The sequence below is a fragment of the Caldimonas manganoxidans ATCC BAA-369 genome (genome assembly GCF_000381125.1).
Lineage (GTDB): Bacteria > Pseudomonadota > Gammaproteobacteria > Burkholderiales > Burkholderiaceae_C > Caldimonas > Caldimonas manganoxidans.
This window is the reverse complement of the sequence record NZ_KB905944.1, coordinates 1-54,191: the sequence shown is the minus strand read 5'-3', so window position 1 is coordinate 54,191 and position 54,191 is coordinate 1. Positions and strand designations below refer to the sequence as shown.

The window sequence follows — 54,191 nt, the reverse complement described above, 5'->3', positions numbered from 1 at the left end:
ACTGCACCACTTGGGCGTGGCCGAACTGGCCCGCCGACTCCAGGCCAAGACCCTCTCCAGCGTCGAAATCACGAAACATCTGCTTGCGCGCGTTGCCGCCCACGAACAATTGGGCGCCTTCGTCTGCACCGACGAGGCCGTGGCGATGGCCCAGGCGCAGGCCGCCGACGCGCGTCGCGCCCGAGGCGAGACGGGCCCGCTGCTGGGCGTGCCGCTGGCGCACAAAGACATCTTCGTGACGGTCGACTTCCCCAGCACGGCGGCCTCCAAGATGCTCGAGGGCTACCGCAGCCCCTTCGATGCCACCGTCGTGGCGCGACTCAAACAGGCCGGCGCGGTCACGTTGGGCAAGCTCAATTGCGACGAGTTCGCCATGGGCGGCAGCAACGAGCATTCCGCCTTCGGCCCGGCGCGCAACCCCTGGAATCCGCAGCGCATTGCCGGAGGCTCCTCGGGCGGGTCGGCCGTGGCGGTGGCCGCGCGCTTGATTCCGGCGGCCACCGGCACCGACACCGGGGGCTCGGTGCGCCAGCCCGCGGCCTTGACCGGCATCACCGGCATCAAGCCCACCTATGGCCGCTGCTCGCGCTACGGCATGATCGCCTTTGCCTCCAGCCTGGATCAAGCCGGTGTGTTGGCACGCAGCGCCGAAGACTGCGCCTTGCTGCTGGGGGCCATGAGCGGCTTCGACGAGCGCGACGCCACTTCGGCGCAGCAGCCCGTGGAAGACTATGCTGCGGCCCTGCGCGCCGTGCGCGAAGGGGCCACGGCGGCCCAGCCGCTCAAGGGCTTGCGCATCGGCATGCCGCGCGAGTTCTTCGGCGAGGGCGTGGCCGCTGGCGTGCTTGCGGCGGTGCGCGCGGCGCTGGCCGAGTTCGAAAAGCTCGGTGCCACGCTGGTGGAGGTGAGCCTGCCGCGCACCGAGCTGTCCATCCCGGTCTACTACATCATCGCCCCGGCCGAGGCCAGCTCCAACCTCAGCCGCTATGACGGCGTGCGCTACGGGCACCGCGCCAAGCACTATGCCGACTTGCTCGACATGTACAAGAAAAGCCGCTCCGAAGGCTTCGGGGCCGAGGTCAAGCGCCGCATCATGATCGGCACGTATGTGCTCAGTCATGGTTACTACGATGCCTACTACCTGCAAGCCCAGAAGCTGCGTCGCATGATTGCCGAAGACTTCCAGGCGGCCTTTGCCCACTGCGACCTGATCGCCGGCCCGGTGTCGCCCACCGTGGCGCGCGCCTTGGGCAGCCAGACCGACCCGCTGCAGGAATATCTCGCCGACATCTTCACCTTGCCGGCCAGTCTGGCCGGCCTGCCGGGCATGAGCGTGCCGGCGGGCTTTGGCGAAGAGGGCCTGCCCGTGGGCTTGCAACTGATCGGCAACTACTGGAAGGAAAGCCAGCTGCTGCATGCCGCGCATGCCTTCCAACAAGCCACCGACTTTCACCTCCGTGCGCCGGAGGGCTGCTGAGATGACCCACACCGCATCCGAACTCGTGCGGGGCTACGAGGTGGTGATTGGCCTCGAGACGCACGTGCAACTGTCCACGCAATCGAAGATCTTTTCCGGCGCGAGCACCGCTTTCGGGGCCGCGCCCAACACCCAGGCCTGCGCGGTGGACCTGGCCCTGCCGGGCACGCTGCCGGTGCTCAACCGGGCCGCGGTCGAACGCGCCATCCGTTTCGGCCTGGCCGTCCAGGGCACGGTGGCGCCGCGCTCCATCTTTGCGCGCAAAAACTACTTCTACCCCGACCTGCCCAAGGGCTACCAGATCAGCCAATATGAAATTCCCGTGGTCCAGGGCGGGCAGATCGAGTTCTACGTGGGTGAGGTCAAGCACCGCGTGCGCCTGACCCGCGCCCATCTGGAAGAAGACGCCGGCAAGTCGCTGCACGAGGACTATCACGGCCACACCGGCATCGACCTCAACCGCGCCGGCACGCCGCTGTTGGAGATCGTCTCCGAGCCCGACATGCGTTCTTCGGCGCAGGCCGTGGGCTATGCCAAGGCCCTGCATGCGCTGGTGGTGTGGCTGGGCATTTGCGATGGCAACATGCAAGAAGGCAGCTTCCGTTGCGATGCCAACGTCTCGGTGCGCAAGCCTGGCCAGCCCCTGGGCACGCGCCGCGAGATCAAAAACCTCAACAGTTTTCGCTTCCTGCAGCAAGCCATCGACTACGAAGTCCACTGGCAGATCGACCAGCTCGAAGACGGCCTGCCCATCGAACAGGCCACCGTGCTGTTCAACCCCGACACCGGCCAGACGCGGGCCATGCGCAGCAAGGAAGACGCGCACGACTACCGCTACTTCCCCGACCCCGACCTGCCCCCGCTGGTGATCGCGCCCGAGTGGGTCGAGCAGGTGAAGGCCGACATGCCCGAGCTGCCCAGCGTGATGGCCGAGCGTTTTCAACGCGAAGACGGCCTGCCGGCCTACGACGCGACCATGATGACGCAAAGTCTCGCCCTGGCGCGCTACTACGAGGCCGCGCGCGATGCCTGTCAGCAACCCAAGCTCGTGGCCAATTGGCTGATGGGCGAGCTGTCGCGCCGGCTCAATGCCGAAGGCAAGGACATTGCCCAAGCGCCCGTGCCGCCGGCCACATTGGCGGCGCTCATCCTGCGCATCCAAGACGGCACCGTCTCCAACAACGGCGCCAAGCAAGTCTTCGAAGCACTCTGGAGCGGCGAAGGCAGCGATGTCGATGCCCTGATCGAGGCCAAAGGCCTCAAGCAGATGAACGACACCGGTGCGCTGGAAGCCATCGTCCAAGAGGTGCTGGCAGCCCACCCCAAGTCGGTGGAAGAATTCCGCGCCGGCAAGGAAAAAGCCTTCAATGCCTTGGTCGGGCAGGTCATGAAAGCCACCAAAGGCAAAGCCAATCCGGCCCAAGTCAACGAGTTGCTGCGGCAAAAACTCGGCGCTTGAGGCTCATCGCCGCAGCCAGCGCCGCCACCAGGGACGGCGGCGCAGCGCGGTGCTGGGGCCCACTGGGCCGGGGCGGCCGCCGAACAGGGCCTCGATGTCCAGCGACGAACGCCGCCCCAGGTCGGCGCGATGGGCAGCCAGCCAACGGTCGGCCGCGGCGCGGCCCAGCCCGAACAACTGTTCCAAAAATGCCGGATCGGTGTTGAGCTTGCTCGAGGCATTGAAGGGCGCCAGCCCCTCGTCGTCGGCCACCATGTGCAGGCGCAGGTCCTTGTGGTGCCGCGGGTCGAGCGCGTGCTCTCGCAGCAGCCGCGACACGAAGGCGATGGCGCGCAGCTCGGCGATCAGGCTGGCATTGAAGGTGATTTCGTTCACCCGGTCCATGATCTCCACACTGCGGGTGGGCGTGCCTTCGCGCCTCAGCGGGTTGATTCTCACCAGCAGGATGTCGAGCGCGTCGCTGCGGTCGATCAACGGATACAGCGCCGGGTTGCCGGTGTAGCCGCCGTCCCAGTAGGGCTGGCCGTCGATCTGCACCGCTTGGAACAAAAACGGCAGGCAGGCCGAGGCCAGCAGCGCATCGATGCTGAGGTCTTCGCCCGTGAACACGCGCGCCTGGCCGGTGTGCACCGAGGTGGCCGTCACGAACAGGCTCAGGCCCGGCACCCGGGCATGGGCGTGGCGCAGCGCGGCTTCGTCCACATGCCGGCGCACCACGTCGCGCAGCGGGTTGAGGTTGAGCGGGTTGAACTCGTACGGGCTGAAGCTGCGCCAGAAGCTGGTCACCCACTGGTAGTTGGGCAGCGCGTCGAAGTTGAAGCTGTTGTGCTGCGCCGCGGCCGCCTGCGTCAGCGAAAACGGCGAGAACACCTGGCCGCTGCGCCCCACGTCTTCCCAAAACGCCCGCAAGGCCGCCCGCGCACCCTCAGGCCCGCCGCGCACCAGCCCGGTGACCAGCACCGCACCATTCAAGGCCCCGGCACTGGTGCCGGAGATGCCCTGCACCACCAGGCCCTCGTCTTCCAGCAGCCGATCGAGCACCCCCCAGGTGAACGCGCCATGGGAGCCGCCGCCTTGCAGCGCGAGGTCGATCGGAAGACGAGGCGAGTGCATGGCAGCCCCCTAGGGTTTTCACGAAGTGTAGACCCGTGCGCTGGGGGCGGCGCCGAGCGCCGCCGGCCGCGTTGCGGTCTGTGGCCGCCGTGCACGGGGTGGGTGTTGGGGCCGCCCGATGGTCAGCTGAGCATGCCTCGGGAGGGGGGGCCAGGTGGGCGAGGTCGAGGCGGGCTAGTTCAACGCACCTGCGCCTAGCGTGCGATCCACCCGCTCGTGCAGCGCCGTCTGCAAGGCCACCAGCACGCCCTGGCGCATGGTCTCCAGCGCCATGCTGGCTGCCGGTGGACTCTGGCGCGCGGCCTGCTCGGGCAGCAGCGGCACATGCATGAAGCCGCCGCGTGCGTCGGGATGCCGCGTGGCCAGGGCATGCATCAGGCCGTAGAACACATGGTTGCACACGAAGGTGCCGGCCGTCTGTGACACCGAGGCGGGCAGGCCCGCAGCGCGCAGCTCGGCCACGATGGCCTTGATCGGCAGGGTGCTGAAGTAGGCGGCCGGGCCGCCGGGCACCACCGGCGTGTCGATGGGCTGGCGGCCGGCGTTGTCGGGGATGCGGGCGTCATCGATGTTGATCGCCACCCGCTCCAGGCTGAGGTCGGCACGACCGCCGGCCTGACCGAGCGCCAACACGAGGTCCGGCCGGTGCTGCTCGAGTGCGTGGTGCAGCCTGTCCAGCGCCTCACCGAAGACGCAGGGCAGCACCACGCCGGTGATCGGGGCCCCGTCCACGGACTGGCCGTGCAGCGCCTGGGCCAGCGCCTGCGAGGGGTTCAGGGCGTCGCCGTCGAAGGGCTCGAAGCCGGTGAGCAGGATGTTCATGGCGTGCGTCACTCGGTCATACTTGGTAGATTCGATGTTTGGGCAGGCCCCCGTGCGGGGGTGTTGCAGCGGTTGGGGAATCGCTTCGATCCGTCTCCTCTCGGCGGGCCTGCCACCCGTTCAGCCGACCGGTGCCCCCCAGCCGCCGCCGCCAGGGGTTTCGATCACGAAGACATCGCCTGCGCCCATCTCGGTGCTGCCGATGTGGGCCAGCACCTCCACCGTGCCGTCGCTGCGCTCGACCCGGTTGACGCCCAGCGCCCCGGGCTTTCCGCCGGCCAGTCCGAAGGCGGGCACGGTGCGGCCGTTGGACAGGATGGAGGCCGTCATCGGCTCCAAGAAGCGGATGCGGCGCACGCCGCCGTCACCGCCGCGCCAGCGGCCCGCCCCTCCCGAGCCGTGGCGGATCTCGTAGCTGTCCAAGCGCACCGGGTAGCGAAATTCCAGCACTTCCGGATCGGTCAGGCGCGAATTGGTCATATGGGTCTGGACCACGCTGGTGCCATCGAAGCCGCCGATCACGTCGCCATGCTCGTCGGTGTACACACCGGCGCCCGAGCCGCCCGAGATGGTTTCGTAGTACTGGTAGCGTTCGTTGCCGAAGGTGAAGTTGTTCATCGTGCACTGGCTGGCTGCCAGCACGCCCAGTGCGCCGTACAGCGCGTTGGTGATGCAGGTGGAGGTCTCGACGTTGCCGGCCACCACCGCAGCCGGTGGGTGGGGGTTGAGCATCGAGCCTTCCGGGATGATCACTCGCAGCGGCTTGAGGCAACCGGCATTGAGCGGGATGTCGTCATCCACCAGGGTGCGAAAGACATAGAGCACCGCGGCCATGCACACCGCTTTGGGCGCGTTGAAATTGTTGGGCAGTTGCGCAGAGGTGCCGGTGAAGTCGATCACCGCGCTGCGTTGGGCGCGATCGACGCGGATGGCCACTTGGATGCGTGCACCATTGTCCAGCGGCAGTGTGAATTGGCCGTCTTTGAGCGCGGTGATGACGCGGCGCACCGATTCCTCGGCATTGTCTTGCACATGGCCCATGTAGGCCTGCACCACGTCCAGGCCGAATTGCTCGACCATTTTGCGCAGCTCCTGCACGCCTTTTTCATTGGCGGCAATCTGGGCTTGCAGGTCGGCGAGGTTTTGCTGCGGGTTGCGCGCAGGGTAGGGGCCGCTGGACAGCAGGGCGAGGATGTCCTGCTCGCGCAGCACGCCGCCGTCGACGAGCTTGACGTTGTCGATCTGCACCCCTTCTTCTTCGATGCGGGTGGAAAAGGGGGGCATGGAGCCTGGCGTGATGCCGCCGATGTCGGCATGGTGGCCGCGCGAGCCGACGTAAAACAGCGGCCGCGCATGCCCGTCGAGGAACACCGGGGTGACCACGGTCACGTCGGGCAGGTGGGTGCCGCCGTGGTAGGGGTCGTTGAGCACATAGACGTCGCCGGCGCGCATGTCGGGGTTGCGCGCAATGACGGTCTTGATCGACTCGCTCATCGAGCCCAGGTGCACCGGCATGTGTGGCGCATTGGCAATGAGGTTGCCCGCCGCATCGAAGAGCGCGCAGGAAAAGTCCAGCCGCTCTTTGATGTTCACCGAGTAGGCGGTGTTTTGCAGCTGCAGGCCCATTTGCTCGGCGATGTTCATGAACAGGTTGTTGAACACCTCCAGCATCACCGGGTCCACCGTGGTGCCGATGGCTTTGCGCTGGGCGCGCGCCTGCACGCGTTCGAGCACCAGGTGGTCGTGGGCCGTCACGCGCGCCTGCCAGCCGGGCTCGACCACGGTGGTGGCATTGCGTTCGGCGATGATGGCCGGGCCGTCGATCACATGGCCGGGCCGGGTCTGCTCGCGCAGCACCAGCGAGGCCGGCCACCAGCGGCCGCCGCTGAACATCCGCACCTGCGCGGCCACCGGAGCCGGCGCTTCGGCGTGGACGCTGTGGCGCGGCTCGGCCGGGGCTGCGCCTGCGCCGACGGCTTCGACCGACACCGCCTCGACCACCAGGCCGCGGCCCTGCATCAGGAAGGCGAAGCGCTGACGATAGGCCGCCTCGAAGGCCGCCCGGATCTGCGCCACCGTGCCCAGCGGTACCGACAGCGCGGTGTCGGTGCCTTCATAGCGCACGCGCACGCGCGGCTCGATGTGCACGTGCCGGGCGCCCACGCCTTGGGCGAGCAGTTCCTCGCGTGCTTGCTGGGCCAGGGCGTCCACCTGGGCGGTCAAGGCGGGGAGTTCGGCCTCTTGCAGCGGGCGTTCCACGGCCGCCTCGCGCAGCACGCGCTGCTCGGCCAGGCCCATGCCGTAGGCCGAGAGCACCCCGGCCAGGGGGTGGATGAACACCCGCGTCATGCCCAGCGCATCGGCCACCAGGCAGGCATGCTGGCCGCCGGCACCGCCGAAGCATTGCAGGGTGTAGCCCGTGACGTCGTAGCCACGGGCCACCGAGATCTTCTTGATGGCATTGGCCATGCTGCCCACGGCGATGTCGATGAAACCTTCGGCCACTTCTTCGGGCGAACGCTTCACCCCCGTGGCGGCTTCGATGTCGGCGGCCATGGCGGTGAACTTCTGGACCACCACCTCGCGGTCCAGCGGCTGGTCGCCCGTGGGGCCGAACACCCGGGGAAAGTGCTCGGGCTGGATCTTGCCCAGCATCACGTTGGCGTCGGTCACGGTCAAGGGGCCACCGCGTCGATAGCAGGCCGGCCCCGGGTTGGCGCCGGCGCTGTGCGGCCCGACGCGCAGGCGCGCACCGTCGAAGCCCAGGATGGAGCCGCCGCCGGCGGCCACGGTGTGGATGCTCATCATCGGCGCACGCACGCGCACGCCGGCCACCTGCGTTTCGAAGGCGCGCTCGAACTCGCCGGCATAGTGCGACACGTCGGTGGAGGTGCCGCCCATGTCGAAGCCGATCACCCGATCGAAGCCGGCCCACTCGGCCGTGCGCGCCATGCCCACGATGCCGCCGGCGGGGCCCGACAAGATGGCGTCTTTGCCCTGGAAGCGGTCGGCTTGCGTGAGGCCGCCGCTGGACTGCATGAAATACAGCGGCACGCCGGGCATCTCGGCGGCGATTTGCTCGACATACCGGCGCAGGATGGGCGACAGATAGGCATCCACCACGGTGGTGTCGCCGCGCGAGATGAATTTCATCAGCGGGCTGACCTCGTGCGACACCGACACCTGCGCAAAGCCGATCTGTCGGGCCAATGCAGCGGCGGCTCGTTCGTGTTGGGTGTGGCGCCAACCGTGCATGAAGACGATCGCGCAGGCGCGCAGCCCGTCGGCATAGGCGGCCTCCAAAGCCGCGCGCAAGGCGCCGACGTCGAGCGCTTGGATCACTTGGCCGTCGGCGCTCATGCGCTCCTCGGCTTCGATCACGCGCTCGTACAAGAGTTCGGGCAGCACGATGTGACGGTCGAACAGCCGCGGCCGGTTCTGGTAGGCGATGCGCAAGGCATCGCGAAAGCCGCGCGTGGTCACCAGCAGCGTGCGCTCGCCCTTGCGTTCCAAGAGCGCATTGGTGGCCACCGTGGTGCCCATCTTGACGCATTCGACGCGGTCCGGCGTGATGAGGGCATCGGGGGGCAAGTCCAGCAGCTGGCGAATGCCGGCCACGGCCGCATCGCGGTACTGCTCGGGGTTGTCCGACAGCAGCTTGGCCGTGGTGATGGATCCGTCCGGGCGCCGCGCCACGATGTCGGTGAAGGTGCCGCCGCGGTCGATCCAGAACTGCCAACGCTCGGTGGTCGTGTTCATGGGCAGCTCCTCGAGGTTCACAGCGAAGCGGCCGCGCGTGCGGCCTGATCGTACACACCGGACAGGACACGCAACAGCCGGGCCAGCTCGCCGATTTCATGGTTGAGCGCCTCGTTGGCATTCAAGGCGCTGATCAAGCAGGCCTCGCGAATGTCGCGGTAGCGCTCCACATAGCGCCGGCCGGTCTCGGTGGTGGCGTAGGTGACGTCTTTGCCATTGCGGCTGGATTGCACCACGCCGAGGTTTTGCAGTTTTTTCAAGGAGTAGTTGATGAGGTGCGTGTCCTCGACGTTCATGATGAAGCAGATGTCCGACAGGCGCTTGTCGCGTGCGCGGTGATTGACATGGTGCAGCACCAACACGTCCAGCGGCGTGAGCTCGCGCAGACCGGCCGCGGCCATGCAGTGCACGATCCAGCGCGAGAAGGCGTTGTGAGAGACGATGAGCCCGAACTCGAATTCGCTCAGTTCGCTGCTGCGCGGTGAGACCAAATGGGCCGACGAGACGATGGGGCGCCGCGCCTCGGGCGCGGCACTGGCGGGGGTGAGGGGCGCGGACTTGCGGCGCGGCATGGTGATCCTCCTGGGGCACGGGGCGCACCAAGATCGACCACGGGGGCTTCACTGGGCGCAGGCCGATGGGTTGACTGTACGCCAATGTACGACAGTCATCGACGTTTTATCGATAAATTGTCGACATGACGGGAAAACACCGATCCCGAATCGACGGCAACCCACTACATTGGGGGCACGCCCTGGCCCCGTTCTTGCGTGACCAGCCTGCCCGGCGGCCGCTTGCGGCCGCTTTCGACCGGATTGGAGGTTCTCATGCTCAAGCCATCTCTCGTTGCTGCTGCACTGGTGGGGTTTGCCGCCAGCGTCTTTGCGCAGACCAAGTGGGACCTGCCCACCGCCTACCCCGCCAGCAACTTCCATAGCCAGAACATCGCCCAGTTCGCCAAGGAGGTGGGCGATGCCAGCGGGGGCAAGCTGTCCATCACCGTGCACCCGGGCGCCTCGTTGTTCAAGGCGCCGGAGATCAAGCGGGCGGTGCAGGGCAATCAGGCGCAGGCTGGCGAGATCTTGTTGGTGAACTTCCAGAACGAGTGGCAGCCTTTCGGCCTGGATGGCATCCCGTTCTTGGCCGACAGTTATGCGGCGGCTCGCAAGCTGTATGCCGCGCAAAAGCCGGCGTTGGAGAAGAAGCTCGCCGAACAGGGCCTGATGCTGCTCTTTTCGGTGCCCTGGCCGCCGCAAGGCATCTACAGCAAAAAGCCGCTGAATGCCGCGGCCGACCTCAAGGGCAGCAAGTGGCGCGCCTACAGCCCGGCCACCTCGCGCATTGCCGAGCTGGTGGGCGCACAGCCCGTCACGGTGCAAGCCGCCGAGCTCTCGCAGGCCTTGGCCACCGGCGTGGTCGAGTCGATGATGACCTCGGGCGCCACCGGGGTGGACAGCAAACTCTTCGAGCACCTGAAGTATTACTACGACACGCAGGCCTGGTTGCCGAAGAACGCCGTGATTGCGAACAAACGGGCCTTCGAGGCTCTGGACAAGGCCACGCAGGAGGCGGTGCTCAAGGCGGCGGCTGCGGCCGAAGAACGCGGCTGGGCGGCCAGCCAGCGCGTCAATACCGACACGTTGGCCACGCTCAAGGCCCAAGGCATGACGGTGCAGCCGCCGTCGGCGCAATTGAAGGCGGACTTGCAGAAAGTGGGTGAGGTGCTGCTCAAGGAGTGGCTGGACAAGGCGGGCCCAGAGGGCCAGGCGATCGTGGACGCCTACAAGAAAATGTGATGCGTCGCGTCCTCGATGCGCTTTATGACGGCGCGGCGGCGCTGGCGGCGCTGTGCATGATCGGCACCTTGGCCATGGTCTTGGGCAGCGTGATCGACCGCTTCCACACGCTGCCGCTGCGTGGCATGGATGCCTATGCCGGGTATTTCATGGCCGCGGCGGCCTTTTTGGCGCTGGCCCACACGCTCAAGTGCGGCGAGCACATCCGTGTGACCCTGGTGCTCCATGCGCTGGGCCCGCAGGGCCGGCGGGCGCTGGAGCTGTGGAGCCTGTCGGTCGCCGTGGGCCTGTCCGGGCTCTTCGCGTTCTACAGCGCGCGCCTGGTGTGGCAGTCGCATGCCTTCCACGACATCTCCACGGGCATCGACGCCACGCCGCTGTGGATTCCGCAACTGGCCATGGCCATCGGCACGCTGCTGCTGTTCGTCGCATTCGTCGATGAATGGTGGCTGGCCGTGCGCGGGCGGGGGTCGCAGCAGCGTGAAGCGGGGTTGTGATGAACGACGTGCTGATCACCACCTTGTTGGTGCTGAGCCTCTTTGCCCTGCTGGGCACGGGCGTGTGGATTGGCCTGACGCTCACCGGGGTGGCCTGGATCGGCATGCAGCTGTTCAGCGCGCGCCCAGCCGGCGATGCGATGGCGCTGACCATCTGGGGCTCGGCCTCGAGCTGGACGCTCACGGCCTTGCCGCTGTTCGTGTGGATGGGCGAAATCCTGTTCCGCACGCGGCTGTCCGAAGACATGTTCAAGGGGCTGGCGCCTTGGATGAACCGCCTGCCCGGCCGCTTGCTGCACACCAACATCCTGGGCTGCACCCTCTTTGCGGCGGTGTCGGGTTCGTCGGCGGCCACCTGCGCCACGGTGGGCAAGATGGCGTTGCCAGAGCTGCAGCGTCGTGGTTATCCGCAGGGCATCGTCGTGGGCTCGCTGGCTGGGGCCGGCACCTTGGGCCTGCTGATTCCGCCGTCGCTGATCATGATCGTCTACGGCGTGACGGCCGACGTGTCGATCGCGCGGCTGTTTGCCGCCGGGGTCTTTCCCGGCCTGCTGGTGGCCGGGTTGTTGATGCTGTACGTGATGGTGTGGTCCGCATTCCATCGCGATCAGATCCCCGCGGCCGAGCCGGGACTGTCCCTGCGGGACAAGCTCAAAGCCTCGCGCAGCCTGATCCCGGTGGTGCTGCTGATCCTGGCGGTGCTGGGTTCCATCTACACCGGCATCGCCACGGCCACCGAGGCGGCGGCGCTGGGCGTGGTGGGCGCGCTGGTGCTGTCGGCCGCGCAAGGCTCGCTGAGCTGGGAGACCTTTCGCGCTTCCTTGATGGGCGCCACGCGCCTGTACTGCATGATCGCCCTCATTCTCGCGGGCGCGGCCTTCCTGACGCTGTCGATGGGCTACATCGGCCTGCCGCGTCACCTGGCCGAATGGATCGGCACGCTGGGCCTGTCGCCCTTGGCGCTGCTGGTGGCCTTGATGGTGTTCTACATCCTGTTGGGCTGCTTTCTCGATGGCATCTCGATGATCGTGCTGACCATGGGCGTGGTGCTGCCCATCGTGCAGGCTGCCGGCATCGACCTGCTGTGGTTTGGCGTGTTTCTCGTCATCGTGGTGGAGATCGCCCAGATCACGCCACCGGTGGGCTTCAATCTTTTCGTGCTGCAGGGCATGACCGGCCGAGAGCTGCCGTGGATCGCGCGTCAGGCCGCGCCGATGTTCGTGCTGATGATCGTTGCACTGGCCGTGATCTACCTGGTGCCCGAGATCGTCACCTGGTTGCCGCAGCGGGTGATGGGGCGCTGAGCGCGACGGGACTCTCACAGTCCCAACAAAGCGCGCACGCGCAGCTGCTCTGTCGCGTCGAAGTGGCTGGCGATCCAAGCCTCGATGGCGTCGCGGCGTTGGGGCTCGGACAGGTGGGCAGCCTGCCGTAGGGCCTGCAGCTGCTGGCGCGCCTGGTCCAGCCGGGCTTGCCACTGGGCCTGGGCCTCGTCTTCGGCGCGCAGACGTTCGGCGGCTTCGAGGCCAAACTGCTCGATGCGCCGGCGGTGCAGCTCTTCGGCGCTGAACTGGGGGTCCGGGTGCAGCAGCGGCGATGGGGCCTCCGAGAGGTCGCGCGAGCTTGCAGGCGTGTTGGGAGGCGTGTTAGCCTCCAGGCGTCGCCGCAGGGCTTCTTCCTCGTCGCGAAAGAAGGCCTCGGCCCACACCGGGCCTAGGATGTCGCGGCGTGCGCGCTGACGTTCGGCCAAGGCTTGGGCCCAGCTGTGGGGGTCGCCCCAGCGGGCCGCGCTGGCATGGGGCCGCTCCAGCAAGGCGATGTAGCGGTCCCACACGGCCAAGATCTCGGCGCTGGCGTGTGGCCCCACGTCGCGCAAGGTGCGGTCGCGCAGCCAGGCGGTGAGCTCGTCCAGATTGACTTCGCCCAGTGTGGTGAGCAATTGATCGAAGCGCCGGCGCAAGGCGAGGCTGGGCTGCAACCGGCCGGCCGCATCGACGCTCCAGTCGCCGTCGAGGGCGGCCTCGCGCAGCGAGCCGTCGACGAAGAGCGCCTGCTCGACATCGGCCACCGAGCGCGACAGCGCCGGCCCGAGGCTGCGCAAAGGCGAGGGGGCCGCCCCCATCAGGCTGAAGCCTTCGGTGCGGCCCAGCGGTGCGGTGGCTGGCTGGGCCAGCGGCGGTGCTTCGTCTTGCGCGTAGCTCCAGGTCAGGACCACGGCCACCGCGACGGTGGCCAGCGTCAGGGCCAAGGCACCCTTGCCCATCTCACCTTCTCACAAACCGGCTTGCTTGAGCCGGTTGGCATGGGTGCGATAGAAAGCCACCGGGTCCGGGGTGAACAGTCCGCGCAGGCCGAAGGCTTGGTTGACTTCGTCGAGATGGTTCCAGGGATAGTTGTCGCGCAGCACCATGCCCCAACGCGAGGCGCAGCGCCCGACCAGGCCATCGTTGTCTTGGCCGCGGAAGGCCAGCGAGGTCAAGCCCAAAAAGCCATCGCTCGGGTCCAGCACATTGGTCAACACCGAGCTGCCGCTGGCCGAGTAGTAGCGCACGCCGTTGACGCTGGAGGGGCCTTGGCCGCAATAGCTCGTGGGCCGGCCTTGCGGAAAGCGTTGATTGAAGGCCGCGCTGCCTTGCGTGGTCAGCGAGATCATCGCGGCTTCGGAGTTTTGCGGCAGCCCGGGGGCGCCGGACAAGAGGCTGATCACGCTGGCAAATCCGTTGACCAAGGCGGCCACCGTGGCGGTGGTGCCGGTCACGCCGGTGCCGGTTTGGATGGCGTCGGCCACCGGGCTGCCCAGGTGCGGCGTGCCCATCGTGGTGACCGAAGCCACCAGCTCCGGCGCCACGGCCGCCACGTAGCGAATGGTATGGCCGCCATGGCTGTGGCCGATGAGATTGAACTTCTGGTGCCCGTATGCCGCTTTGAGGCGACGCAGCTCGGCCAGCAGTTGCTCACCCCGCACCTCGCTGGCGTTGGCGGCCGACTGCTGGGTCACGTAGACCTTGGCACCGCCGGCGCGCAGCGCCGAGGGGATGCCGTACCAGTAGTCGATCGGCCCGACCGCATCGAAGCCGAACAGGCCGTGCACCAGCACGATGGGGTAACGGGTTTGGGTGTAGGTGTCGGCCTGCGCCGACAGGGGCAGTGCGGCGGCGCAGCCCAGACAAGCCACGGCCAGCGCACTTTGGTGCAAACGTCGTTTCACGGGGTGTCTCCTCGGTGATGGGGTCCACGCTCGACTGCGGCGGCCGGCCCGCGCAGGGCTGGCCGTGGCGTGGTGGCTGCATTAAAGAACGGCCGTTCTTTTTTGCACACCCGTGTTTTCCCCAGAGTCTCCCTTCCTGGGGCGCAGCACACGGTTCAGTGCAAGGCCCGCTGCGGCGGGGGGGCCGTGGAGGGGGGGCGGCTCATCCGGCCACAAGGCTTCGCGTGCCACCGGAAAGCGCACCGTCACGCGCGTGCCGCGGGCCTCGGCAGCGGCGGGGCGCGCATCCTCGATCGACACCTCGGCCCCATGCTGCTGGGCGATTTCCCGCACGATGGCCAGGCCCAGGCCGCTGCCGTCCACCTCGGTGCCCAGGGCCCGGTAAAAGGGCTGGAACACCAGTTCGCGCTCATTCTCGGGAATGCCAGGGCCGGAATCTTCCACCTGCAGCACCACCACTTGGCCGAAAGGGTCGTGCAGCACGCGCACGGTGACCGTGCCGCCCGGCGGGGTGTAGAGCAAGGCATTGTCCACCAGGTTGCGCACCAGCTCTTTGATGAGCAGCGGATTACCGCGCAGCAGCGAGCGGCCCGCCGGCCCCAGGCCGCGAGGGGGACCCTCATAACCCAGGTCGATGCGCTTGTCCATCGCGCGTGGCACGAAGTCGCGCACCACCTCGGTGACGATCTCGCCCAATGGCACTTCGTGGCGGCGCGGACTTTGGCCTTGGTTTTCCGCGCGCGCCAGCGCCAACAGCTGGTTGACCATGTGCGCGGCGCGTTGGCTGGAGCGCGCAATCTGGCGCAGCGAGCGCTTGAGCTCCTGCGGGTCGCGTTGTCCGGCGTCGATCTCGCGCTGGGCGAGTTCGGCCTGCATGCGCAGTCCGGCCAATGGCGTCTTGAGTTGGTGGGCCGCGTCGGCCAGGAAATGCTTTTGCGTTTTGATGGATTGGTCCAGGCGTGCCAGCAAGTCGTTGATCGAGCGCACCAAGGGGGCCACTTCCTCGGGAGCGTCGTGCTCGTCGATGGGGCTGAGGTCGTCGCTTTGGCGGCGCCGGATGCGCTGCTGCAGTTCCGACAGCGGCGCGATGCCGCGCGACAGAGCCAGCCACACCAGCACCACCGCCAGCGGCAGGATCACGAATTGCGGCAGGATCACGCCCTTGATGATCTCGGTGGCCAGGTGCGAGCGCTTGTTCAGTGTTTCGGCCACTTGCACCAGCGCATGCTGGCCTTCGTCGGCCCCATCGACCTCCACCCAGACATAGGCCACGCGGATGGGCACATTGTCGATGGCATCGGAGCGCAGTTTGACCGTGCCGGGCTCATGCGGCTCCTCGGCCACCGGCACCGGCAGGCTGTGGTCGCCGCTGACGAATTCGCCGCGCACGCCCAGCACTTGGAAGTAGATGTCATCGGCATTGTCGGCCTTGAGAAACTCCGAGATCGTCGGCGGCAACTGAAAGATCACCTCGTTGTGCGAGACGGCCACCTGCTGAGCCAGATTGCGCGCCGTCTCGGTCAGCGCACGATCAAAAGGCCGGTTGGCGATGTTCTCGGCCACCACCCAGGTCAGGCCCACGCTCATGGGCCACAGCAACAACAGCGGCGCGAGCATCCAGTCCAGGATCTCGCCAAAGAGCGAACGCTGTTCGCGGGCCAAGGTGGGACGCCTGTGTCGTGCTGCGTTACTGCGGGATCTTCTCGAGGCAGTAGCCCAGTCCGCGCACGGTGGCGATGCGGATGGGGCCTTGCTCGATCTTCTTGCGCAGTCGGTGGATGTAAACCTCGATGGCGTTGTTGCTCACCTCGTCGCCCCATTCGCACAGGCGCTCGACGAGCTGATCCTTGCTCACCAGGCGGCCCGTGCGTTGCAGCAAGATTTCCAGCAGGCTGAGCTCGCGCGCCGACAGCTCGATCATTTGGTCGTTGATGTAGGCCACCCGCCCGGTTTGGTCGAACGTCAGGGGCCCATGCTTGATCAGCGCGGAGGCCGCACCCAGACCGCGGCGCGTGAGCGCTCGCACCCTCGCTTCGAGCTCCTGCAACGAAAACGGCTTGGCCATGTAATCGTCGGCCCCGAGGTCCAGACCCTTGACGCGCTCTTCCACGCTGTCGGCCGCGGTGAGGATGAGCACCGGGGTGGTGCTGCCGCGCGAGCGCAGCCGACGCAAGACTTCCAAGCCGTGCAGCTTGGGCAGGCCCAGATCGAGGATGACGAGGTCGAATTCGTGCGAGGTCAGTGCCGCGTCGGCCTCGGTGCCCGAGCCGACTTGATCGACCGCATAGCCCGAGCCACGCAGCGAGCGCAGCAGGCCATCGGCCAGCACTTGATCGTCTTCCGCGATCAGGATGCGCATGGCTGTCTCCTCACGATGTGAGCGACCGATTTTAGGCCAGCCCCCTCACATCAGGCTGACGGCCAGCCGCCCGCATAGGCCTCCAGCCCCAGCTTGACGACCGTGGCCACGTCCTCGCCCACTTCGGCGCGGAACTCGGCCTCGGCCTGGGCCACGGCGCGCCGGAAGGCCTCCAGCCAGGCCAGGCCGTTGGGGGTGAAGCGCACGAGCCGGGCACGGGCATCGCGCGGGTCGGCCTCGCGCACCACCAGGCCCCAGGCCTCGCATTGGTCCACCAGGTCGCCCATGGCCTGCTTGCTCATGCCGGCCTGGGCCGCCAGCTCGGTCAAGCGCGACCCCTCCAGCGCCAGGTGGCGGGTGATGTGGATGTGCGCGGCCGTCACCTGCTGGCGCGCCGCCAGGTGGGCCAAGGCCAGCGGCACGTCCACGTCGCGGGCCATCAACGCCAGCACCCGGGCGTCGAAGCGGCGCATCGCATGGCCGAGCAGGCGGCCCAGGTGAGTCTGGCGCCAAGTGTCGTTGGGCCGTGAGGAGGACATGCCTAGATAGTAAGGCAAACTGACCAAAAAATCTGTTTACGCGAGAGTACGGGTGGCACAAAATACTGTGCATGCATCCAGCCTGTGCATCGGAACAGGCGCATGAGACCCCATCAGCCAACCCTCGAGGAGAGATTCGTGGACGCACCCGTCAAGGCCCTGAACACTGAAAAAGCCAAAGCCCTGCAAGCCGCGCTGGCCCAGATCGAAAAGCAGTTTGGCAAGGGCTCGATCATGCGCCTGGGCGAGGGCGAGGCCGTCGAGGACATCCAAGTGGTCTCCACCGGCTCGCTGGGCCTGGACATCGCCCTGGGCGTGGGCGGTCTGCCCCGTGGCCGCGTCATCGAGATCTACGGCCCGGAATCCTCGGGCAAGACCACGCTCACGCTGCAGGTGGTGGCGCAGATGCAAAAGCAAGGCGGCGTGTGCGCCTTCATCGACGCCGAACACGCGCTGGACGTGCAGTACGCGCAAAAGCTGGGCGTGAACCTGCAGGACCTGCTCATCAGCCAGCCCGACACGGGTGAGCAGGCGCTGGAAATCGTCGATGCGCTGGTGCGTTCGGGCTCGGTCGATCTCGTCATCGTCGATTCGGTGGCCGCGCTGACCCCCAAGGCCGAGATCGAAGGCGAGATGGGCGATGCCTTGCCGGGCCTGCAAGCCCGTCTGATGAGCCAGGCCTTGCGCAAGCTCACCGCCACGATCAAGAAGACCAACTGCATGGTCATCTTCATCAACCAGATCCGCATGAAGATCGGCGTGATGTTCGGCTCGCCCGAGACCACCACTGGCGGCAATGCGCTCAAGTTCTACGCCTCGGTGCGCTTGGACATCCGCCGCGTGGGCTCGATCAAAAAAGGCGAGGAAGTCATCGGCAGCGAAACCAAGGTCAAGGTCGTCAAGAACAAGGTCTCGCCCCCGTTCAAGACCGCGGAGTTCGACATCCTGTACGGCGAAGGCATCTCGCGCGAAGGCGAGATCCTCGACCTGGGGGTGGCCACCCGGGTGCTGGAAAAATCCGGGGCCTGGTATGCCTACAACGGCGAGAAGATCGGCCAGGGCAAGGACAACGCCCGTGAATTCCTGAAAGAAAACCCCGATCTGGCCTTCGAGATCGAAAACAAAGTGCGCGAGGCCCTGGGGGTGCCGTTGCTGGCCGGGGCCGCCGCGCCTGCGGCCGATGTGCCGGCCAAGCCCACGGCCAAGGGCAAAGCCCGCGCCGCCAAAGACCCGGCCGAAGACCTGACGGAAGAATGAGGCCGCGCGGCCCGCGCGCTGCCATGGGCATGCCTCCCCTGTCCTTGAAGGGTCGGGCCCTGAAGTATCTGGCGCGGCGTGAACACTCGCGCCTGGAGCTGGCCCGCAAGCTGGCGCCGCATGCCCAAAGCCCCGACGAGGTCGAAGCCGTGCTCGATGCCCTGCAGGCCGCAGGCTGGCTGAGCCCCGCACGTTTCGTCGAATCGGTGGTGCACCGCAAAGCCGCCCGCTTCGGAACGGCGCGCATCCGGCAAGAGCTGCAAGGCCATGGACTCAGCGGCGAGGCGGTCACCGAGGTCTTGCAAGCCCTGAGCGCCACCGAATTCGAGCGCGCCCGGGCCGTCTGGGCGCGCCGCTTTGGCGGTGAAGCGGCCCTCGATCCGGCCGAACGTGCGCGCCAGATGCGCTTCCTGGCTGCCCGAGGCTTCAGCCCCGAGGTCATCCGCCGCGTGGTGCGTGGCGACGGTTGACCCAAGACCGGTGGCGCACGCCGCTGGCCCCCGACAGCGATGGCGCGTGCAGAGCCGCAGCCAGCGGCGGCCTGGCCCTCAGCGTGTAGCCTCTTCTTTGCGCCGTTGCAGCCATTCGGCCTCGATGTCGCGCAGGCGCACGTCGATCACCGAGGCCTCGATGAATTCGGCGGCGCCTTCGGCGGCACGGCTCAGCCGCTGGGCGGCGCGCAGGCGGTCGATGGCGCCTTGCAGGTCGCCCAGCAGGTAGCGCGCCTCGGCCTGGGCGCGAATGCTGCGCAGCGGCTGCCCGAGGCGCTCCCAGGCTTGTCCGAGCAATTCCCAGGCGCGATGGTCGCGCGGATGCAAGGTGGCCCAGGTCTGGAGGTCTTCGGCGGCATGTCGCCATGCGCTGGCTTCGGCCTGGCCGTCGGCCAAGACGGCTTGCGCCATCAGCAGCTCGCTGGCGCGCGAGCCGTCGCCACGGTAGGCGGCCAGGGCGGCTTGGGCTTGGGCGGCTTGGCCTCGAGTCAGGGCCAGATCGGCCTGGATGAGGGCGAGCGCTCGGCTGGCGCGGGCGTCTCCTTGCACCAAGGGGGCGGCGCGTTGGAGCGCGGCTTGCATGCGTGGCCAGTCGCGCAGCGCGGCGGCGGCATGGGCTTCGGTGCTGGCTTGCAGGAGCGCGGCCGGGCGTTCGGGCGAGCTGGCGTTTTGCGCGCTCAGCCAGTTGCGCGCGGCGTCGGGGCGCGGGTCCATCAGCACACGCGCACGGCCTTGCATCAGGGCGTGTTCCAGTGTGGGCGCCGGCGGCGTGCGCCCTTGCAGCCCGGTGCGGGTGCGGGCTTCGCCGATACGTTCGCTGGTCAGCGGGTGGCTGCGCAGATAGGGGAAGGCATTGTCGTCGTTCAGACGCGAGACTTGCTGCAGCTGCTCGAACATGCTGGGCATGCCCAGCACCGAAAAGCCCGCCCCTTCGAGCAGCCCCAAACCGATGCGGTCGGCCTCGCGTTCCATGTCGCGCGAGAAGTTGAGCTGGCCTTGAACGGCGGCGGCTTGCCCGCCGGTGATCAGCGCATTGGCCGCATCCGGGCTGCGGCTGGCGGCCATGACGCCCAGGATCATCGAGGCGATGGCCAGCATGGACTGTTGGCGCTGCTGCGTCAGCCCCCGGGCGATGTGGCGCTGCGTGACATGGGCCAGTTCGTGCGCGAGCACCGAGGCGAGTTCGTCGGCGGTGGTGGTCATGCCGATGAGGCCCAGGTGCACGCCGACGTAGCCGCCGGGCAAGGCGAAGGCGTTGACCGTCCGGTCGCGCACCAGAAAGGCTTCCCAGGCAAAGCGGTCGGACAGCTCGGCGGAGAGGTCGCCGCGTGCTCGGGCGGCCGACAACAGGGGACGCCACAGCCGCAGCAGGTAGTCTTGCAGCACCAGATCGTCGGCATAGGCCGGATCGCGGCGGATCACTTGCATGATGCGGTCGCCGAGCTGGCGTTCGGCCATCGGGCCGAACTCGGCCGAAACCGTGTCGCCCAACGCAGGCAGGGCCGTGGAGGCTTGGGCCGCGCAGGGCGGGGTGGCCGAGGGGGCCAGGCCACTGAGGCCGCAGGCCAAGATCAGGCCCACCAGGCGGTGTCGAAGATGTGAAGGGCGGGGCATGGAGCAGACCATACCAGGACGCAAGGCCCGGTTCGTGGCAGAAAGCTCCATTGGAAACCGCTGGCGCCCCGAGGTTCGGTGTCTTTACACACTGGAAACACTTGCGGCGCGCCTCGCTATCATGCGTGGTTCATGAAGCCATCCATTCCAAATCCTGCGCCCGCAGGGTTGACGCATTTCGACGCGCAAGGTCAGGCCCACATGGTCGATGTGTCGGCCAAAGACGTGACGCACCGTGTGGCGGTGGCCGAAGGCCACATCGAGATGCAGCCGGCCACCTTGCAGATGATCGTGGCCGGCACCGCGAAAAAGGGGGACGTGCTGGGCATCGCCCGCGTCGCCGCCATCCAGGGCGCCAAGCGCACGGCCGACCTGATCCCCTTGTGTCACCCGCTGCCGCTCACGCGGGTGGCGGTGGACTTCGAGGTGGAGGCCGCGGCTTGCCGGGTGCGCTGCCGCGCCCAGGTGGAGACCCTGGGGCGCACCGGCGTGGAAATGGAGGCGCTGACCGCCGTGCAGGTGGGCCTGCTGACGATCTACGACATGTGCAAGGCCGTGGACCGCGGCATGACCCTGGGCGGCATTCGTCTGCTGGAAAAGCGCGGAGGCAAATCTGGGGCCTACGTGGCGCCGCCGCGGTGAGTCGGCAACGCTCAGCTGGGTTTGGCCAGTCCGAGCTTGTCGATCAAGGCTTTTTCCTTGGCGAAGGTCTCCTCGGCAAAACGAGCGTACTGGGCGGAGTTCATGTACATCAGCTCCTGGTCGTACTTGGCCAGGGCTTCGACATGGTTGGGCATTTCCATCGCTTGCTTGAAGGCGTCGTGCAAGGTCTTGACCAGTGCCGGGTCCATGCCTTTGGGCGCGCCGATGCCATAGGGTGAGGCTTGCACGATGCCCAGGCCCAGCTCCATGAGCGTGGGCACATCGGGGAAACGCTTGAGCCGTTTGGCGCCCCAGGTGTTGAGCAGGCGCAGTTTGCCGGCTTCCACATGCGGGGCAAAGCCGGTGGAGTCGGCCGCGGCCATCAGCTGGCCGCCCAGCAGGTCTTGCATCAGCGGGGCGCTGCCGCGGTAGGGGATGTGGTTCAGTTGCAGGCCCAGCTTTTGGGCGATCTCCTCCATGGTCAGGTGTGGGCTGGTGAGCACACCGGTCGAGCCATAGCTGAGCTTGCCGGGGTTGGCGCGGGCATAGGCGACGAAGTCTTTCCAGTCCTTCAAGGGCGAGTCGGCCGGCACCACCACGCCAAAGGCATAGCCCGTGACGCAAAGGATGTAGGTGATGTCTTTCACCGGATCCCAGTTGATCTTGGTGGTATAGGGCAGACGGAAGACGCCCAGCGGGATTTGGGCCAGGGTGTAGCCGTCGGGTTTGGCGGATTGCAGCGCCTGTGCCGGCAGGGTGCCGCCGGCGCCGGATCGGTTCTCGATCACCACCGGCTGGCCGAGGATCTTGGAGGCATTGTCTGCCAGGACGCGCATCGTGACGTCGGTGGGGCCGCCGGCTGGGAAGGCGATCATCAGCGTGATCGGCCGGCTCGGGAACGCCTGGGCTCGCACCCAGGGAGCCACGCCCAGGGCCACGGCCGATCCGCCCAGGGCTTGCAGGAGGTGTCGACGCTTCATGGTGCTTCCTCGAAAACCAGTGGCATCGAGGATGGCACCCCGATCCTCGGCCAACCACCCGGATTTGTCCTGAACATCTGTCGCGCAGGGGTCAGGGTCGGCGGTCGAGTTCCGATCTGCAGTTCACAGGCGGGTGGACATCACGGATTGCACCTCGCGCGCCACTTGCATCAAGGCCGCTTCGTCCAGCGGCGCGAGCGCGGCCACTGCCGGCACGGCCGCTTCGAGCATGGCCGGCGCGCACATCAGGTAGTGCGCCACGGTGGACAGCGCGCACAAAGGGCGCGCGGCGGGCAAGGAGGGCCAGGTGCCGCCGCTGCGCACACTGACGTGGTAGCGCACGCAGGCGATGGCGGCCGGATCGAGCATCCAGGTCTCGCACAGGGCCGCCCCCAGCGCATCATGGCTGACGCCGAAGGCCTGCATTTCCTGCAGCAAGAGCAGGTCGTCCGAAGGCGCGGCCTGCAGCATCGGGCCGTAGCGCTGCGGAGCATGCCGCACCATCACCGCCTTGCCGCATTCTTCGAACAAGCCGGCCGAATGGGCCACGAAGGCCTGCAGCCCGAGCTGCCGGGCCATCAGGCCCATGAGCAGACCGCGCCGGCTCGCGCGTGACCACAGCAGGTCCAGCTCGGGGGTGGCGGGAAAGACCGAGCGCAGGCCCATCTCGTAGACGATCGCCGCCACGTGGCTGCTGCCCAGATACTGCAGGGCCTGCTGCACGGTGCGCACTTGGTGGCGCAGGCCATACAGGGGCGCGTTCAAGGTCTTGAGCACGCTGGCGGCCAGGGCCATGTCCTTTTCGATGAGCGCGGCCATGGCCTTGAAGTCCACCTCGTCTTCGGCCAGCAGCAGCGACAGCTCCACCAGCACTTGCGGTCGGGCCGGCAGATCGATGTTCAGGGCGCGAAGGGCGGGATCGACGGGCATGCGTTGGGGGTTCAGTGTTTGCGCAGCTGCAGCGACACCTGGATGTCAGCAGTGCCGCGATTGACCCAGGCCCAGCACACCGCTTGCGGGCGCGTCACCTCCAGCGCGTCGCGCGCCTCGCGCACGGCGCTGCGCGACGAGTCGCCGACCACTTGGCGGGTGCGTGCGTCGCGCACGGAGAAATCCACCGGCCCTTGGGCCACGAAGGCCCACACGACCCGCTCGCCCGCAGCCAGCCGGCTGCAGGCTGCGTGTTCGGATCGGGGGGCGACGGTGAACACGTGGCTGGCGGTGCCCTGCGCATCCCAGCGCAGGTCCTCGGCCTGTGCGCCCACGGCACCCCCCATCAGGGCCAGGGCAGTCAGACTGGGCAGTATCGGCTTGGCCATGGTGGCATCCATCGGCCGATGGACGGCCGCTCTGCGTAACACTGTAGCGCAGGGCGAGCCGGTCATGGCCCTCAGGGACACCCTGGCATGGCCGCGTGGGGGCTGTGGGTCGCTGGTGGCCTTTGGCAGAATCGGTAGCTCATCGAGCCGCTGACTCTGGACCCCCCATGCAGACCGAACCTGGCACGAGCGCCACGATTTCCAAAGAAGAAGCTTTCGTTTGGTTGGGCCGCATCACGCGCCAGCTCCATGAGGCGATGCTGGCCTTGGGCGTGGGCCCGGAGCTGCCTCGTCTGGCCGAGGAGATCCCCGATGCGCGCGAGCGCCTGGCCTATGTGGGCCAGATGACCGAGCAGGCGGCTCACAAGGTGCTCAACCTGGTGGACGAGGCCAAACCCCAGTGCGAGCAGGTGGCCGCCCAGGGCCGGGAGCTGGCCGACAGTCTGCGTCGATTGGCCGAGACGACCGATCTGTCGCCCCAACGCTCACGCGCGATGATGAAGCTGTGTGCCGACTATGCCGAGCGCGCCGCCAGCTTTGCCCAGGGCCAAAGCGAGATTCTCAGCCAGATCATGCTGTCGCAGGACTTCCAAGACCTCTCCGGTCAGGTCATCAAGAAGGTGATCGACATCATCTCCCGCACCGAGCAACAGCTGCTGGACCTGCTGGTGGCCAGCGCGCCCGAGCAACTGCAGGGCGTGGGCGGGGGGGTGGCGGCCGAGCGCAGCAAGCCGGCTGGCGTGCCCTCGAGCCAAGACTTGGCCGGGCCCCAGGTGCCGGACAAAGCGCTCAAGCAAGACGAGGTGGACGACTTGCTGGCTTCGCTGGGGTTTTGATCAGGCCGAGGCGGCCGGCTGGCGCCGCTGGAACATGCCCCAGCCTTCCATGCGCAACACCACCTCGTCCTGGCCGTTGGGGCGCCGCGCAATGGCTTCCCATTGCGAACGCACCAGCCCCACGTGCGGCTTGCTGTTCATCGGCCGGGCTTCGAGCACTTGCATGCGCACCCGCAACACGTCGCCGGGATAGACCGGCCGCAACCACTGCAGCTTGTCCAGCCCTGGCGAGCCCAGGCTGGCGGCTTCCAGCAAGTACTCGTCGCACATCATGCGCATGACCATCGCGCAGGTGTGCCAGCCGCTGGCGGCCAGCCCTTGGAACAGCGGGTGCGCGGCGGCGGCCTGCTCATCGAGGTGGAAGGGCTGAGGATCGAATTCACGGGCGAAACGGATCACCTCGTCGCGATCGACCCGCTTGGCGCCGAACTCGCGCACCGAGCCGGGCGCGAAGTCTTCCCAGTACCAGCGCGGGGCGGGGGAGGGGGTGTGCATCGTCATGGTCAAGGATGGAGTTCGGCGCGGCCGAGCCGGAACGGCGCGTGCCGCCCTACGGGGGTCGGATGGGCTGCCGCAGGTGCCGATGGGCAGGATGCGGCTTTTTGCATAGTATCGCGCCACCGACGGTGGCGCCACGCCGACCTTGCGATGACCGGAGCTGTCCATGAGTGTGCTGGTGTTGGGATTGATCTTGTTCCTGGGGGTGCATTCGGTGTCCATCGTGGCGCGTCCCTGGCGTGATGGCATGGTGGCCCGTCTGGGCGAAAGACCTTGGAAGGGGCTGTATTCGCTGATCGCTGCGGTGGGCCTGGGGCTCATCGTGTACGGCTATGGCCTGGCCCGGCAGGCGCCGGTGGTGCTCTACACCCCGCCGACGGGCTTGCGCCACTTGGCGCTGTTGCTGATGCTGCCGGTCTTCGTGCTGCTGCTGGCGGCCTATCTGCCCGGACGCATCCGACGGGCGACCCAGCATCCCATGCTGGCGGCCACCAAGTTTTGGGCCCTGGCGCACCTGCTGGCCAATGGCACCGTGGCCGACGTGCTGCTGTTTGGCGGATTTCTGGTGTGGGCCGTGGCCGACCGCCTCGCGCTGCGGCATCGCCCGGCCGCCGCCGAGAGCGCCGCAGCCCCGATCAACGATGCGCTGGCCGTCGCCGGTGGGCTGCTGATCTACGGCGTGTTCGTGCTCGGGGCCCATGCTTGGCTGTTCGGCGTCAATCCGCTGGGGCGCTGAGGGCGGCCCCTTGCGGGCGCCGGGCGGGCCGCCAGTCGTCTTGCCACTGCCGGCTCGATCGGGGCGCGACCACGGCGCAGGCCTTCAAGGGCTGGCCACGGTGAAACGCCGTTGCAGGTGGCGGGGCCGTTCGATCTCGTCCAACACCGCCACGGCCAGGTCGGCCACCGAAATGCCCGCAGGCTGGTCGCCAGCCATCAGCACCTCGTCGCGGCCCAGACGATAAGCGCCGGTGCGCTGGCCGGGCTGCAGAAAGACCGGCGGGGACAGAAAGGTCCAGTCCAGCGAAGTCTCCTGTCGAATCAGGTCGAGCGCCTCGCGGGCGGCCAGCGCGCCTTGTTTCCATTCGGCCGGGAAGGTGGGCGTGTCCACCAGCTGCACGCCAGGGGCCACATAGAGGCTGCCGGCGCCGCCCACCACCAACAGGCGTTTGACGCCGCCGCGTTTGACGCCCTCGAAGATGGCGCGCGTGCCACGCAGGTATTCGTCATGAAGCTGCGGGTGGGTCCAGCCCGGGTTGTAGGCACTGACCACGGCGTCGGTGCCGGCCACCGCGGCGGCCACCTGGGCGGGGTCGGTGGCATCGGCTTGCACCACCGTCAGGCCCGCCTGGGCCGATAGCGTGTCGGGGTGGCGCGACAGCGCGGTCACCGCATGGCCGCGTTGCAAGGCTTCGGCCAGCACGGCCGAGCCGACGAAGCCGGTGGGGCCGATCAGAGCGATGTTCATGGGCATCTCCTTTCATCGAAACGATTCACCCTGAACGATAGAGCAGCGATTCCTTCTAAACTAGATGGTCGAATTTGCCTTCTTTCTTTAGAAAAACTTCATGATCGAGCAGCTCAAACGCATGGCCGTGTTGGCCGTCGTGGTCGAACAGGGCTCGATGAAGGGGGCCGCGCGGGTGTTGGGCACCACCGCTTCGGCCGTGAGTCAGCAGGTGCGTCAGCTCGAACGCGACATGGGCGTGACGCTGCTGGTGCGCACCACGCGCAAACTGCGCTTGACCGCGGCCGGTCAGCGGTTTCATGAGGGCTGTGCGGCCATGCTGGCAGCGGCGCGTTACGCTGGCGAGCAGTTGGCCCAGCTGCGCGATGCACCGGTGGGCGAGCTGCGGGTGTCGTCCCCGGTGGGGTTTGCGCGCCATTTGGGGCCGGCCTTGGCGCCGCTGTTGGCAGCCAACCCCGGGTTGAGTTTGCATCTGCAGGTGGACGATGCGCTGATCGATTTGGTCGAGCAGCGCATCGATCTGGCCATTCGTTTCGGCCGCTTGCCCGACTCCACCTGGGTGGCTCATCGCCTGGGCGAGATGCGGATGATGCTGTGCGCGGCGCCGGCCTATCTGGCCGCGCGCGGCGTGCCGGTCACACCGGCCGATTTGCTGAGCCATGACTGGCTGCGCACGGCCGGCGGCAGCTTGGGCGCGACGCTGGAGCTGCATGGCCCCGGCGGTGCCGTGGAGCGCCTGCGGGTTCAGGCGCGCGTGACCAGCAACAACCAACTGTCGTTGCAGCAGATGTGCGAGGCTGGTCTGGGGGTGGCCGTGATGGGCGATCTCGACGTCGAGGAGGCCGTCAAGGCCGGTCGCCTCGTGCCTTTGTTGCCGCATTGGCATCCGCCGCCCCTGGGCATGTATGCACTGACGCCTCGGCCAGACGTCCAGCCTGCCAAGGTGCGCTTCGCGATCGAAGCCCTGCGCCGGGCGATGGCGCCGTCCGGCCCTAAGATGCTGGCATGAGACGCATTTGGTGGATCCTGTGCATGGGCCTGGCCGCTCCGGGGTGGGCCCAGACGGCATGGCTGCTGGGCGAGTTGCATGACCAGCCCGAGCACCAGCGTCAGGCCGAACTCATCGTCCATGAGCTGGCCGCGCAAGGTCGTCTGTGGGCCTTGGTGCTGGAGATGGCCGAACGCGGCCGCCAGACCCAAGGCCTCCCGCCAGAGGCCACCGAAGCCCAGGTGCGCCAGGCGCTGGCCTGGCAGGACGCCGCCTGGCCATGGGCCGCCTATGGCCCGGTGGTGATGGCCGCCGTGCGTGCCGGCGCGACGGTGTACGGCGGCAACCTGCCGCGACCACGCTTGCGCGAGGCGATGAGCCAGCCCGAGTGGGAGGCCAGCGTGCCGGCCGCAGCGCATCGACGGCTGTTGGCCGCGGTGCATGACGGCCACTGTGGCCTGGTGAGCCAGGCACAACTGCCGGCGCTGGTGCGCATGCAGATCGCCCGCGACGACGCCTTGGCCGCCACGGTCGCCGCCGCGGCGCATGGGGCCGCGCCCGAGGCCGTCGTGCTGCTGCTGACGGGGGCCGTGCACGCGTCGCGCGCCACGGGCGTGCCCTTGCATCTGCCGCGTCATGCCCCCGCGCTGAGGCTGCGCACCACGGCGTTCGTGCCCGAGGGCGCCCAGCCCCCCGAAGGCTTCGATGAGGTGCGCATCACCCCGGCCGGACCCTCTCGTGACCATTGCGCCGAGCTGCGTGCGCGCGGCATGCCGGCGATCACTCCCCCTGCTTCCCGATGAACACGCCGTCGTCTTCCCCCACGGGCCCGCTGGCCGGCCTCAAGGTGCTGGAATTGGGCCAGCTCATCGCTGGGCCGTTTGCCGCCAAGACCTTGGCCGATTTCGGCGCCGAGGTGATCAAGATCGAGCCGCCGGGCACGGGCGATCCGCTGCGCCAGTGGCGATTGCTGCACAACGGCACCAGCGTGTGGTGGCAGGTGCAGTCGCGCAACAAGAAGAGTGTGGTGCTGGACCTGCGCGAGCCGGCCGATCGCCAGATCGTGCGCCGGCTGGCCGACGAAGCCGATGTGCTGATCGAGAACTTCCGGCCCGGCATGATGGAAAAGTGGGGGTTGGGCTATGAGGAGCTCTCGCGCACCAACCCGGGCCTGGTGATGCTGCGCATCAGCGGCTATGGCCAAAGCGGCCCCTACAAGGACCGTCCGGGCTTCGGCGTGGTGGCCGAGGCCATGGGCGGGCTGCGCTACCTCACGGCCGAGCCGGGCCGCGTGCCGGTGCGTGTGGGCGTGAGCCTGGGCGACACGCTGGCCTCGCTGCATGGGGTCATCGGTGTGCTGATGGCCCTGCACGAGCGCCATCGCTCGGGCCGCGGCCAGGTGGTCGATGTGGCCTTGTACGAAAGCGTCTTCAACGTGATGGAAAGCCTGCTGCCCGAGTACAGCGCCTTTGGCGTGGTGCGCGAGCCGGCCGGCTCGGCCCTGCCAGGCATCGCGCCCAGCAATGCCTACGCGTGCGTCGATGGCTGGGTGCTGGTGGCTGGCAATGGCGACTCCATCTTCAAGCGCTTGATGGCCGCCATTGGCCGCCAGGACCTCGGGCAAGACCCGGAGTTGGCCCACAACGTGGGCCGTGTCCAGCGCGTGGCCGAGATCGACGCGGCCATCGGTGCCTGGACCGCAACGCGCACCGTCACCGAGGTGTTGGACGTGCTCCATGCCGCCGAAGTGCCCGCAGGCCGTATCTACACCGCGCGCGACATCGCCGAAGATCCGCACTATCGGGCCCGGGGCATGATCGAGTCCGTCACCACGGCCGATGGCTTGAGGGTGGAGGTGCCCGGCATTGTGCCCAAGCTCTCACGCACCCCCGGGGCGATTCGGCGGCGCGCGCCCACCTTGGGCGAAGACACCGAGGCCGTGCTGCGTGAGCTGGGGCTGTGCGACGAACAAATCGCCGCCTTGAAGTCGCGCGGCATGGTCTGAGCCTTGTTCGAGGCTACAGTGGGGCCTTTTGCTCGTCTCGTCGTCCCATGCTGGCCTATCGTCACGCGTTCCATGCGGGCAACCATGCCGATGTGCTCAAGCACCTGGTGTTCACCCAGGTGTTGCGCTACCTCGGCCAGAAAGACAAGCCGTATTGGCTGATCGACACCCATGCCGGTGCCGGCGGCTACGACTTGCGGGCCCGCCATGCGCAACAGCATGCCGAATATCTCGAGGGCATCGGACGGCTGGTGCTGCGGGACGATCTGCCGCCGGCCGTGGACGATTACGTCCAGATCGTGCGCCAGCACAACCCGGACGGCGTGCTCAGGCACTATCCGGGGTCGCCGGCGTTCGCGCGTGCCGTGATGCGCCCGCAAGACCGATTGCGCTTGTACGAGCTGCACCCCACCGACCACCGCCAGCTGTTGCGCCGCTTCGGTGCTCAGCCCCATGTCGAGGTGCACGTGGCCGACGGCTTTGCCGCGCTGCGCAGCCAGTGGCCGCCGCCGTCGCGCCGCGGCGTCGTGCTGATGGACCCGCCCTACGAGCTGAAGGCCGACTATGGCCGAGTGGTGGCGACCCTGCGCGAGGCCGTGCAGCGCTTTGCCGAAGGGGTTTACATGGTGTGGTATCCGCAGTTGCAGCGGCTGGAATCGCAGCAATTGCCCCAGCGGCTCAAGCGCCTGGCGCCCAAGGGCTGGCTGCACGTGCGCATGACCGTGGCCCGCCCGGTGCAGGCAGGCTTTGGCCTGCTGGGCAGCGGGATGTTCGTGATCAATCCGCCCTGGGTGCTGCACGACACGCTGGCGGCGGTGCTGCCTTGGCTCACCGAGGTGCTGGCGCAATACGAGGGGGCCAGCTACCTGCTCGAGCAGCACGCGGTGTGATCACACCCCGCGTTGTCGGTCGGCCCGGAAGCGCTGCCGAAACGCCTCGAACTGACCGGCCTCCAGCGCCTCGCGCACCTCGCGCATCAGGTTCAGGTAGTAATGCAGGTTGTGCAGGCTGGTGAGCATGGGTCCCAGCATCTCGCCGCAGCGGTCCAGGTGGTGCAGGTAAGCACGGCTGAAGTTCGTGCAGGTGTAGCAACGGCAGGTCTCGTCGATCGGGCGCTCGTCGCTCTTGTAGCGTGCATTGCGCAGCCGCAGGTCGCCGTAGCGGGTGAACAGATGGCCGTTGCGCGCATTGCGCGTGGGCATCACGCAGTCGAACATGTCGATGCCCCAGGCCACGCCTTCGACCAGATCCTCGGGGGTGCCCACCCCCATCAGGTAATGCGGCTTGTGGGCTGGCAAGCGTGGGCCGATGTGGGACAGCACGCGCAGCATTTCTTCCTTGGGCTCGCCCACGCTCAGGCCGCCCACGGCCAGGCCGGGCAGGTCCAACGCTTCCAGGCCGGCCAGTGAAGCCTCGCGCAAGTGGGTGTACATGCCGCCTTGCACGATGCCAAACAGCGCATTGCGGTTGCCCAAGCGCTCGAACTCCGCCTGACAGCGCTTGGCCCAGCGCAGGCTCAGCTCCATCGATGCGCGGGCCTCGGCCTCGGTGGTGATGTGGCCGCCGGTTTCATACGGCGTGCACTCGTCGAACTGCATCACGATGTCGCTGTTCAACACATGCTGCACCTGCATGCTCACTTCGGGCGTCAGAAACAGCTTGTCGCCGTTGACGGGCGAGGAGAACTTCACGCCTTCTTCGGAGATTTTCCGCATCGGCCCCAGTGACCACACTTGGAAGCCGCCGCTGTCGGTGAGGATGGGCTTGTGCCAGCCTTCGAAGCGGTGCAGCCCGCCGAACTGCCGCAAGACGTCCAGCCCCGGCCGCAGCCACAGATGAAACGTGTTGCCCAGGATGATCTGCGCGCCCATCTCGTCCAACGAGCGCGGCATCACGCCTTTGACGGTGCCGTAGGTGCCCACGGGCATGAAGATCGGCGTCTCGACCACGCCATGGTTGAGCGTGAGCCGGCCGCGGCGGGCGTGGCCTTCGGTGTTCAGAATCTCGAAATGCAGGCCGCGTGGAACAGGGGAGGACGTCATGCGAGTGTTTCAATCCGGAAGCGGGGTGCGCCTCAGCAGCATCGCGTCACCGTAGCTGAAGAAGCGGTAGCGCTGCTCGATCGCGTGGCGGTACAGCGCCATGATGTGCCGATGGCCCGCGAAGGCGCTGACCAGCATCATCAGCGTGCTTTTGGGCAGATGGAAGTTGGTGATGAGCATCTCCACCACCCGGAAGGTGAAGCCGGGGGTGATGAACAAATCGGTCTCGCGGCTGCCGGCCTGGAGCCGGCCCGAGACGGCCGCCGACTCCAGCGCGCGCAGCGTGGTGGTGCCCACGGCCACGATGCGTCCGCCGGCCGCGCGCGTGCGCTCGATGGCCGCCACCGTCTCGGCGCTCACCTCGAACCATTCGCTGTGCATCTTGTGCTCGGCCAGATTCTCGGTGCGCACCGGCTGAAAGGTGCCGGCGCCCACATGCAGCGTCACCTGCGCCAAATCCACGCCGCGCTCACGCAAGCCGGCCAGCACGGCCTCGTCGAAGTGCAAGGCGGCCGTCGGCGCGGCCACCGCGCCGGGCTTGGCGGCAAACACCGTCTGATAGCGGCGCGCGTCGTCCTCGCTGTCGGCATGGGTGATGTATGGCGGCAGCGGCACGTGACCGTGGCGTTCCAACAGCAGCAGGGGATCGTCCGGGAAGCGCAGATGGAACAGGGCGTCGTCGGGCCCACAGCGGCCGAGCACCTCGGCATCGAAGGCGTCGGCGAAACGCACCGTGCTGCCCGGCTTGGGGGACTTGCTCGCGCGCAGATGGGCCCAGACCTCGCCGCCGGGCAAGACCCGCTCGACCAGGGCTTCTACCGCGCCGCCGCTCAGCTTGCGGCCGAACAGCCGTGCCTTGATCACCCGCGTGTCGTTGAAGACCAGCAAATCGCCTGGCGCCAGCAGTTGCGGCAGCTCGCGAAAGATGCGGTCCGCCGGCGGCAGCCAGCGCCCGTCCAGCAGACGCGAGGCGCTGCGCTCGGGCACCGGATGCTGGGCGATGAGTTCGGGGGGCAGAGCGAAGTCGAAATCGCTCAGGGTGTAGGTGTGTGACATCGAAGTTGAGGGCCAGACCGACCCGTGCCAACGGTGGGTGAACGAAGCAAAGGCAGAATTGTCCCATGTCCGAGGTCCGCGCCGCGCCCAAGCAGGAAAAATCTGCCCCCCAAAAGGCCCTGGAAAAGCTGGGGCTGGTGCGCGACATCGACCTGGCGCTGCACCTGCCGCTGCGCTACGAGGACGAAACCCGGCTGACGCGCCTGGCCGAGGCGCGCGACGGCGAGGTGGTGCAAGTCGAAGGCGTGGTCACCCACAGCGACATCGTGCTGCGCCCGCGCCGGCAATGGGTGGTCACCCTGGACGACGGCAGCGACACGGTGCGGCTGCGCTTTTTCAGCTTTTACCCCCATCATCGAAAAACCTTGGCCGTGGGGCAGCGCGTGCGGGTGCGTGGCGAGCTGCGAGCCGGCTTTCAGGGCCGCGAAATGGTGCACCCCAGCTTCAAGGCCGTGACGGCGGACACCCCGCTGGCCAGCACGCTGACGCCCGTCTACCCCACCACGGCGGCGCTGCCCCAGGCCTACTTACGCAAGGCCGTCGCCGGCGGCCTGGCGCGGGCCGAGTTGGGGGAAGTCCTGCCTGCCGAACTGGTGCCGCCTGGCCTGCCGAGCCTGCGGGAGGCGTTGCAGACCTTGCACCACCCGCCGCCGCGCACGCCCCTGGCCGCGCTGGAAGACCGCAGCCATCCGGCGTGGCAGCGACTGAAATTCGAAGAGCTGCTGGCGCAGCAGCTGTCGCAGCTGCAAGCCCAGCGCGAGCGGGCGCGGTTGCGCGCACCGGCCTTGCCGGCACGGCCCGGCGGGCTGCACGAACGCTTGCTGGCGGCGTTGCCGTTTGCACTGACCGGCGCCCAGCGCCGCGTGGTCGAGGACATCGCGCGTGACATTGCCCGCCCGCAGCCCATGCACCGTCTGCTGCAAGGCGATGTCGGCTCGGGCAAGACCGTGGTGGCCGCGCTGGCAGCGGCCATTGCCATCGATGCGGGCTGGCAGTGCGCGTTGATGGCGCCCACCGAGATCCTGGCCGAGCAACATTTCCGCAAGCTCGTCCACTGGTTGGAGCCGCTGGGCGTGGAGGTGGCCTGGCTGACCGGCAGCCTCAAGGGCAAAGCCCGCAGCGAGGCCTTGGCCCGGGTGGCCTCGGGCCAAGCCCAGCTCGTGGTCGGCACCCATGCGGTGATCCAGGAGCCCGTGACCTTTGCCAAGCTCGGGCTGGCGCTCATCGACGAACAGCATCGCTTTGGCGTGGCCCAGCGTCTGGCCTTGCGGCGCAAGCGGCAGGCCCAGGCGCTCGAGCCGCATTTGTTGATGATGAGCGCCACGCCCATTCCGCGCACGCTGGCGATGAGTTACTACGCCGACCTCGACGTGAGCACCATCGACGAGCTGCCCCCTGGGCGTTCGCCCATCGTCACCAAAGTGTTTGCCGACGACAAACGCCAGGCCGTCATCGACAAGATCCGCGCCGAGGTGGCCCAAGGCCGGCAGGTGTACTGGGTGTGTCCGCTGATCGAGGAGAGCGAGGCGCTGGACCTGCGCAATGCCACCGAGACCCATCGGCAGCTGTGCGAAGCCTTGCCCGGCACGCCGGTGGGGCTGCTGCACGGGCGCATGCCGGCGGCCGACAAGGCCGCGGTGATGGAGCAGTTCGCCCGCGGCCAGATGCAGCTGCTGGTGGCCACCACCGTCATCGAAGTGGGTGTGGACGTTCCCAATGCCAGCCTGATGGTGATCGAGCATGCCGAGCGCTTTGGTCTGAGCCAGCTGCACCAGTTGCGCGGGCGCGTGGGCCGCGGGGCCGTGGCCAGCGTGTGCGTGCTGCTGTACACGCCACCGTTGTCCGATGCCGGCAAAGCCCGCCTCAAAGCGATGGTCCAGACCACCGATGGCTTCGAGATCGCGCGTCGTGATCTGCAAATTCGCGGCCCCGGCGAGTTTCTGGGCGCGCGCCAGTCCGGCGCACCGCTGCTGCGTTTTGCCGACGTGACCGAGGATGAGCACTGGCTGCATGCGGCCCGACGCATCGCCCGGGTGCTGCTGGATCGATACCCTGCGGCGGCGCAAGCGCACATCGAGCGCTGGCTGGCGGCCAAGGTCGATTACCTCAAGGCATAGCCCCAGGCTATCCACGGGCGGCCATCCGGCGCACAATCGTGACATGGCCCCGATAGTTTTTTCCTTCTGCCTGCGGAGGCGTCCGCGATGACCCTGACCGAGCTGCGTTACATCGTCGCCGTCGCGCGCGAGAAGCATTTCGGCCGCGCGGCGGAGGCCTGCTTCGTCTCCCAGCCCACGCTGAGCGTGGCGATCAAGAAGCTCGAAGACGAGCTGGACGTGAAGATCTTCGAGCGAGGCGCCAGCGAGGTGAGCGTCACGCCGCTGGGCGAAGAAATCGTGCGCCAGGCCCAAGCCGTGCTGGACCAAGCCGCCGCGATCAAGGAAATCGCCAAGCGAGGCAAAGACCCGCTCAACGGCCCGCTCAAGCTGGGCGTGATCTACACCATCGGCCCCTACCTGCTGCCCGACCTGGTGCGCCAAACCATCGAGCGCGTGCCGCAGATGCCGCTGATGCTGCACGAGAACTTCACCGTCAAGCTGCTGGAGATGCTGCGCACCGGCGAGCTCGATTGCGCCATTCTGGCCGAACCCTTTCCCGACGGCGGTCTGGCAACGGCTCCCTTGTATGACGAGCCCTTCATGGTGGCCGTGCCGCGCAGCCACCCGCTGGCCTCGCGCCAGCAGATCGCCTCCGAGGAGCTCAAGCGCGAGACCATGCTGCTGCTGGGCACCGGCCATTGCTTTCGCGACCATGTGCTGGAGGTCTGCCCGGAGTTTGCCCGCTTCTCCAGCGATGCCGAGGGCATCCGCAAGAGTTTCGAAGGCTCGTCGCTGGAGACCATCAAGCACATGGTGGCCTCCGGCATGGGCTTGACGGTGGTGCCGCAGCTCAGCGTGCCGCGCGAGCCGCAGCCGCATGTGGCCTACATCCCCTTTGCGCCGCCGGTGCCCACGCGCCGCGTGGTGTTGGTGTGGCGTCGCACCTTCACCCGCTACGAAGCCATCGCGGCGCTGCGCAATGCCATCTATGCCTGCGAGCTGGCCGGCGTGCGTCGGCTGTCCGAGTGAATCTTTCCGTGTCTACCTTCCAAGGAGTCTGCATGGCCAAAGCCAAAACCAAGTCTTCCGTCCCGCCGGTCAACATCGGCATTCCCGAGAAAGACCGCGCGGCCATTGCCGCCGGCCTGAACAAACTGCTGGCCGACACCTACACGCTGTACCTGACCACCCACAACTTCCACTGGAACGTCACCGGGCCGATGTTCAACACGCTGCACACCATGTTCATGGAGCAGTACACCGAGCTGTGGAACGCGGTCGACCCCATCGCCGAGCGCATCCGCGCCCTGGGTTTCACGGCCATGGCCTCGCATGCCCATTTCGCCCGCGCCAGCAGCGTGCCCGACGTGCCGGCCGAGCCGCCCAAGGCCGAGGAGATGATCCGCATCCTGGTGCAAGGCCACGAGGCCGTGGCGCGCACCGCGCGCAGCGTCTTCCCGCTGGTGGACAAGGCCCATGACGAGCCCAGCGCCGACTTGCTCACCCAGCGCTTGGACGTGCACGAGAAAGCCGCCTGGATGCTGCGCAGCTTGCTGGAGGCTTGAGCGCCGTGGCGGGATAATCGGCGATCGTGAACCCTGCGCTTTCCCCTTCCCGTCTCGACCTGTATTTGCAACTGATCCGCTGGGACAAGCCCGTGGGCTCGCTGCTGCTGCTGTGGCCCACGCTGGCGGCGCTGTGGATCGCCGCCGGGGGCTTCCCGGGCTGGCACCTGCTGGTCGTGTTCACCGCCGGCACCTTTCTGATGCGCTCGGCCGGTTGCGCCCTCAATGACGTGGCCGACCGCGATTTCGACCGGCATGTCAAGCGCACCGCCCAGCGGCCGGTCACCACCGGTGCGGTCTCGGTGCGCGAAGCGCTGGGGCTGGCCGCCGGGCTGGCGCTGGTGGCATTTTTGCTCGTGCTCACCACCAATGCCGCCACCGTCGCCTGGTCGTTCGCCGCGCTGGCCGTGGCCATCGTCTACCCGTTCACCAAGCGCTTTTTCTCCATGCCGCAGGCCGTGCTGGGCGTGGCCTTCAGCTTTGGCATCCCGATGGCGTTTGCGGCCGCCGGCGGCAGCGTGCCGCCCTTGGCCTGGGCCTTGCTGGTCGGAAACTTGTTCTGGGTGATCGCCTACGACACCGAGTACGCCATGGTCGACCGCGACGACGACCTGAAGATCGGCATCCGCACCTCGGCCATCACCTTCGGCCGCTTCGACGTGTGCGCCGTGATGGGCTTGTACGGCCTGTACCTGGCCAGCTGGGGCGTGCTGTGCTGGCAGCAGGGCTACCGCGGCGGCCTGGTGCTGGGACTGGCCGCCGCCGCGGCCCAGATGGTGTGGCACTACGTGCTGATCCGCGACCGCAGCCGGGAAGGCTGTTTTGCCGCCTTCCGCCAGAACCACTGGGTGGGTCTGGCGGTGTTCCTGGGCTTGGTGATCGACCCCTGGCTGCGCTGATCAGGGATACAGGCCGCGCTCCTGGCGGGCCATCAGGATGCGCTCGCAGGCCACGGCGAAGGTGGCGGTGCGCAGCGAAACCTTCAGGCGGTCGGCCGTCTCCCAGATTTTCTTCAGCGCATCGACCATGATCTTGTCCAGGCGCAGGTTGATCTCGTCTTCGGTCCAGAAGAAGCTCGAGAAGTCTTGCACCCACTCGAAATAGCTCACGGTCACGCCGCCGGCGTTGCAAATCACATCGGGCACCACCAGGATGCCACGCTCGGCCAGCACGTCGTCGGCCTCGGGCAAGGTCGGGCCGTTGGCGCCTTCGAGCACCAGACGGGCTTTGATGCGATTGGCCCGCGCCGGGGTGATCTGGCCTTCCAGCGCGGCGGGAATCAGGATGTCGCAGTCCACGCTCCAGAAATCTTCCGGGTCGATGCGCTCACCGCCGGTGAAGGCGCCCACGCCGCCGTCGCGGTGCAGCGTGGCCATCAGGTCGTGCATGTCGAAGCCTTGCGCATTGACGATCGTGCCGGTGTGGTCTTGCACGGCGACGATCTTCGCGCCGGCGCCGGCAAACAGCTCGGCGGCGGCCGAGCCCACGTTACCAAAGCCCTGCACGGCCACGCGTGCGCCGTCCAGGTTCAGGCCCAGGCGACGCGCGGCCTCTCGCCCGGTGACGAACACGCCACGCCCGGTGGCTTTGACGCGGCCCAGCGAGCCGCCCAGGTGGATGGGCTTGCCGGTGACCACCCCGGTGGCCGTGGCGCCCACGTTCATCGAGTAAGTGTCCATCATCCAGGCCATGATCTGGGCGTTGGTGTTCACGTCCGGGGCCGGGATGTCCTGCTGCGGGCCGATGATGATGCCGATCTCGCTGGTGTAGCGCCGCGTCAGCTTTTCCAGCTCCTTCATCGACAGCTGCTTCGGATCGACCCGGATGCCGCCTTTGGCGCCGCCGTAGGGCAGGTTGACCGCGGCGTTCTTGATCGTCATCCAGGCCGCCAGGGCCATCACCTCCTCCAGCGTGACGGCCGGGTGGTAACGCACCCCTCCCTTGCCGGGGCCGCGCGACAGGTTGTGCTGCACCCGGTAGCCCTCGAAATGACGCACCGTGCCATCGTCCATCTCGATGGGGATGTCCACGATGAGCGTGCGCTTGGGATGCTTGAGCGTCTCGGCCCAGCGCGCCAGCGGACCCAGATAAGGGATCACGCGATCCACTTGCGACAGGTAAGTGCCCCAAGGGCTGGTGGGCGTGGGATGAACATACGACAAGCCCGAGGACGAGGCGGGCAACGGTGAGGTGGTGTGGCTCATGCTGTGTTCCTACAGTGGACCATGGAGGCGGCCGCTGCCAAAGACTCGTGACCCCTGGCAGGCCGTGCCACGCACTGTAGTGCGTCGCGCCGTCGAAGTGAGGGCCGTGCTCATGCAAGCTTTGCATGAGCTGCCCGAGGCCGTGTCATGACACGGCGGCGCGTGTTCGTCTGTCGCACGACGGGGCGAGGTTGGTGCGACGCAGCATGCTAAAGTGGTGGGCTTGCCGAAACCGCCTGAAACTTCCTGCCCATGGCTTTGCCTCCGGCCCCTCCCGAGCGCCAGCTCAAGCACCGCCGCAGCATCGATGTGGCGGTCTACGCCTGTGGCCCAGGACGCTGGGAGGTCGAAGCGCGGCTGATCGATGTCAAGACGCGCGACTATCCGCTGGCCAGCGGCCTGCGCCGTGCCGGCGAGCCGGTGCATGACATGCGCCTGCGCCTGGTCATCGACGAGCAGATGAACATCCTGGCGGCCAACGCCTGCACCGACGCGATGCCCTATCCCGGCCATTGCGATGCCTACGGCGAGGTCTATGGGCGGTTGGTCGGGCTGAACTTGATGCAGCGCTTTCGCCAGCAGGTCAAGGAGCGGCTGGGCGGCATTCAAGGCTGCACTCACCTCACCGAGATGGCGCAGGTGCTGCCCACGGCGGTGGTGCAGGCCTTCGCCGGCGAAGTGCTCGACACCCAAGAAAGCGGCCAGTCCGATTCCGACCAGCAGCCCTTTCAGATCGATCGCTGCCATGCGCTGCGCGCCGACGGCGAGGCGGTGCGCATCTACTACCCGCGCTGGTACCGGGCCGAGGCTTCGGCTGCGGCCGGCCCGCAGACTTCCACCCGTCCCCCGCAGACCTCCACGTAGAGAGACACACCATGAAGATCCATGAGTATCAAGGCAAGGAAATCTTGCGCAACTTCGGTGTGCCGGTGCCGCGCGGCATCCCCGCCTTCACCGTGCAAGAAGCCATCGAGGCGGCCCAGAAGCTGGGCGGCCCGGTCTGGGTGGTGAAGGCCCAAATCCATGCCGGCGGCCGCGGCAAAGGCGGCGGCGTGAAGGTGGCCAAGACGCTCGACGAGGTCAAGACCTGGGCCGAAAAAATCCTCGGCATGCAGCTGGTGACGCACCAGACGGGCCCCGAAGGCCAGAAAGTGCGACGCCTGTACATCGAAGAGGGCGCCGACATCGGCAAGGAATACTACGTGTCCTTGTTGACCGACCGCGCCACGCAGAAGGTCGCGCTGATCGCCTCCAGCGAAGGCGGCATGGACATCGAGGAAGTGGCCCACCGCACGCCGGAGAAGATCGTCACCGAATACATCGATCCGCTGGTCGGGCTCACCCCGGAGCAGGCCCGCAAAGTGGCCACCGCCATCGGTTTTACCGGGCACACCGTCGAGCAAGGCGTCGAGCTGTTCCAAAAACTCTACACCTGCTACATGCAGACCGATGCCTCGCTGGTCGAGATCAACCCGCTGAACTGCGACTCCAAGGGTCACCTGGTCGCGCTGGACGCCAAGTTCAACTTCGACGCCAACGCCTTGTTCCGCCACCCCGAAATCGTCGCCTACCGCGACCTGGACGAAGAAGATCCGGCCGAAGTCGAAGCCTCCAAGTTCGACCTGGCCTACATCAGCCTGGACGGCAACATCGGCTGCTTGGTCAATGGCGCCGGCTTGGCCATGGCCACGATGGACACCATCAAGCTCTTCGGTGGCGAGCCGGCCAACTTCCTCGACGTGGGCGGCGGGGCCACGGCCGAGAAAGTCACCGAGGCCTTCAAGATCATGCTGAAGAACCCCAAGGTCAAAGCCATCCTGGTCAATATCTTTGGCGGCATCATGCGCTGCGACACCATCGCCGAAGGGGTGATCACCGCCTGCAAGGCCGTCAACCTGTCCGTGCCGCTGGTGGTGCGCATGAAAGGCACCAACGAAGATCTGGGCAAGAAGATGCTGGCCGACTCGGGCCTGCCCATCATTTCCGCCGACACCATGGCCGAGGCCGCGCAGAAGGTCGTCGCCGCCGTCCAAGCCTGAGCCCGAAGGAAACGAACATGAGCATCCTGATCAACAAGGACACCAAGGTCATCACCCAGGGCATCACCGGCAAGACCGGCCAGTTCCATACCCTGGGCTGCCAAGCCTATGCCAACGGCAAGAATGCCTTCGTGGCTGGCGTCAACCCCAAGAAAGCCGGCGAGAAGTTCAGCGACATCCCGATCTACGCCACGGTGCAAGAAGCCAAGGCGGCCACCGGGGCCACGGTTTCGGTGATCTATGTGCCGCCGGCGGGCGCGGCCGCGGCGATCTGGGAGGCCGTCGAGGCCGACCTGGACCTCGTGGTGTGCATCACCGAGGGCATTCCCGTGCGCGACATGCTGATGGTGCGCAACAAAATGAAAGCCAAGGAGGCCGCCGGCGGCAAGAAGACCCTGCTGCTGGGGCCCAACTGTCCGGGGCTGATCACGCCCGATGAGATCAAGATCGGCATCATGCCCGGCCACATCCACCGCAAGGGCCGCATCGGCGTGGTCTCCCGCTCCGGCACGCTCACCTATGAAGCCGTGGCGCAACTGACCGAGCTGGGCCTGGGCCAAAGCTCCGCGGTGGGCATCGGCGGCGACCCGATCAACGGCCTCAAGCACATCGACGTGATGAAGATGTTCAACGACGACCCCGACACCGATGCCGTCATCATGATCGGCGAGATCGGTGGCCCGGACGAGGCCGAAGCCGCGCGCTGGTGCAAGGCCCACATGAAAAAGCCGGTGGTGGGCTTCATCGCTGGCGTCACCGCGCCGCCGGGCAAGCGCATGGGCCATGCCGGCGCGCTCATCAGCGGGGGGGCCGACACTGCCGAGGCCAAGCTGGCCATCATGGAGGAGTGCGGCTTCAAGGTCACGCGCAACCCCTCGGAGATGGGCAAGCTGCTCAAGTCCATCCTGTAAGGGCCAGCTCGCACCGGGCATCGAGGCCGCCTCGGGCGGCCTTGGCTGTTTCTGCGCGCCCGGTCGTTCAGCGTGCCGTCGTTCACACGGGCGCTGCGGGCGCGCCGGCAGCTACGTAATTCTGCGCAGCACCGGCGTTGGGTGAGACTTCTACACTCCAGCCCATGGGCGCCGGCATTGCGCTGTGCCGGCGCCGTTCGTTTTCCCGGAACCCAGAGGATCACCTCAACATGGATGCCCTCCTCACCCCAGAATTCTGGATCGCCGTCGGTCAGATCATCATGATCGACATCTTGCTCGGTGGCGACAATGCGGTCGTCATCGCCCTGGCTTGCCGCCGGCTGCCGGCCCAACAACGCATGGCTGGCATCTTGTGGGGCACCGCCGGCGCCATCGGCCTGCGCGTGATTTTCATCTTCTTTGCGCTGACGCTGCTGAAGATCCCCTTCATCAAGCTCCTCGGGGCGGCCTTGCTGGTGTGGATCGGCGTGAAATTGCTGGTCCCCGAGGAGGACGGCGATCACGCCAACATCGAAAGCAGCGACCGGCTGCTCGGTGCGATCAAGACCATCATCATGGCCGATTTGGTCATGAGCATCGACAACGTCATCGCCATTGCCGGGGCGGCCGAGAGCGCCGGTGGCCACCACACCATGGGCCTGGTGATCTTTGGCCTGCTGGTGTCCATCCCCATCATCGTGTGGGGCAGCCAGCTCGTCATCAAGCTCATGGACCGCTTCCCCATCATCATCACCCTGGGCGGCATGCTGCTCGGTTGGATCGCCGGCACCATGGCATTGGGCGATCCGGCGGTGGCCGACCCGGCGGACTGGACCTGGATGCCCAAGCTGCCGCAAGACGCGACGATCAAGTACGCCATGGGCATCGCCGGCGCGCTGCTGGTGCTGGCCGTGGGCAAGTGGGTGGCGCGGCAGCGCCAGCCCAGCGGCTCCGCGGCCTAAGCCGCCTGGGGGGCGTGCCGCGCGCGGCCCTGTGGCGCGGCCGCAGCGCCGCGGCCTTCCGGTGGGGGCAGGGTGGGGCCGCCCGCCTTGTGTCGCCGCGGGGGCTCTGCTAACGTGATCGTGCCCGAAGTCGATGCGCCCTGCGTTCGGGCGCACCGGGTTCAAGCCAGCACAGCGTCGCAGAGCAGATCACGCATGGGTCACCACCACCAGGGCAGTTCGCGAGGTTCATTCGTCGGCAGCGCCCGAGGGCGTGCAGGGCCCGCCCCCCCGCTCCAGGGGGCGCGAGACGCACCGTGCCGTGACGACTCACGGCACAATTCGGGCGCAGATCCCGGGGGTTGCCTGTTGCCTGCCTGCCGGAGCTTTTGACGATGCTTCGATCCCTGTCCGGCGCCGGGCCTGCGAGCACCATGTCCTTCGAATTCTTCTGCCTGACCGACCCCGGGCGCTCGCGCGACAACAACGAGGATTCGGTGGCCGTGGACGAACAGGCGGCCCTGGCCGTGCTGGCCGATGGCATGGGCGGCTACAACGCCGGCGAGATCGCCAGCGGCATGGCCACGGCCTTCATCAAGTCCGAGCTGGGCCGCTGGCTGATCGAAGCGTCCGCGCAGGCCAGCGATGCCGACGTGCGTCGCGCGATGGACATCTGCGTGGAAAACGCCAACCGTGCCATCTTCAACGCCGCCAACTCCAACCCGCAGTACGCCGGCATGGGCACCACCCTGGTCGTGTGCGTGCTGCGCGAAGGGCGGCTGCTGGTGGGCCACATCGGCGACTCGCGGGCCTATCGCCTGCGCGCGGGCAAGCTCGTGCAAATCACCAAAGACCATTCCTTGCTGCAAGAGCAGCTCGACGCCGGGCTGATCACCCCGGAGCAGGCCGCCTATTCCTCCAACAAGAACCTCGTCACCCGGGCCGTGGGCGTCGAAGACAGCGTCTTGCTGGAAACCCATTTGCACGATTTGCAACCCGGCGACCTCATCCTGCTGTGCTCGGACGGGCTGTCGGACATGATCAGCGACGAGGAGATCGCCGCGGTGTTGCAGTCCACCCACGACTTGTCTGCCGCCGGCGCGGCTTTGGTGGCTGCGGCCAACGCCGCCGGTGGACGGGATAACATAGCCGTCATTCTGGTGCGTGCCGTAGGCGCACCAGCCCCCGCAGGGCGCTCGTGGTGGCCCTTTCGACGTTGACGCACGGCACGAACAACACAATCCGACTAGAGGATCAACATGGCGAAACTCGTGGTGTCACTCGACGGCGTGGTGATCAAGGAAGTCCAGCTCACCAAGGACAAAACCACCCTCGGGCGCCGGCCTTACAACGACATCGTGATCGACAACTTGGCCGTCAGCGGCGAGCACGCGGTGCTGCAGATGGTCGGTGCGGACGTCTTCATCGAGGACCTCAACAGCACCAACGGCACCTACGTCAACGGCAAAGCCGTCAAGAAGCAACTCCTGTCGAACAACGACACCATCGAAATCGGCAAGTACAAGATCAAGTACCTCACCGAAGACGCGGCCGACTACGAAAAGACCATGGTCATGAGGCCCGGCGGCGGTGGCTTTCCTGCCGGGGCGCCGCTGGGCGGGGCCGCGCCGGTCTCGCCGCTGGCCGGCGGTGCGGCCAGCGGCTTTGGCGGCCTGGGGTCGCCTTCGGGCTTTGGCGGCTTGGGCTCTGCGGTGCCCACGGCCAGCATCAAGGTGCTCAATGGCGCGGCCGCCGGTCGCGAGGTCAGCCTCACCAAAGTGGTCACCACCGTGGGCAAGCCCGGCGTGCAGGTGGCTTCCATCACCAAGCGGCCCGGCGGTTATGTGTTTGCCCATGTCGAAGGCGCCATGAGGCCCACCGTCAACGGCACGGCCGTGGGCAATGACCCCGTGCCCTTGAAGAACGGCGACGTCATCGAACTGGCCGGCACCCAGATGCAGTTCGTGCAGGGCTGAGCCCGCGCCGCCACGAAGGCCCCAGGGGCGTGAACAAGCTCACGCCAGCCGCAGGAATCGCGCGGGTATCCCCTCCGTTCGAGGGAGGGTTGTTGGCACACTGCCGAACCAATGTGCGGCACAGTGAGCTCGTGTGATCGCATCGGCCCCAACACCCGCTTTGTCCACCATGAAGATCCGCGTCCTGGGCTGCTCCGGCGCCATTGCCGCCGGCTGCAAGACCACGGCGTTTTTGCTCGACGACGATTTGCTCGTCGATGCCGGCACCGGCGTGGGCGATCTCACGCTGGAGGAGCTGGCCCGCATCGATCACATCCTCGTCAGCCACTCCCACTTGGACCACATCGTGGCCATTCCGCTGCTGGCCGACAGTGTGATGGGGCGGCGCCGGCAGCCCATCGTCGTGCATGCCTTGCCGGCCACGATCGAAGCCTTGCGCCGCCACGTGCTCAACGATGTGATTTGGCCGGACTTTGGCCGGCTGCCCTCGGCCGAGGCCCCGGTGTTGCGCTTCTCGCCGATCGAAGTCGGCCAGCGGCTCGAACTCGGCGGCAAAACCATCGAGGTGCTGCCGGCGCGGCATACCGTGCCGGCCGTAGGCTATGCCGTATGTGCCGGCGTGGGCGCTGCTGCGGGGCGCTGGTGGGTTTACACCGGCGACACCGGTCCCAACCCTGCGCTGTGGCCGCGCCTGGCCGGCCGGCAGGTCGGCATGCTCGTGATCGAGACCGCCTTTGGCGACCAGGAGCGCGCCTTGGCGGCGCTCAGCCAGCACCACTGCCCCAGCAGCCTGCGCCGCGAGTTGCAGCACATCGATCCGCGCTGGCCCTTGTACCTCACCCATGCCAAACCCGGGGAAATGCTGCGCATTGCCGACCAAGTGCGCGCCCTGGACGGCAGCCACCGCATCGCCCATCTGGAAGCCGGGCAAGTGTTCGAGCTCTGAGCTTGGGGGGGCGGCTCGGCCCCATAGCAGAAATGCCAAGCCCCTGCAGGCCCCGCGCTCACTGCAGGCTTGGCGCGCTGCCGCTACGCTTGGCGGCCATGAACACTCTGTACGATCCTCTCCAGGCCGGCGACCTGTTCCTCGCCAACCGTGTCGTGATGGCGCCGCTGACCCGCAACCGCGCCCCGCGCGGCGTGCCGCACGACTTGCATGTCACCTACTACACCCAGCGTGCCAGCGCGGGCTTGATCGTCTCCGAAGGCACGGCCATCAGCCCCATGGCCCAAGGCTATGCCCAGGTGCCGGGGCTGTACACCGCCGAGCAGCTGGCCGGCTGGCGCCGCGTCACCGAGGCCGTGCATGCCGCCGGTGGCCGCATCGTGGTCCAGCTGTGGCACGTGGGCCGCGTCTCGCACACCTCGCTGCTGCCCGACGGCCAGGCGCCGGTGGCCCCCTCGGCCCTGCAGGCCCAGACCCGCACCTACCTCATTGGCCCCGACGGTCAGGGCAGCTTCCAGCCGGTGTCCGCCCCGCGGGCCTTGCGCATCGACGAACTGCCCGCGCTCGTGGCCGACTATGCCCGTGCCGCTCGCGCGGCCGTGGAGGAAGCCGGCTTCGACGGCGTGGAAATCCACGCGGCCAACGGCTACTTGCTCGACCAATTCCTCAAGACCGGCGCCAACCAGCGCACCGATGCCTACGGCGGCACCATCGAGAACCGGGCCCGACTGCTGCTCGAAGTGACGCGCGCGGTGGCCGAGGCCATCGGCCCTGGGCGCACCGGCATCCGCCTGTCGCCGATCACCCCGGCCAACGACATCGTCGATGCCGACCCCCAGCCCCTGTTCGAGCACGTGGTGCGCGCGCTCGCCCCCCTGGGCCTGGCCTTCCTGCACCTCATCGAAGGCGCCACCGGCGGCCCGCGCGAACTGCCCGACCGGCCCTTCGACTTCGACGCCCTGCGCCGCGCCTACCGCAACGCCGGCGGCCGTGGCGCCTGGATCGTCAACAACGGCTACGACAAAACCCTGGCCGAAGCCGCGGTGGCCCAAGGCCGGGCCGACGCCGTGGCCTTCGGCCGCCTGTTCATCAGCAACCCCGACCTCGTGCGCCGCTTGCGCGAAGGCGCCCCCCTCAATGCCTGGGACGTGAAGACCTTCTACGGGGGTGGGGCGCAGGGCTACATCGACTACCCGGCGCTAGTGTGATCCGGAGGGTCTTTGCCAGGGTGTGGTCCATGGTTTACATCCCTCCGGATGTTAACTATAGTTGACGCACGGTCGAAATTCGGCAGACCGCCCGATACAGCCGATGGTTTGAGTCCCTGCGAGACAGACAAGCCCAAGCGCGCATCCTCGTGCGCTTGCGTCGCTTGCAAGAGGGCAATCCGGGCCAGCACCGCGTGCTGACGGCGGGTGTGGTGGAAATGAAGATCGACCACGGACCAGGCTACCGGGTTTACTACACGTGGCGCGCTGGGTGCGTGGTGTTGTTGCTGGTGGGCGGCGACAACACCACGCAGGACAGTGATATCCGCGAGGCTTTGGACATGGTGAAGGAGTTGTGACCATGACGATCAAGACGACCCCCTGGGATGTGCAGGATCATCTTCGGACGCCCGAAGACTGCGCGCTCTATCTGGAAGCCGTGCTGGAAGAAGCGGGCGACGATCCGGCATTCATCGCCAAGGCTTTGGGGGACGTGGCTCGAGCCCGTGGTATGGCGCAGACAGCCCGCGAAGCCGGACTGAGCCGTGAAGGGCTCTACAAAGCCCTCTCGCCAGATGGCAACCCCAGTTTTGCGACGGTGCTGAAAGTTCTCGGCGCCTTGGGTTTGCGGCTGCATGTGACGCCGGCTTGACCGGTGCCGCGGAGAGCCCGCTCATCGCCTCAATGGGCGGTTACTGAATCAGCGTCATGCCCGCGGCTTTCGCGGCCGCTGCGTCGAAAGTCATCGTCTGTGCGCAGCCAGCCGACGCTGCTATCCGCTCGATCAGGCAGTCCGCAAAGTCAGCGTTCCCCGCAGTGAAGGCGCGAAGCGCACGCACCACATGCTCTGCGTGGTCAACGATGAGTTGCCTGGATCGAAGGATGATCTCCAGCGCTTGCGCCACCTGCTTGCGGTCCAGACCATAGCTCGACGACAGAACCCAAACGAGCTCGACAACCGACACGAGCGTGATGAAGCCGGGGGCCTGCGCCGACAGGCTTTCCATGAGCTTCGTCGCTTTGGCGGCCTGCTTCACATCGTCCTGCATGATGTAGCGGACCAGCACATTGGTATCCAGCCCGATCATCGTGCCGAAGCTCCGCGAGAAGCAATGGCCAGGTTCATCTCGTCGATGGACACGACTCTGGCAGGCTTGCCAAACATGCCCTTCAGTTCCGTCACAGACCGATTCGCCGCCAGGAAAAGGAACTGACCAGGCTCGATCTGGACGAACTCCACGCGGTCACCGGCATCCACGGCAAGCGCATGACGCACGTCGGCTGGAATCGTGATCTGGCCCTTGGACGTGATGGTGGCAGTGGTCATGGTCGATCTCCCAGAAATCCTTACTTTAAGGTAAGGTGTTGCGTACCGCAACTGTGAAGGGCTCTACAAAGCCCTCTTGCTCTGACCACTCATGGCCTCCCCTTCCAGGGGTCGATGACCTTCAGCCCGGCCGCGGCAAAAGGGCCGACATCCCGACTGGCGACCATGAAACCATGAGCGGCTGCGATGGCGGCGATGTAGCCGTCCGGTGTGGGGAAGCCCCGCCCGCGGCCTCGCGCGGCAACGGCCAGTTCCGCGTAGCGCCGCGCGGCTTCGGCATCGAACGGCAACAGGCGGTCCTGGAACAGCGCCAGCAGTCCGTCCAGCGCCAGGCCCAGCATGTTCCTTCGCCTGTCGGCCGGCAGCGCCTGGACGCCAGACAACAGCTCGGCCAGCGTCACGCTGGACAGATACAGCGTTTCAGCGGCTTGCTCGTTCAGCCACGCCTGCACGGAGGGATCCGGCTGCGGCTTCATCGCTTCAGACACGACGTTGGTGTCCAGCAGGATCATTCAAACCTCAGCGGCTCGGCCGGCGTGGTGTCGCGAACCTGCTCAAGGGCCTCGAAGTCCTGGGGGGTCAGGCCCACCTTGCGGCCCAGGGCGGCCAACTCGTCGCCCAGGCGCACGCGCTGGGCCGGTTTGACGGCTTGTTCCAGGATGTCCCGAATCTCTGCCTCGGCACTGCGGCCATGCTGGGCCGCACGAACGCGCAAGGCACGGTGCACCGCCTCAGGAACGTTGCGAACAGTGACGGAAGGCATGATGGCAAATCCCCCGAGATGCCTGAGATGATTGCATTGTACCCTTCATGCAATCATGGGCCAAGCGCAATCCCGTCACGCACTTGCGCATCAGCGAAACGAAGGCAAAGCGCTGACCATTTTTGTCAGCGCGGACACACGAGGTGACACTCCCAGTCCCCCAAAAGGGCGCCCTGACGCCCCGAATGCCGATTCCGTCACGCCCACGCTGGCCCACCCGGCTGGCATGGGCCCTGCATAGAGGGAGGCGCACAACCCCCACCTCTTTGGAGAGACAGTATGAAGCAACTGCACATGATGAAGCGTTCGGCCCAGAAGGGCTTCACGCTGATCGAACTGATGATCGTCGTGGCGATCATCGGTATTTTGGCGGCGATTGCTCTGCCGGCTTATCAGGACTACACCGTTCGCGCTCGTGTGTCCGAGGCACTGGCACAACTCGCCGGTGCCAAGGCGACCATTGCGGAAAACATTGCTGCCAACGGTGGAACAATCGATACCGATACGGTGTGCAACGGCTTTACCGCCATCTCGACGGCCACGCAGAACGTTCAGTCGACCGCGTGCAACAACGGCGTGCTGACGGTCACCACGACGACTCGCGCTGGCGGTTTCACGATCACGTTGACCCCGACAGCCGGTGCCACGGCAGCAGCGGTGACGTGGCGTTGCACTGCTCCCGCGACCAATCATCGCTTCGTGCCCCAAGAGTGCCGCAACACTTAAAGCTAGCAGGTTCTGCAATCAACAAATCGAACCCCGCCTTGGCGGGGTTTTTTCTACCCCTAACCCCTGTGCCTCTGGCTGACCCCAGTCTTTAGTCATGCAGTTTGTCGCCTACTCGGCCGCCAGCGGCATAGCGTTCTTGGCGGATGCCGGGCTGCTGATGGCCATGGTGATCTGGTGGGGGCTACCGCCCGGCGTCGCCGCGGCTGTGGGCTTCACAGCAGGGCTCGTACTGAACTTTGCGCTTTGTCGCCGGGTGGTGTTCCCGGCGGCCCGCAAGATGAAGTTGTCAGCGCAGTTCGGGTGGTTTGCGCTCAGTGGCCTTGGGGGGTTGATCGGTACAGTGGTTCTGGTGGAGACACTGGTCGGGGACCTGGGGTGGCCAGTGCTGGTCGCCAAGTTGCTGGCGGCAGCCGTGGTCATCGTCCTCAACTTCTACTTCCGATCCACCTTCGTCTTCAAACGTGCTTGAACCTCTCGAATCCCCATGACAGTCTCGCCCAAAAACGTTGTGATCATTGGCGCTGGTCCTGCGGGTCTGACCGCGGCTCACGAGTTGATTACACGATCCCACATCAAGCCGATCATTTTGGAGGCCGATACCCAGGTGGGCGGAATTTCGAAGACGATCGAATACCGTGGCAACCGCATGGATCTCGGTGGACATAGGTTCTTCTCGAAATCCGATTGGGTGATGCAATGGTGGCAGGCCCTGCTGCCCGTGCGTGCACCGAAGGGCGAGCCCGTCGAGGTGCAGTACCACGGGAAAAAGCTAGCTGTGACGTCTGCAGGCGCCAGAGACGACGCGGCCTGCCTGTTGGTGCGTCCGCGGTTGTCGAGAATCTACTTCCTTCGGCGCTTCTTCGACTATCCGCTCAAGCTGAACTGGACCACCATTGCCAACCTGGGGGCGTGGAGATTGGTGCGCATTCTTTTCAGCTATGCCTGGGCGCAGACACGGCGCCGGCCGGAAAAGAGCTTAGAGGACTTCATCATCAATCGCTTCGGAGGGGAGCTCTATCGCACCTTCTTCAAGGACTACACGGAAAAGGTGTGGGGCGTGCCTTGTTCGCAAATCAGTGCCGAATGGGGGGCGCAGCGGATCAAGAGCTTGTCGATTGCAGAAGCCTTGAAGCACGCGATAGGGACGCTGCTGCCCAAGCGCGCCAGCCCCGTGAAACACACCAGCCTAATCGAACAGTTTCTGTACCCGCCCTTGGGCCCAGGCCAGATGTGGGAAGCCGCTGCGGACAAGATTCGAGCGCTGGGTGGGCGCATCGAATTCGGCGTGAAGGTGGTTGGCGTGCGCCATGCCAACGGACGTGTCGTTGGCGTGGAGGTCCTTCGCGAGGGCACGCAGCGGGAGTTCATCGCAGCTGATGAAGTGATCTCGACGATGCCGGTACGTGACTTGGTGCGAGGCATGTCGCCTGCGCCTCCACCGGAGGTGCTCAGGATCGCCGACGGCTTGCTATACCGTGATTTCATCACGGTGGGTGTGTTGGTCCGCAAACTCAAGCCGAGCCGCTATGCCGTGCCAGGGGCGAACACCCACGTGTTACCGGACAACTGGATCTACGTGCAGGAAAAGGAGGTCAAGCTAGGTCGCCTTCAGATCTTCAACAACTGGAGCCCTGCGCTTGTTCAAGACCAGAACACAGTGTGGCTTGGCCTGGAATACTTTTGCAACGAAGGCGATGCGCTGTGGAGCATGCCCAAAGAGGAGTTTGCTCAGTTTGCGATTCGGGAGTTGGCCTCCATCGACCTCATCGACCCAAGCGATGTTATGGATTGGAACGTCGTCCACGTGGAAAAAGCCTACCCAGCGTACTTTGGCACCTACGATCAATTCGGTGTGGTCCGTCAATGGTTGGACACGTTTGGCAACCTGTATCTGGTTGGGCGTAACGGCATGCATCGCTACAACAATCAGGACCACTCGATGCTGACGGGCAAGCTGGCTGCGGAAGCGATCATGCATGGCCATGTCAATCGTGCCGAGATCTGGGCAGTCAACATCGACGACGAATACCACGAAATGAAAGTGGATCGTGAATCCCCGTCCTCGGACGCTGGCGAACGTGAACCGGCTGTGGTGGGTGGGCGCGGCTGATCGATTGATGCGCTTGTCAAAAGCACCTGCACCCCAAACCACCGAGGCACTGGCAGCACTTCTGGTGGTTTGGGTGACCTGGTTGTGGGCAAACCCCTACCAGGGGATATGGCACGACGCGCGTGTCTACCTGGTGATGGCTTACCGCCATCTCGCGCCCGAGGCGTTTGCGCGTGACGTCTGGTTCATGTTCGGGGCTCAGGACCGCTCCAGCCTGTTCGACGAGCTTTATGCCGGGCTGCTGGCCGTGAGTCCCGTGGATGTCGCGGCCAAGGCGGTGGCTCTGGTTGGAGGTATGGTTTGGGCGGTCGGGGCGGTGTGGTTGGCGCGAGTCACGATCGGCCCAAGATGGGGGCTGTGGGCGGCCGTGTTGTTGTGTGTTCTGGCGCCACCCTATACCTTCATCGCCTCGAAGATCTTCGTTCTGACAGAGTCGTTCGCAACAGCTAGGCCCTATGCGATGGGACTGACGCTCGCGGGCATGGCGGCATATGTCCAAGGCGGCCGTTTGATAGCGGTGGCCGCCCTTTCAGCAGGCATTGCCCTTCACCCGCTGATGGCGAGTTGGGGCGTCTTGGCCGTATTGGGTTTGGCTATGCCCGATCGATCCATCGCGGCTGCGCTGCTGGTGGGGTTGGTCGTCGTCATCGGCGCAGCTGCGCTTGGCCTGGAACCCTTGCAACCGATGGATGCAGCATGGTTCCAACTCGTGCAATCCACATCTGCCATCGTGCTCGCTCCCAGTGTCGAAGCCTTGGCTTTGGATCAGAACCTATGGTGGCTTGCCATCTTGTTGATTGCCGGACGTCTGGGCACAGAAACTTATCGAAGGCTGTATTTGCTGGTGGGTTGCCTTGCTGCATGGGGCCTGTTTGCAAGTGTGGTGCTCTCTTTTCACTTTCCGGCTGCTTGGCCCGTTCAGGCGCAGCCTTGGCGGGCGCTATGGCTCGCAGTGGCAGTGGGCATCATCGCCGCGGTAGATGTGTGTCGACAATCGCGAAGGAGCGCATATCCATGGCTGTGGCCCGCCGTGTTGTTGGGTTCATATCTGCTGGCAGGCCAGGCCTGGGGTGGTGTGCTACTGCTGATCACGTGGGCCCTGCACGTCTGCCCCAAGATCGGCGAGATTCCAGCTAAGGTCTGGGGAGACCTGTCTTTGCCCTCACGAAAGGTGGTTGTAACTGCGGGAGCCGTGTGGCTGCTGCTTGTCACTTTCTTCGCCGTCTTTTCACACGACACCTATCAGCATTGGATCCTTCCGGGAATTACGAGATCTATTGAAGTCCCGACAATGCTGACGACGTTGGTCGTTCCATTGCTGATGGTGTGGGGCGTCAGCCGCCTCAACGGGTGGATCAAGATCTGGGGGGTCGTCGCTCTGGTCCTGATCTCTGGGGTCTTGTGGGACCAGCGTCCCAGTGCATTGCGTTTGGTCGAATCACGCTACGATCCGGCCGGCCAGAATGCTTCGTTACGTGGGAGTTATCAACGTGGCGACGTGGTGTACTGGCCTGATAGTGATCTGGGGCCATGGCTCGAACTGGCAACGGCGGGATACGCCCAAAACGTGCAGGCCATTGGAATCGTGTTCTCGCGCGATCATGCGGTGCTTCTTCAAACTCGCTTGCATCGTATCCGGGGGCTGCAGCCGCCCACTCCATGGGATCAGGCATTCCAAACTGATGATCTGCATGCGCCGTACTATTACCCTGCCCGATGGGACGGTCGGGCGCTGAGATCCCTGTGCCTCGACCCAGACTTGGACCTTGTCGTTTTATCCAGTCCAGCGCGGGGGCTCGATGCGCATGTCACCGTGCAGCGGCCAGGGGCTGGGGTCCTGCAAATGTACCGCTGCGCCACTCTTCGTAACCGAGCTTCAGCGGGTGCGAATCAAGGCGAAGCTCTTGATTGAGGGGGCTTTACCCCACTCATGCTCTAGCAGGCCGTTGAAAAAGTCCCGAGGAACGATTAGTCACCATGTGGAATATCTCGCCTCAGTGGCCATCGCCGCGGGCGTTTTGAACACCTTCCCTATCGTATTGCTTCTGTCGGCTGCAGGCGTTGGTCAGGCGGATGCCATCACCGCATCGCTCGTCAGCCGGAGTCTCACGCTATGGCTTGCGGTTGGTATTGGCGTTGTGGCGATGATCAGAGCCGCTTTTGCCAATAAACAACAGTGCTCGGCATCAGGGCAAGGGGAAGCATGACATGACAATGAAACGCTTGCCTTCCGTTCACCACCGCTTCGGAATCAAGCCTGAACCACTGGCTGCGAAGGCGATTTGTGATGGCGTGGTCGCGGGCATGCTCGCTGATCACTTCCTGGGGCGCAGCGAGGCAGCCTTCGAGTCGGCTATCAGACCCTATGTGTTGGCCGTAGCGCACAAGCGCGGGTTTGGAGCTTTCCTCGAGTTCCCTTTGAAAAAGCAAACCTCTGGGCGCGGCGCCCACAAAAAGCTTGATGCGGTGCTCGTCTATGGCAAGCAAGCCTTGGCCTTTGAGCTCAAGACCATTCGGAAAAATGCTCTCGGCTTCAACTTGCAGGAGGACTTGCGCAAACTTCAGCGTTTTCCTGACGAAGTTGCTCAGGATGGCAATCAACGAAGGGCGACATCGTGGCAGCTTGTTGCCTGGACCAGCCAAACATTCCCTCCTACAAAGTCAGCTCAACAAGAGCGCGATAAAGGGCTTGCTCTTTTGAAGAAGGAGATCGAAAAGGGTAATTCGGCCTCGCAGTTGACCGTTTCGGATGCTTGCGTCGATACCGTTCCAAGATCAGCAACGCTCGGCCAGTTGCTGCTATCTCAAGGCAGCGTTGGTGATTTTCATGTCTGGTGCGCCGCCATTTGTATTAAAATCCCGAACTGCTGAGGTCTGCGCCATGCCCAACTTTGACGTATTCATCAGCCATAGCAGCAAGAACAAGGAAATAGGGCTCTTCGTCATTTCGTGTGGAACCCAACAGTCACAATGACTCCTGGTCGTCGAGCCCGGTGGGCATGTGTGCAGGCCGCTGGCCGGCCTGTGCACATGTCCACGGGGCGTGTTTGATCAGGAGGATGAGTCCATGGGCATTGCCGTAGAAGCTCTGTTCACCAGCGCGCTGGGCTTGCAGCCGCCGTGGGTCGTCGATGACGTCAGGCTCGACACC

The 54,191-nt window shown here is 66.4% G+C and carries 57 protein-coding genes (1 of these 57 running past the window's edge); 34 read left to right on the top strand and 23 right to left on the bottom strand.

Translation table 11 applies throughout. The features are described 5' to 3' along the window. Positions 1-1,477, top strand: the 3' portion of a protein-coding gene (gene gatA, locus F615_RS0110150) for an Asp-tRNA(Asn)/Glu-tRNA(Gln) amidotransferase subunit GatA (RefSeq protein WP_019561074.1). It extends 11 nt beyond the left edge of the window; 1,477 of the gene's 1,488 nt are visible here — the last part of the coding sequence; its start codon lies off the left edge, out of view; its stop codon occupies positions 1,475-1,477. A 1-nt stretch (position 1,478) separates the two neighbouring features. Next, positions 1,479-2,936 (top strand): Asp-tRNA(Asn)/Glu-tRNA(Gln) amidotransferase subunit GatB, encoded by a 1,458-nt coding sequence (gatB, locus tag F615_RS0110145; RefSeq protein ID WP_019561073.1) that lies wholly within the window; start codon positions 1,479-1,481, stop codon positions 2,934-2,936. A gap of 3 nt (positions 2,937-2,939) precedes the next feature. Here gatB and F615_RS18215 read toward each other — a convergent pair whose 3' ends face one another. The 4 genes from F615_RS18215 to F615_RS0110125 form a co-directional block, all read right to left on the bottom strand. Further along, entirely contained in the window at positions 2,940-4,049 is a 1,110-nt protein-coding gene (locus tag F615_RS18215) for a patatin-like phospholipase family protein (RefSeq protein WP_019561072.1), read from the bottom strand. Between the two features lie 174 nt (positions 4,050-4,223). Further along, positions 4,224-4,871 (bottom strand): pyroglutamyl-peptidase I, encoded by a 648-nt coding sequence (gene pcp / locus F615_RS0110135; RefSeq protein WP_019561071.1) that lies wholly within the window; start codon positions 4,869-4,871, stop codon positions 4,224-4,226. Between the two features lie 120 nt (positions 4,872-4,991). Next, positions 4,992-8,630, bottom strand: coding sequence for a hydantoinase B/oxoprolinase family protein (locus tag F615_RS0110130; protein ID WP_019561070.1), 3,639 nt, complete (start codon positions 8,628-8,630; stop codon positions 4,992-4,994). 17 nt (positions 8,631-8,647) lie between these two features. After that, complete coding sequence (locus F615_RS0110125) at positions 8,648-9,202, bottom strand: winged helix DNA-binding protein (protein WP_019561069.1); 555 nt, start codon at positions 9,200-9,202, stop codon at positions 8,648-8,650. Between the two features lie 255 nt (positions 9,203-9,457). On the opposite strand from F615_RS0110125, the gene F615_RS0110120 reads away from it, so the two are divergent. Genes F615_RS0110120 through F615_RS0110110 form a run of 3 tightly spaced genes read left to right on the top strand, consistent with a single transcriptional unit; the run spans position 9,458 to position 12,227 of the window. Then, positions 9,458-10,426: a TRAP transporter substrate-binding protein gene (locus F615_RS0110120; RefSeq protein WP_019561068.1), complete on the top strand. Its 969-nt coding sequence runs from the start codon at positions 9,458-9,460 to the stop codon at positions 10,424-10,426. Further along, positions 10,426-10,923: a TRAP transporter small permease gene (locus tag F615_RS0110115; protein ID WP_019561067.1), complete on the top strand. Its 498-nt coding sequence runs from the start codon at positions 10,426-10,428 to the stop codon at positions 10,921-10,923. Before F615_RS0110120 ends, F615_RS0110115 begins: the two co-directional genes overlap by 1 nt. Further along, complete coding sequence (locus F615_RS0110110; protein WP_019561066.1) at positions 10,923-12,227, top strand: TRAP transporter large permease; 1,305 nt, start codon at positions 10,923-10,925, stop codon at positions 12,225-12,227. The genes F615_RS0110115 and F615_RS0110110 overlap by 1 nt, the downstream gene beginning before the upstream one ends. Positions 12,228-12,241: 14 nt before the next feature. On the opposite strand, the gene F615_RS0110105 is transcribed toward F615_RS0110110, so the two are convergent. From F615_RS0110105 to F615_RS0110085, 5 genes are all read right to left on the bottom strand, one after another. Further along, positions 12,242-13,186 (bottom strand): lipase secretion chaperone, encoded by a 945-nt coding sequence (locus F615_RS0110105; RefSeq protein ID WP_019561065.1) that lies wholly within the window; start codon positions 13,184-13,186, stop codon positions 12,242-12,244. A 9-nt stretch (positions 13,187-13,195) separates the two neighbouring features. After that, the gene (locus F615_RS0110100; RefSeq protein WP_019561064.1) at positions 13,196-14,131 is read right to left on the bottom strand and encodes an esterase/lipase family protein; all 936 of its coding nucleotides are present in this window, start codon (positions 14,129-14,131) and stop codon (positions 13,196-13,198) included. A gap of 81 nt (positions 14,132-14,212) precedes the next feature. Next, a complete protein-coding gene (locus F615_RS18210) occupies positions 14,213-15,748 on the bottom strand; it encodes a sensor histidine kinase (protein ID WP_156824605.1) in 1,536 nt (511 codons plus the stop codon). A gap of 70 nt (positions 15,749-15,818) precedes the next feature. Next, the gene (locus tag F615_RS0110090) at positions 15,819-16,490 is read right to left on the bottom strand and encodes a response regulator (RefSeq protein WP_019561062.1); all 672 of its coding nucleotides are present in this window, start codon (positions 16,488-16,490) and stop codon (positions 15,819-15,821) included. 50 nt (positions 16,491-16,540) lie between these two features. Next, positions 16,541-17,029, bottom strand: a complete 489-nt coding sequence (locus F615_RS0110085; RefSeq protein ID WP_019561061.1) for a MarR family winged helix-turn-helix transcriptional regulator — start codon at positions 17,027-17,029, stop codon at positions 16,541-16,543. Positions 17,030-17,167: 138 nt separating this feature from the next. Here F615_RS0110085 and recA point away from each other — a divergent pair, with 138 nt between their 5' ends. Together recA and recX are read left to right on the top strand one after the other, a co-directional pair. After that, positions 17,168-18,286, top strand: a complete 1,119-nt coding sequence (gene recA / locus F615_RS0110080) for a recombinase RecA (RefSeq protein WP_019561060.1) — start codon at positions 17,168-17,170, stop codon at positions 18,284-18,286. A gap of 23 nt (positions 18,287-18,309) precedes the next feature. Then, complete coding sequence (gene recX / locus F615_RS0110075) at positions 18,310-18,756, top strand: recombination regulator RecX (RefSeq protein WP_019561059.1); 447 nt, start codon at positions 18,310-18,312, stop codon at positions 18,754-18,756. Between the two features lie 78 nt (positions 18,757-18,834). Here recX and F615_RS0110070 read toward each other — a convergent pair whose 3' ends face one another. Next, positions 18,835-20,391: a M48 family metalloprotease gene (locus tag F615_RS0110070; RefSeq protein WP_156824603.1), complete on the bottom strand. Its 1,557-nt coding sequence runs from the start codon at positions 20,389-20,391 to the stop codon at positions 18,835-18,837. Between the two features lie 132 nt (positions 20,392-20,523). Between F615_RS0110070 and moaC the strand changes: the two genes are divergently transcribed. Next, on the top strand, positions 20,524-21,033 hold the full coding sequence (moaC, locus tag F615_RS0110065; RefSeq protein WP_033371249.1) for a cyclic pyranopterin monophosphate synthase MoaC: 510 nt from the start codon (positions 20,524-20,526) through the stop codon (positions 21,031-21,033). A gap of 11 nt (positions 21,034-21,044) precedes the next feature. On the opposite strand, the gene F615_RS0110060 is transcribed toward moaC, so the two are convergent. The 3 genes from F615_RS0110060 to F615_RS0110050 form a co-directional block, all read right to left on the bottom strand. After that, positions 21,045-22,013, bottom strand: coding sequence for a Bug family tripartite tricarboxylate transporter substrate binding protein (locus F615_RS0110060; RefSeq protein ID WP_019561056.1), 969 nt, complete (start codon positions 22,011-22,013; stop codon positions 21,045-21,047). Between the two features lie 123 nt (positions 22,014-22,136). Next, the gene (locus tag F615_RS0110055) at positions 22,137-22,943 is read right to left on the bottom strand and encodes an HDOD domain-containing protein (protein ID WP_019561055.1); all 807 of its coding nucleotides are present in this window, start codon (positions 22,941-22,943) and stop codon (positions 22,137-22,139) included. An 11-nt stretch (positions 22,944-22,954) separates the two neighbouring features. After that, positions 22,955-23,332, bottom strand: a complete 378-nt coding sequence (locus tag F615_RS0110050; protein ID WP_156824602.1) for a hypothetical protein — start codon at positions 23,330-23,332, stop codon at positions 22,955-22,957. 167 nt (positions 23,333-23,499) lie between these two features. Here F615_RS0110050 and F615_RS0110045 point away from each other — a divergent pair, with 167 nt between their 5' ends. Continuing rightward, complete coding sequence (locus F615_RS0110045) at positions 23,500-24,168, top strand: protein phosphatase CheZ (RefSeq protein ID WP_019561053.1); 669 nt, start codon at positions 23,500-23,502, stop codon at positions 24,166-24,168. On the opposite strand, the gene F615_RS0110040 is transcribed toward F615_RS0110045, so the two are convergent. Beyond that, positions 24,169-24,663 (bottom strand): MaoC family dehydratase, encoded by a 495-nt coding sequence (locus F615_RS0110040; RefSeq protein WP_019561052.1) that lies wholly within the window; start codon positions 24,661-24,663, stop codon positions 24,169-24,171. Between the two features lie 169 nt (positions 24,664-24,832). On the opposite strand from F615_RS0110040, the gene F615_RS0110035 reads away from it, so the two are divergent. Then, positions 24,833-25,402 carry an NnrU family protein gene (locus F615_RS0110035; protein ID WP_019561051.1) on the top strand — a complete coding sequence of 190 codons (570 nt, stop codon included), beginning with the start codon at positions 24,833-24,835 and terminating at the stop codon, positions 25,400-25,402. Between the two features lie 84 nt (positions 25,403-25,486). On the opposite strand, the gene F615_RS0110030 is transcribed toward F615_RS0110035, so the two are convergent. Next, positions 25,487-26,131: an NAD(P)-dependent oxidoreductase gene (locus tag F615_RS0110030; protein ID WP_019561050.1), complete on the bottom strand. Its 645-nt coding sequence runs from the start codon at positions 26,129-26,131 to the stop codon at positions 25,487-25,489. 100 nt (positions 26,132-26,231) lie between these two features. On the opposite strand from F615_RS0110030, the gene F615_RS0110025 reads away from it, so the two are divergent. The 4 genes from F615_RS0110025 to F615_RS0110010 are packed head-to-tail and all read left to right on the top strand — an operon-like array spanning position 26,232 to position 30,014. Beyond that, positions 26,232-27,140, top strand: coding sequence for a LysR family transcriptional regulator (locus F615_RS0110025; protein ID WP_019561049.1), 909 nt, complete (start codon positions 26,232-26,234; stop codon positions 27,138-27,140). Continuing rightward, the gene (locus F615_RS18205; protein WP_083932450.1) at positions 27,137-27,922 is read left to right on the top strand and encodes a ChaN family lipoprotein; all 786 of its coding nucleotides are present in this window, start codon (positions 27,137-27,139) and stop codon (positions 27,920-27,922) included. The genes F615_RS0110025 and F615_RS18205 overlap by 4 nt, the downstream gene beginning before the upstream one ends. Further along, positions 27,919-29,124, top strand: coding sequence for a CaiB/BaiF CoA transferase family protein (locus F615_RS0110015; protein ID WP_019561047.1), 1,206 nt, complete (start codon positions 27,919-27,921; stop codon positions 29,122-29,124). Before F615_RS18205 ends, F615_RS0110015 begins: the two co-directional genes overlap by 4 nt. Positions 29,125-29,171: 47 nt before the next feature. Beyond that, the gene (locus F615_RS0110010) at positions 29,172-30,014 is read left to right on the top strand and encodes a 23S rRNA (adenine(2030)-N(6))-methyltransferase RlmJ (protein WP_019561046.1); all 843 of its coding nucleotides are present in this window, start codon (positions 29,172-29,174) and stop codon (positions 30,012-30,014) included. On the opposite strand, the gene tgt is transcribed toward F615_RS0110010, so the two are convergent. Together tgt and queA are read right to left on the bottom strand one after the other, a co-directional pair. Next, positions 30,015-31,166, bottom strand: coding sequence for a tRNA guanosine(34) transglycosylase Tgt (gene tgt, locus F615_RS0110005; protein ID WP_019561045.1), 1,152 nt, complete (start codon positions 31,164-31,166; stop codon positions 30,015-30,017). Positions 31,167-31,175: 9 nt separating this feature from the next. After that, positions 31,176-32,222: a tRNA preQ1(34) S-adenosylmethionine ribosyltransferase-isomerase QueA gene (gene queA, locus F615_RS0110000; protein ID WP_019561044.1), complete on the bottom strand. Its 1,047-nt coding sequence runs from the start codon at positions 32,220-32,222 to the stop codon at positions 31,176-31,178. Between the two features lie 65 nt (positions 32,223-32,287). Between queA and recG the strand changes: the two genes are divergently transcribed. The 4 genes from recG (at position 32,288) to ubiA (ending at position 36,785) form a co-directional block, all read left to right on the top strand. Beyond that, the gene (gene recG, locus F615_RS0109995) at positions 32,288-34,339 is read left to right on the top strand and encodes an ATP-dependent DNA helicase RecG (RefSeq protein ID WP_019561043.1); all 2,052 of its coding nucleotides are present in this window, start codon (positions 32,288-32,290) and stop codon (positions 34,337-34,339) included. Between the two features lie 87 nt (positions 34,340-34,426). Further along, the gene (locus F615_RS0109990; RefSeq protein WP_019561042.1) at positions 34,427-35,350 is read left to right on the top strand and encodes a LysR substrate-binding domain-containing protein; all 924 of its coding nucleotides are present in this window, start codon (positions 34,427-34,429) and stop codon (positions 35,348-35,350) included. Between the two features lie 32 nt (positions 35,351-35,382). Further along, entirely contained in the window at positions 35,383-35,886 is a 504-nt protein-coding gene (locus tag F615_RS0109985) for a Dps family protein (RefSeq protein ID WP_019561041.1), read from the top strand. A 26-nt stretch (positions 35,887-35,912) separates the two neighbouring features. After that, positions 35,913-36,785 carry a 4-hydroxybenzoate octaprenyltransferase gene (gene ubiA, locus F615_RS0109980; RefSeq protein ID WP_019561040.1) on the top strand — a complete coding sequence of 291 codons (873 nt, stop codon included), beginning with the start codon at positions 35,913-35,915 and terminating at the stop codon, positions 36,783-36,785. On the opposite strand, the gene F615_RS0109975 is transcribed toward ubiA, so the two are convergent. After that, positions 36,786-38,090: a Glu/Leu/Phe/Val family dehydrogenase gene (locus F615_RS0109975; RefSeq protein ID WP_019561039.1), complete on the bottom strand. Its 1,305-nt coding sequence runs from the start codon at positions 38,088-38,090 to the stop codon at positions 36,786-36,788. 252 nt (positions 38,091-38,342) lie between these two features. Here F615_RS0109975 and F615_RS18200 point away from each other — a divergent pair, with 252 nt between their 5' ends. From F615_RS18200 to F615_RS0109925, 10 genes are all read left to right on the top strand, one after another. Beyond that, on the top strand, positions 38,343-38,954 hold the full coding sequence (locus F615_RS18200; RefSeq protein WP_019561038.1) for a DUF2889 domain-containing protein: 612 nt from the start codon (positions 38,343-38,345) through the stop codon (positions 38,952-38,954). An 11-nt stretch (positions 38,955-38,965) separates the two neighbouring features. After that, on the top strand, positions 38,966-40,129 hold the full coding sequence (sucC, locus tag F615_RS0109965) for an ADP-forming succinate--CoA ligase subunit beta (protein WP_019561037.1): 1,164 nt from the start codon (positions 38,966-38,968) through the stop codon (positions 40,127-40,129). A gap of 17 nt (positions 40,130-40,146) precedes the next feature. Then, a complete protein-coding gene (gene sucD, locus F615_RS0109960) occupies positions 40,147-41,040 on the top strand; it encodes a succinate--CoA ligase subunit alpha (protein ID WP_019561036.1) in 894 nt (297 codons plus the stop codon). A gap of 230 nt (positions 41,041-41,270) precedes the next feature. Further along, positions 41,271-42,002 carry a TerC family protein gene (locus tag F615_RS0109955; RefSeq protein ID WP_019561035.1) on the top strand — a complete coding sequence of 244 codons (732 nt, stop codon included), beginning with the start codon at positions 41,271-41,273 and terminating at the stop codon, positions 42,000-42,002. Positions 42,003-42,415: 413 nt separating this feature from the next. After that, positions 42,416-43,201: a Stp1/IreP family PP2C-type Ser/Thr phosphatase gene (locus tag F615_RS0109950; RefSeq protein ID WP_019561034.1), complete on the top strand. Its 786-nt coding sequence runs from the start codon at positions 42,416-42,418 to the stop codon at positions 43,199-43,201. A 39-nt stretch (positions 43,202-43,240) separates the two neighbouring features. Beyond that, entirely contained in the window at positions 43,241-43,957 is a 717-nt protein-coding gene (locus tag F615_RS0109945) for an FHA domain-containing protein (RefSeq protein WP_019561033.1), read from the top strand. A 169-nt stretch (positions 43,958-44,126) separates the two neighbouring features. Continuing rightward, a complete protein-coding gene (locus F615_RS0109940; RefSeq protein ID WP_019561032.1) occupies positions 44,127-44,903 on the top strand; it encodes an MBL fold metallo-hydrolase in 777 nt (258 codons plus the stop codon). 98 nt (positions 44,904-45,001) lie between these two features. Further along, positions 45,002-46,111 carry an alkene reductase gene (locus F615_RS0109935; RefSeq protein ID WP_019561031.1) on the top strand — a complete coding sequence of 370 codons (1,110 nt, stop codon included), beginning with the start codon at positions 45,002-45,004 and terminating at the stop codon, positions 46,109-46,111. Between the two features lie 77 nt (positions 46,112-46,188). Next, positions 46,189-46,470: a type II toxin-antitoxin system RelE/ParE family toxin gene (locus tag F615_RS0109930; RefSeq protein WP_026330211.1), complete on the top strand. Its 282-nt coding sequence runs from the start codon at positions 46,189-46,191 to the stop codon at positions 46,468-46,470. Between the two features lie 2 nt (positions 46,471-46,472). After that, positions 46,473-46,763 carry an addiction module antidote protein gene (locus F615_RS0109925; RefSeq protein WP_019561029.1) on the top strand — a complete coding sequence of 97 codons (291 nt, stop codon included), beginning with the start codon at positions 46,473-46,475 and terminating at the stop codon, positions 46,761-46,763. Positions 46,764-46,803: 40 nt separating this feature from the next. On the opposite strand, the gene F615_RS0109920 is transcribed toward F615_RS0109925, so the two are convergent. From F615_RS0109920 to F615_RS0109905, 4 genes are all read right to left on the bottom strand, one after another. Further along, positions 46,804-47,199, bottom strand: coding sequence for a type II toxin-antitoxin system VapC family toxin (locus F615_RS0109920; protein WP_019561028.1), 396 nt, complete (start codon positions 47,197-47,199; stop codon positions 46,804-46,806). After that, on the bottom strand, positions 47,196-47,438 hold the full coding sequence (locus tag F615_RS0109915) for an AbrB/MazE/SpoVT family DNA-binding domain-containing protein (RefSeq protein ID WP_019561027.1): 243 nt from the start codon (positions 47,436-47,438) through the stop codon (positions 47,196-47,198). Before F615_RS0109915 ends, F615_RS0109920 begins: the two co-directional genes overlap by 4 nt. Before the next feature lie 89 nt (positions 47,439-47,527). After that, positions 47,528-47,950: a type II toxin-antitoxin system VapC family toxin gene (locus tag F615_RS0109910; protein WP_019561026.1), complete on the bottom strand. Its 423-nt coding sequence runs from the start codon at positions 47,948-47,950 to the stop codon at positions 47,528-47,530. Beyond that, entirely contained in the window at positions 47,947-48,201 is a 255-nt protein-coding gene (locus F615_RS0109905; protein ID WP_019561025.1) for a FitA-like ribbon-helix-helix domain-containing protein, read from the bottom strand. Before F615_RS0109905 ends, F615_RS0109910 begins: the two co-directional genes overlap by 4 nt. 279 nt (positions 48,202-48,480) lie before the next feature. Between F615_RS0109905 and F615_RS0109900 the strand changes: the two genes are divergently transcribed. From F615_RS0109900 to F615_RS19900, 6 genes are all read left to right on the top strand, one after another. Further along, a complete protein-coding gene (locus F615_RS0109900) occupies positions 48,481-48,927 on the top strand; it encodes a pilin (RefSeq protein ID WP_019561024.1) in 447 nt (148 codons plus the stop codon). 97 nt (positions 48,928-49,024) lie between these two features. Further along, a complete protein-coding gene (locus F615_RS18195) occupies positions 49,025-49,399 on the top strand; it encodes a GtrA family protein (protein ID WP_019561023.1) in 375 nt (124 codons plus the stop codon). A 15-nt stretch (positions 49,400-49,414) separates the two neighbouring features. Next, a complete protein-coding gene (locus F615_RS0109890) occupies positions 49,415-51,040 on the top strand; it encodes an NAD(P)/FAD-dependent oxidoreductase (RefSeq protein ID WP_019561022.1) in 1,626 nt (541 codons plus the stop codon). Continuing rightward, positions 51,009-52,952, top strand: coding sequence for a hypothetical protein (locus F615_RS18190; protein ID WP_033371245.1), 1,944 nt, complete (start codon positions 51,009-51,011; stop codon positions 52,950-52,952). The genes F615_RS0109890 and F615_RS18190 overlap by 32 nt, the downstream gene beginning before the upstream one ends. Before the next feature lie 67 nt (positions 52,953-53,019). After that, complete coding sequence (locus F615_RS19905) at positions 53,020-53,247, top strand: hypothetical protein (protein ID WP_156824600.1); 228 nt, start codon at positions 53,020-53,022, stop codon at positions 53,245-53,247. Positions 53,248-53,254: 7 nt separating this feature from the next. Next, on the top strand, positions 53,255-53,911 hold the full coding sequence (locus tag F615_RS19900; protein WP_156824599.1) for a PDDEXK family nuclease: 657 nt from the start codon (positions 53,255-53,257) through the stop codon (positions 53,909-53,911). A 94-nt stretch (positions 53,912-54,005) separates the two neighbouring features. Here F615_RS19900 and F615_RS20160 read toward each other — a convergent pair. Continuing rightward, positions 54,006-54,191: hypothetical protein (locus tag F615_RS20160; protein WP_169452427.1), on the bottom strand; the 186-nt coding region annotated here is incomplete at its 5' end.

Excerpts from the sequence above, each read along its gene's own strand:
- F615_RS0109990 (WP_019561042.1), top strand. The coding sequence starts at position 34,427 with ATGACCCTGACCGAGCTGCGTTACATCGTCGCCGTCGCGCGCGAGAAG.
- F615_RS0110055 (WP_019561055.1), bottom strand. The coding sequence starts at position 22,943 with ATGCCCGTCGATCCCGCCCTTCGCGCCCTGAACATCGATCTGCCGGCC.
- F615_RS0110015 (WP_019561047.1), top strand. The coding sequence starts at position 27,919 with ATGAACACGCCGTCGTCTTCCCCCACGGGCCCGCTGGCCGGCCTCAAG.
- F615_RS0109910 (WP_019561026.1), bottom strand. The coding sequence starts at position 47,950 with ATGATCCTGCTGGACACCAACGTCGTGTCTGAAGCGATGAAGCCGCAG.
- F615_RS0110110 (WP_019561066.1), top strand. The coding sequence starts at position 10,923 with ATGAACGACGTGCTGATCACCACCTTGTTGGTGCTGAGCCTCTTTGCC.
- F615_RS0109975 (WP_019561039.1), bottom strand. The coding sequence starts at position 38,090 with ATGAGCCACACCACCTCACCGTTGCCCGCCTCGTCCTCGGGCTTGTCG.
- F615_RS0110070 (WP_156824603.1), bottom strand. The coding sequence starts at position 20,391 with ATGCCCCGCCCTTCACATCTTCGACACCGCCTGGTGGGCCTGATCTTG.
- F615_RS0110120 (WP_019561068.1), top strand. The coding sequence starts at position 9,458 with ATGCTCAAGCCATCTCTCGTTGCTGCTGCACTGGTGGGGTTTGCCGCC.
- F615_RS0109905 (WP_019561025.1), bottom strand. The coding sequence starts at position 48,201 with ATGCCTTCCGTCACTGTTCGCAACGTTCCTGAGGCGGTGCACCGTGCC.
- F615_RS0110125 (WP_019561069.1), bottom strand. The coding sequence starts at position 9,202 with ATGCCGCGCCGCAAGTCCGCGCCCCTCACCCCCGCCAGTGCCGCGCCC.
- F615_RS0109985 (WP_019561041.1), top strand. The coding sequence starts at position 35,383 with ATGGCCAAAGCCAAAACCAAGTCTTCCGTCCCGCCGGTCAACATCGGC.
- F615_RS0110115 (WP_019561067.1), top strand. The coding sequence starts at position 10,426 with ATGCGTCGCGTCCTCGATGCGCTTTATGACGGCGCGGCGGCGCTGGCG.
- F615_RS0109935 (WP_019561031.1), top strand. The coding sequence starts at position 45,002 with ATGAACACTCTGTACGATCCTCTCCAGGCCGGCGACCTGTTCCTCGCC.
- F615_RS19900 (WP_156824599.1), top strand. The coding sequence starts at position 53,255 with ATGAAACGCTTGCCTTCCGTTCACCACCGCTTCGGAATCAAGCCTGAA.
- F615_RS0110010 (WP_019561046.1), top strand. The coding sequence starts at position 29,172 with ATGCTGGCCTATCGTCACGCGTTCCATGCGGGCAACCATGCCGATGTG.
- F615_RS0109900 (WP_019561024.1), top strand. The coding sequence starts at position 48,481 with ATGAAGCAACTGCACATGATGAAGCGTTCGGCCCAGAAGGGCTTCACG.
- F615_RS0109945 (WP_019561033.1), top strand. The coding sequence starts at position 43,241 with ATGGCGAAACTCGTGGTGTCACTCGACGGCGTGGTGATCAAGGAAGTC.
- F615_RS0110105 (WP_019561065.1), bottom strand. The coding sequence starts at position 13,186 with ATGGGCAAGGGTGCCTTGGCCCTGACGCTGGCCACCGTCGCGGTGGCC.
- F615_RS0110045 (WP_019561053.1), top strand. The coding sequence starts at position 23,500 with ATGCAGACCGAACCTGGCACGAGCGCCACGATTTCCAAAGAAGAAGCT.
- F615_RS0109955 (WP_019561035.1), top strand. The coding sequence starts at position 41,271 with ATGGATGCCCTCCTCACCCCAGAATTCTGGATCGCCGTCGGTCAGATC.
- F615_RS0110050 (WP_156824602.1), bottom strand. The coding sequence starts at position 23,332 with ATGGCCAAGCCGATACTGCCCAGTCTGACTGCCCTGGCCCTGATGGGG.
- F615_RS0109920 (WP_019561028.1), bottom strand. The coding sequence starts at position 47,199 with ATGATCGGGCTGGATACCAATGTGCTGGTCCGCTACATCATGCAGGAC.
- F615_RS18200 (WP_019561038.1), top strand. The coding sequence starts at position 38,343 with ATGGCTTTGCCTCCGGCCCCTCCCGAGCGCCAGCTCAAGCACCGCCGC.
- F615_RS0109940 (WP_019561032.1), top strand. The coding sequence starts at position 44,127 with ATGAAGATCCGCGTCCTGGGCTGCTCCGGCGCCATTGCCGCCGGCTGC.
- moaC (WP_033371249.1), top strand. The coding sequence starts at position 20,524 with ATGAAGCCATCCATTCCAAATCCTGCGCCCGCAGGGTTGACGCATTTC.
- F615_RS0109950 (WP_019561034.1), top strand. The coding sequence starts at position 42,416 with ATGTCCTTCGAATTCTTCTGCCTGACCGACCCCGGGCGCTCGCGCGAC.
- F615_RS0110025 (WP_019561049.1), top strand. The coding sequence starts at position 26,232 with ATGATCGAGCAGCTCAAACGCATGGCCGTGTTGGCCGTCGTGGTCGAA.
- F615_RS18195 (WP_019561023.1), top strand. The coding sequence starts at position 49,025 with ATGCAGTTTGTCGCCTACTCGGCCGCCAGCGGCATAGCGTTCTTGGCG.
- F615_RS0110130 (WP_019561070.1), bottom strand. The coding sequence starts at position 8,630 with ATGAACACGACCACCGAGCGTTGGCAGTTCTGGATCGACCGCGGCGGC.
- F615_RS0110030 (WP_019561050.1), bottom strand. The coding sequence starts at position 26,131 with ATGAACATCGCTCTGATCGGCCCCACCGGCTTCGTCGGCTCGGCCGTG.
- gatB (WP_019561073.1), top strand. The coding sequence starts at position 1,479 with ATGACCCACACCGCATCCGAACTCGTGCGGGGCTACGAGGTGGTGATT.
- recG (WP_019561043.1), top strand. The coding sequence starts at position 32,288 with ATGTCCGAGGTCCGCGCCGCGCCCAAGCAGGAAAAATCTGCCCCCCAA.
- queA (WP_019561044.1), bottom strand. The coding sequence starts at position 32,222 with ATGTCACACACCTACACCCTGAGCGATTTCGACTTCGCTCTGCCCCCC.
- F615_RS0110090 (WP_019561062.1), bottom strand. The coding sequence starts at position 16,490 with ATGCGCATCCTGATCGCGGAAGACGATCAAGTGCTGGCCGATGGCCTG.
- F615_RS0110085 (WP_019561061.1), bottom strand. The coding sequence starts at position 17,029 with ATGTCCTCCTCACGGCCCAACGACACTTGGCGCCAGACTCACCTGGGC.
- F615_RS0109915 (WP_019561027.1), bottom strand. The coding sequence starts at position 47,438 with ATGACCACTGCCACCATCACGTCCAAGGGCCAGATCACGATTCCAGCC.
- F615_RS18205 (WP_083932450.1), top strand. The coding sequence starts at position 27,137 with ATGAGACGCATTTGGTGGATCCTGTGCATGGGCCTGGCCGCTCCGGGG.
- sucC (WP_019561037.1), top strand. The coding sequence starts at position 38,966 with ATGAAGATCCATGAGTATCAAGGCAAGGAAATCTTGCGCAACTTCGGT.
- F615_RS18210 (WP_156824605.1), bottom strand. The coding sequence starts at position 15,748 with ATGCTCGCGCCGCTGTTGTTGCTGTGGCCCATGAGCGTGGGCCTGACC.
- tgt (WP_019561045.1), bottom strand. The coding sequence starts at position 31,166 with ATGACGTCCTCCCCTGTTCCACGCGGCCTGCATTTCGAGATTCTGAAC.
- recX (WP_019561059.1), top strand. The coding sequence starts at position 18,310 with ATGGGCATGCCTCCCCTGTCCTTGAAGGGTCGGGCCCTGAAGTATCTG.
- F615_RS0110060 (WP_019561056.1), bottom strand. The coding sequence starts at position 22,013 with ATGAAGCGTCGACACCTCCTGCAAGCCCTGGGCGGATCGGCCGTGGCC.
- pcp (WP_019561071.1), bottom strand. The coding sequence starts at position 4,871 with ATGAACATCCTGCTCACCGGCTTCGAGCCCTTCGACGGCGACGCCCTG.
- F615_RS0109925 (WP_019561029.1), top strand. The coding sequence starts at position 46,473 with ATGACGATCAAGACGACCCCCTGGGATGTGCAGGATCATCTTCGGACG.
- sucD (WP_019561036.1), top strand. The coding sequence starts at position 40,147 with ATGAGCATCCTGATCAACAAGGACACCAAGGTCATCACCCAGGGCATC.
- F615_RS18215 (WP_019561072.1), bottom strand. The coding sequence starts at position 4,049 with ATGCACTCGCCTCGTCTTCCGATCGACCTCGCGCTGCAAGGCGGCGGC.
- F615_RS0110040 (WP_019561052.1), bottom strand. The coding sequence starts at position 24,663 with ATGCACACCCCCTCCCCCGCCCCGCGCTGGTACTGGGAAGACTTCGCG.
- F615_RS0110035 (WP_019561051.1), top strand. The coding sequence starts at position 24,833 with ATGAGTGTGCTGGTGTTGGGATTGATCTTGTTCCTGGGGGTGCATTCG.
- F615_RS0109890 (WP_019561022.1), top strand. The coding sequence starts at position 49,415 with ATGACAGTCTCGCCCAAAAACGTTGTGATCATTGGCGCTGGTCCTGCG.